Source organism: Acinetobacter nematophilus (genome assembly GCF_026344175.1).
Taxonomy (GTDB): Bacteria; Pseudomonadota; Gammaproteobacteria; order Pseudomonadales; family Moraxellaceae; genus Acinetobacter; species Acinetobacter nematophilus.
The window spans coordinates 115344-173014 of the sequence record NZ_JAPKMY010000004.1 but is presented as its reverse complement, the minus strand read 5'-3'; the positions used below and the strand labels follow the sequence as shown (position 1 = coordinate 173014).

General features: G+C 39.8%; 51 protein-coding genes (1 of these 51 only partly in view). 37 read left to right on the top strand and 14 right to left on the bottom strand.

Annotated features, from left to right (window positions below; genetic code table 11):
* Positions 1-510 precede the first annotated feature (510 nt).
* From OSH00_RS09915 to OSH00_RS09905, 3 genes are all read left to right on the top strand, one after another.
* Positions 511-669: a DUF1328 domain-containing protein gene (locus OSH00_RS09915; RefSeq protein WP_196074591.1), complete on the top strand. Its 159-nt coding sequence runs from the start codon at positions 511-513 to the stop codon at positions 667-669.
* Positions 670-763: 94 nt separating this feature from the next.
* Entirely contained in the window at positions 764-1033 is a 270-nt protein-coding gene (locus tag OSH00_RS09910) for a hypothetical protein (RefSeq protein ID WP_196074590.1), read from the top strand.
* A 610-nt stretch (positions 1034-1643) separates the two neighbouring features.
* Complete coding sequence (locus tag OSH00_RS09905; protein ID WP_266130288.1) at positions 1644-2207, top strand: TetR/AcrR family transcriptional regulator; 564 nt, start codon at positions 1644-1646, stop codon at positions 2205-2207.
* A gap of 23 nt (positions 2208-2230) precedes the next feature.
* On the opposite strand, the gene OSH00_RS09900 is transcribed toward OSH00_RS09905, so the two are convergent.
* Positions 2231-3448 (bottom strand): multidrug effflux MFS transporter, encoded by a 1218-nt coding sequence (locus OSH00_RS09900; RefSeq protein WP_266130287.1) that lies wholly within the window; start codon positions 3446-3448, stop codon positions 2231-2233.
* A 340-nt stretch (positions 3449-3788) separates the two neighbouring features.
* On the bottom strand, positions 3789-4607 hold the full coding sequence (locus OSH00_RS09895; RefSeq protein WP_266130286.1) for a sulfite exporter TauE/SafE family protein: 819 nt from the start codon (positions 4605-4607) through the stop codon (positions 3789-3791).
* A 95-nt stretch (positions 4608-4702) separates the two neighbouring features.
* On the opposite strand from OSH00_RS09895, the gene OSH00_RS09890 reads away from it, so the two are divergent.
* On the top strand, positions 4703-5476 hold the full coding sequence (locus tag OSH00_RS09890) for an AraC family transcriptional regulator (protein ID WP_266130285.1): 774 nt from the start codon (positions 4703-4705) through the stop codon (positions 5474-5476).
* A gap of 160 nt (positions 5477-5636) precedes the next feature.
* On the opposite strand, the gene proP is transcribed toward OSH00_RS09890, so the two are convergent.
* Positions 5637-7118 carry a glycine betaine/L-proline transporter ProP gene (gene proP, locus OSH00_RS09885; RefSeq protein WP_266130284.1) on the bottom strand — a complete coding sequence of 494 codons (1482 nt, stop codon included), beginning with the start codon at positions 7116-7118 and terminating at the stop codon, positions 5637-5639.
* 439 nt (positions 7119-7557) lie between these two features.
* Here proP and OSH00_RS09880 point away from each other — a divergent pair, with 439 nt between their 5' ends.
* From OSH00_RS09880 to OSH00_RS09870, 3 genes are all read left to right on the top strand, one after another.
* Positions 7558-8160, top strand: a complete 603-nt coding sequence (locus OSH00_RS09880; protein ID WP_266130283.1) for a TetR/AcrR family transcriptional regulator — start codon at positions 7558-7560, stop codon at positions 8158-8160.
* A 10-nt stretch (positions 8161-8170) separates the two neighbouring features.
* Positions 8171-9148 (top strand): zinc-binding dehydrogenase, encoded by a 978-nt coding sequence (locus OSH00_RS09875; protein WP_266130282.1) that lies wholly within the window; start codon positions 8171-8173, stop codon positions 9146-9148.
* A 64-nt stretch (positions 9149-9212) separates the two neighbouring features.
* A complete protein-coding gene (locus OSH00_RS09870) occupies positions 9213-9569 on the top strand; it encodes a DUF1304 domain-containing protein (protein WP_266130281.1) in 357 nt (118 codons plus the stop codon).
* A gap of 228 nt (positions 9570-9797) precedes the next feature.
* Here OSH00_RS09870 and OSH00_RS09865 read toward each other — a convergent pair whose 3' ends face one another.
* Complete coding sequence (locus tag OSH00_RS09865) at positions 9798-10709, bottom strand: LysR substrate-binding domain-containing protein (RefSeq protein ID WP_196074750.1); 912 nt, start codon at positions 10707-10709, stop codon at positions 9798-9800.
* A 150-nt stretch (positions 10710-10859) separates the two neighbouring features.
* On the opposite strand from OSH00_RS09865, the gene OSH00_RS09860 reads away from it, so the two are divergent.
* The 5 genes from OSH00_RS09860 to OSH00_RS09840 all read left to right on the top strand — a co-directional run bounded on the left by OSH00_RS09860 (position 10860) and on the right by OSH00_RS09840 (position 16294).
* Entirely contained in the window at positions 10860-11609 is a 750-nt protein-coding gene (locus OSH00_RS09860) for an SDR family NAD(P)-dependent oxidoreductase (RefSeq protein WP_266130280.1), read from the top strand.
* Positions 11610-11692: 83 nt separating this feature from the next.
* Entirely contained in the window at positions 11693-12991 is a 1299-nt protein-coding gene (locus OSH00_RS09855; protein ID WP_196074772.1) for an MFS transporter, read from the top strand.
* Positions 12992-13006: 15 nt separating this feature from the next.
* Entirely contained in the window at positions 13007-13852 is an 846-nt protein-coding gene (locus OSH00_RS09850; protein WP_266130279.1) for a transketolase, read from the top strand.
* A gap of 13 nt (positions 13853-13865) precedes the next feature.
* The gene (locus OSH00_RS09845; protein ID WP_266130278.1) at positions 13866-14870 is read left to right on the top strand and encodes a transketolase family protein; all 1005 of its coding nucleotides are present in this window, start codon (positions 13866-13868) and stop codon (positions 14868-14870) included.
* A gap of 161 nt (positions 14871-15031) precedes the next feature.
* Positions 15032-16294, top strand: coding sequence for a carbohydrate porin (locus OSH00_RS09840; protein WP_266130277.1), 1263 nt, complete (start codon positions 15032-15034; stop codon positions 16292-16294).
* A 154-nt stretch (positions 16295-16448) separates the two neighbouring features.
* On the opposite strand, the gene OSH00_RS09835 is transcribed toward OSH00_RS09840, so the two are convergent.
* The 3 genes from OSH00_RS09835 to OSH00_RS09825 form a co-directional block, all read right to left on the bottom strand.
* Positions 16449-17105, bottom strand: a complete 657-nt coding sequence (locus OSH00_RS09835) for a hypothetical protein (protein WP_266130276.1) — start codon at positions 17103-17105, stop codon at positions 16449-16451.
* A gap of 69 nt (positions 17106-17174) precedes the next feature.
* Entirely contained in the window at positions 17175-18704 is a 1530-nt protein-coding gene (locus OSH00_RS09830; protein ID WP_266130275.1) for an alkaline phosphatase, read from the bottom strand.
* A 14-nt stretch (positions 18705-18718) separates the two neighbouring features.
* Complete coding sequence (locus OSH00_RS09825) at positions 18719-20308, bottom strand: alkaline phosphatase (RefSeq protein WP_266130274.1); 1590 nt, start codon at positions 20306-20308, stop codon at positions 18719-18721.
* A 788-nt stretch (positions 20309-21096) separates the two neighbouring features.
* On the opposite strand from OSH00_RS09825, the gene OSH00_RS09820 reads away from it, so the two are divergent.
* The 8 genes from OSH00_RS09820 (at position 21097) to OSH00_RS09785 (ending at position 30954) form a co-directional block, all read left to right on the top strand.
* Positions 21097-21774 (top strand): GntR family transcriptional regulator, encoded by a 678-nt coding sequence (locus OSH00_RS09820; protein ID WP_266130273.1) that lies wholly within the window; start codon positions 21097-21099, stop codon positions 21772-21774.
* A 76-nt stretch (positions 21775-21850) separates the two neighbouring features.
* On the top strand, positions 21851-23176 hold the full coding sequence (locus OSH00_RS09815; protein ID WP_266130272.1) for an NAD(P)/FAD-dependent oxidoreductase: 1326 nt from the start codon (positions 21851-21853) through the stop codon (positions 23174-23176).
* A 188-nt stretch (positions 23177-23364) separates the two neighbouring features.
* On the top strand, positions 23365-24693 hold the full coding sequence (locus OSH00_RS09810; RefSeq protein WP_266130271.1) for an MFS transporter: 1329 nt from the start codon (positions 23365-23367) through the stop codon (positions 24691-24693).
* 73 nt (positions 24694-24766) lie between these two features.
* Positions 24767-25672 carry a dihydrodipicolinate synthase family protein gene (locus OSH00_RS09805; RefSeq protein WP_266130270.1) on the top strand — a complete coding sequence of 302 codons (906 nt, stop codon included), beginning with the start codon at positions 24767-24769 and terminating at the stop codon, positions 25670-25672.
* A complete protein-coding gene (locus OSH00_RS09800; RefSeq protein WP_266130269.1) occupies positions 25672-27168 on the top strand; it encodes an aldehyde dehydrogenase in 1497 nt (498 codons plus the stop codon). Before OSH00_RS09805 ends, OSH00_RS09800 begins: the two co-directional genes overlap by 1 nt.
* Positions 27169-27324: 156 nt before the next feature.
* A complete protein-coding gene (locus OSH00_RS09795; RefSeq protein WP_266130268.1) occupies positions 27325-28497 on the top strand; it encodes a hypothetical protein in 1173 nt (390 codons plus the stop codon).
* Positions 28498-28572: 75 nt separating this feature from the next.
* Positions 28573-29460 carry an aromatic amino acid DMT transporter YddG gene (yddG, locus tag OSH00_RS09790; protein WP_266130267.1) on the top strand — a complete coding sequence of 296 codons (888 nt, stop codon included), beginning with the start codon at positions 28573-28575 and terminating at the stop codon, positions 29458-29460.
* A gap of 165 nt (positions 29461-29625) precedes the next feature.
* Positions 29626-30954 carry an MFS transporter gene (locus OSH00_RS09785; protein WP_266130266.1) on the top strand — a complete coding sequence of 443 codons (1329 nt, stop codon included), beginning with the start codon at positions 29626-29628 and terminating at the stop codon, positions 30952-30954.
* A 125-nt stretch (positions 30955-31079) separates the two neighbouring features.
* On the opposite strand, the gene yddG (OSH00_RS09780) is transcribed toward OSH00_RS09785, so the two are convergent.
* Complete coding sequence (yddG, locus tag OSH00_RS09780) at positions 31080-32000, bottom strand: aromatic amino acid DMT transporter YddG (RefSeq protein ID WP_266130265.1); 921 nt, start codon at positions 31998-32000, stop codon at positions 31080-31082.
* Between the two features lie 190 nt (positions 32001-32190).
* Positions 32191-33246, bottom strand: coding sequence for a GlxA family transcriptional regulator (locus OSH00_RS09775; RefSeq protein WP_266130264.1), 1056 nt, complete (start codon positions 33244-33246; stop codon positions 32191-32193).
* 265 nt (positions 33247-33511) lie between these two features.
* Here OSH00_RS09775 and OSH00_RS09770 point away from each other — a divergent pair, with 265 nt between their 5' ends.
* A complete protein-coding gene (locus tag OSH00_RS09770) occupies positions 33512-34264 on the top strand; it encodes an IclR family transcriptional regulator (protein ID WP_266130263.1) in 753 nt (250 codons plus the stop codon).
* Positions 34265-34314: 50 nt separating this feature from the next.
* Here the strand turns inward: OSH00_RS09770 and OSH00_RS09765 are convergent, their stop codons facing one another.
* From OSH00_RS09765 to OSH00_RS09750, 4 genes are all read right to left on the bottom strand, one after another.
* Positions 34315-35811 carry a CoA-acylating methylmalonate-semialdehyde dehydrogenase gene (locus OSH00_RS09765; protein ID WP_266130262.1) on the bottom strand — a complete coding sequence of 499 codons (1497 nt, stop codon included), beginning with the start codon at positions 35809-35811 and terminating at the stop codon, positions 34315-34317.
* Between the two features lie 47 nt (positions 35812-35858).
* The gene (locus OSH00_RS09760; protein ID WP_266130261.1) at positions 35859-37019 is read right to left on the bottom strand and encodes an iron-containing alcohol dehydrogenase; all 1161 of its coding nucleotides are present in this window, start codon (positions 37017-37019) and stop codon (positions 35859-35861) included.
* Between the two features lie 30 nt (positions 37020-37049).
* Positions 37050-38441, bottom strand: coding sequence for a GntP family permease (locus OSH00_RS09755; RefSeq protein WP_266130260.1), 1392 nt, complete (start codon positions 38439-38441; stop codon positions 37050-37052).
* Positions 38442-38942: 501 nt separating this feature from the next.
* On the bottom strand, positions 38943-39335 hold the full coding sequence (locus tag OSH00_RS09750; RefSeq protein ID WP_266130259.1) for a DUF4440 domain-containing protein: 393 nt from the start codon (positions 39333-39335) through the stop codon (positions 38943-38945).
* 365 nt (positions 39336-39700) lie between these two features.
* Here OSH00_RS09750 and OSH00_RS09745 point away from each other — a divergent pair, with 365 nt between their 5' ends.
* The 4 genes from OSH00_RS09745 to OSH00_RS09730 all read left to right on the top strand — a co-directional run bounded on the left by OSH00_RS09745 (position 39701) and on the right by OSH00_RS09730 (position 44336).
* Positions 39701-41044, top strand: coding sequence for a spinster family MFS transporter (locus OSH00_RS09745; protein WP_266130258.1), 1344 nt, complete (start codon positions 39701-39703; stop codon positions 41042-41044).
* A 90-nt stretch (positions 41045-41134) separates the two neighbouring features.
* Positions 41135-42130, top strand: a complete 996-nt coding sequence (locus OSH00_RS09740) for an AraC family transcriptional regulator (RefSeq protein ID WP_266130257.1) — start codon at positions 41135-41137, stop codon at positions 42128-42130.
* 99 nt (positions 42131-42229) lie between these two features.
* Positions 42230-43336 carry an NAD/NADP-dependent octopine/nopaline dehydrogenase family protein gene (locus OSH00_RS09735; RefSeq protein WP_266130256.1) on the top strand — a complete coding sequence of 369 codons (1107 nt, stop codon included), beginning with the start codon at positions 42230-42232 and terminating at the stop codon, positions 43334-43336.
* 1 nt (position 43337) lies between these two features.
* Positions 43338-44336: a 3-hydroxybutyryl-CoA dehydrogenase gene (locus OSH00_RS09730; protein WP_266130255.1), complete on the top strand. Its 999-nt coding sequence runs from the start codon at positions 43338-43340 to the stop codon at positions 44334-44336.
* 49 nt (positions 44337-44385) lie between these two features.
* Here the strand turns inward: OSH00_RS09730 and OSH00_RS09725 are convergent, their stop codons facing one another.
* Positions 44386-44853 (bottom strand): MarR family winged helix-turn-helix transcriptional regulator, encoded by a 468-nt coding sequence (locus OSH00_RS09725; protein WP_004831289.1) that lies wholly within the window; start codon positions 44851-44853, stop codon positions 44386-44388.
* A 149-nt stretch (positions 44854-45002) separates the two neighbouring features.
* Between OSH00_RS09725 and OSH00_RS09720 the strand changes: the two genes are divergently transcribed.
* The 12 genes from OSH00_RS09720 to OSH00_RS09665 all read left to right on the top strand — a co-directional run.
* Positions 45003-46115: an amidase gene (locus OSH00_RS09720; RefSeq protein ID WP_266130254.1), complete on the top strand. Its 1113-nt coding sequence runs from the start codon at positions 45003-45005 to the stop codon at positions 46113-46115.
* 18 nt (positions 46116-46133) lie between these two features.
* Positions 46134-47300, top strand: a complete 1167-nt coding sequence (locus tag OSH00_RS09715) for an acyl-CoA dehydrogenase family protein (protein WP_420909514.1) — start codon at positions 46134-46136, stop codon at positions 47298-47300.
* 42 nt (positions 47301-47342) lie between these two features.
* The gene (locus OSH00_RS09710; RefSeq protein WP_266130252.1) at positions 47343-47870 is read left to right on the top strand and encodes a nuclear transport factor 2 family protein; all 528 of its coding nucleotides are present in this window, start codon (positions 47343-47345) and stop codon (positions 47868-47870) included.
* A 30-nt stretch (positions 47871-47900) separates the two neighbouring features.
* On the top strand, positions 47901-49178 hold the full coding sequence (locus OSH00_RS09705) for an aromatic ring-hydroxylating oxygenase subunit alpha (RefSeq protein ID WP_266130251.1): 1278 nt from the start codon (positions 47901-47903) through the stop codon (positions 49176-49178).
* 10 nt (positions 49179-49188) lie between these two features.
* Complete coding sequence (locus OSH00_RS09700; protein WP_266130250.1) at positions 49189-49674, top strand: aromatic-ring-hydroxylating dioxygenase subunit beta; 486 nt, start codon at positions 49189-49191, stop codon at positions 49672-49674.
* 10 nt (positions 49675-49684) lie between these two features.
* Positions 49685-50422: an SDR family NAD(P)-dependent oxidoreductase gene (locus OSH00_RS09695; RefSeq protein ID WP_266130249.1), complete on the top strand. Its 738-nt coding sequence runs from the start codon at positions 49685-49687 to the stop codon at positions 50420-50422.
* Between the two features lie 34 nt (positions 50423-50456).
* Positions 50457-51410, top strand: a complete 954-nt coding sequence (locus tag OSH00_RS09690) for a PDR/VanB family oxidoreductase (RefSeq protein WP_266130248.1) — start codon at positions 50457-50459, stop codon at positions 51408-51410.
* 72 nt (positions 51411-51482) lie between these two features.
* Complete coding sequence (locus tag OSH00_RS09685) at positions 51483-52448, top strand: p-hydroxyphenylacetate 3-hydroxylase reductase component (RefSeq protein WP_196075858.1); 966 nt, start codon at positions 51483-51485, stop codon at positions 52446-52448.
* A gap of 139 nt (positions 52449-52587) precedes the next feature.
* Positions 52588-53496: a transcriptional regulator FeaR gene (gene feaR, locus OSH00_RS09680; protein ID WP_266130247.1), complete on the top strand. Its 909-nt coding sequence runs from the start codon at positions 52588-52590 to the stop codon at positions 53494-53496.
* Positions 53497-53621: 125 nt separating this feature from the next.
* The gene (locus OSH00_RS09675) at positions 53622-55223 is read left to right on the top strand and encodes a GMC family oxidoreductase (RefSeq protein WP_266130246.1); all 1602 of its coding nucleotides are present in this window, start codon (positions 53622-53624) and stop codon (positions 55221-55223) included.
* 66 nt (positions 55224-55289) lie between these two features.
* Entirely contained in the window at positions 55290-56774 is a 1485-nt protein-coding gene (locus OSH00_RS09670) for an aldehyde dehydrogenase family protein (RefSeq protein WP_266130245.1), read from the top strand.
* A 100-nt stretch (positions 56775-56874) separates the two neighbouring features.
* On the top strand, positions 56875-57671 hold the 5' portion of the coding sequence (locus tag OSH00_RS09665; protein WP_266130244.1) for a SphA family protein. Its footprint extends 139 nt past the window's final position; the window shows 797 of its 936 coding nt (coding positions 1-797); its start codon is at positions 56875-56877; its stop codon lies beyond the right edge, outside the window.

The following is a 57671-nucleotide window of genomic DNA, read 5'->3' as shown; positions in this document are numbered from 1 at the left end:
GAGGAGGGGTTTTTCTAAGGTTTAAAATATGAGGGAATGAAATGTTAATTTTAAAAAATTTATTTATTTTTGTTGTCTCAATATTCGCTATTTCATTGCTTATTATTATTTTTGATAAATTGGGAATGAATAAATATGTAAATTTATTTACAGCAGCTCTACTTTATGGCGCATTTATTACCATTTATTTTCAAAAAATATTTTTAAGCCTATCTTTCTTTTTTGGGTTTTATACCCTGTTGTTCATGATTAGTTATTCAATTGAAGTACTAATCATGCTATTCATTTCATGTGCTGTATTATTCTCAATTAAGATCGTTATGCCGAAATTGAAAAATACAGAGATCGATCACATTTTTAGTTTTAGCAGATTATATAAAAAGTAATTTTTGACAATTATTTTTTATATAAAAGTATTAAAGAATTGTATGCTGATATAACCATGTATTGGCACTTCACTTCTTTAAATATTAATTTCAAAGTAAAAGATTAATTTATGGAGTAATGCATATGTTTCGTTGGGCTATAATTTTCGCAGTGATTGCACTTGTGGCAAGTTTACTTGGATTTGGTGGTGTAGCAGGGCTTTCTAAAGATTTTGCAGTTATTCTTTTAGTTGTTGCTGTCATCCTCGCCATTGTTGGCTTTATTTCTAGAGGAAAAATGTAGAGTGCAGACTTGAATTTCAATAGAGTCTTGTTGGCTCTATTGGCTATTTGAATGAATGCTAAAAAATTATTGAATATTACATATTGGGTTTTTTATGAAAAATATTAACTATTTATATGTTTTAGAACAGATTTATAACTTTCTGTTGCTTACACCTGATTTCAAAACGAAGACTAATTTTGAAAAAGTGGTTGAGTATTTCAAAGTGCTGAACCAAGGTGTAGATGATGACTTTATTTTTGAAATTCCTGATAAAGTTATGGGGCAGTTTGGTAACAAGAAAATAATCAATATCATCAATGCGCCTGAGATTGATCATAAAAATAAATTTTTGGATTGGGTGGATCAACAAATCAATTCATAAATTTTATATAAGATTTCAGGAAAAGATAACTACTTAAAATTTTTAGTCAGCCAATTGTCGCGTCAATCCTAAAAGCGCCATCCTAACCGAAAAATAAATTGTTGGTCTCTAATACACAACATCACGAAAAATACTGGAACAAATCAGTACGATAAGATCAGATTGTATATCAGATGCCTAAGCCTATTATCAAAACATTGGGTGTAGAGAATACGAATTTTACACACAGCCTCTAGAGGATTTTTTATAAATTTTAGTTATGAATAAATCTTGAAATCAAAGTTAATTTTTATTAACATCGCAGTTGCGATAGATTCTCATCTATCCTTTGGTGAAAAAAAGTTGGCAGCCCGGAAAGACGGGCACTATTTTTTATTATGTTTACCAGTAAGGTTACATCACCTTTAAACTTAATTTTGATTTGACATCGTTCAGATGAGGCATCAAAAGATGGATATGACACTCATGCCTGATAAAAAATACAATGTGTTGAAGTGATTTTATTTTTAAATGATATAAATGTTTTGGTTTGAATACATCAATGTGTAAATTTGGGGGTACTTGATTTACATGCTATGATTTCGCCATTCGAATAAAGGTTTTTGTTTTCGTGACTGCTATCAAAATTCAAAAAGCTGCCTTGGAACGCTTTGCAAAGCAAGGGTTTAGTGCAACGTCCATGAACGAAATCGCAACAGATGTCGGTATCAAAAAGCCATCAATTTATGCACATTTTAAAAATAAAGATGATTTATATTTAAGTTTAATTCCCATTATGATTGAGCATGAATTGAATTATGCAAAACAAATATTGACCGGTGGTGAGGAAGTATTTCAACAATTCAATATATATTTGAGTAGTATTGGTCAGCGATTTGACCAATCTTTTGATGTACAGTTCTGGGTCAATGCTTTACTGAATCCGCCAAAACATATCTATGCCGAGGTGATTGAACCCATGCATTTGTTTATGAAACATCTAGAGCAAATTTTTATGGATGCTTTGAAACAGCTACCTGAAAATCAATTGGATCATGTGACTTTGGCGCGAATGTATATGAGTTTCGTGGATGCTTTACAGAGTGAATTAATCTATGGCGGTAAGCAAAAATATCAGCTTCGTTTAACGGCAATACTCAAGGTATTGGAAATATTAAAAAACACCTGCAAATAAATAGGTGTTTTTCAATCCTTCAATCACATGGTTTTATCATATTTACTAATTTCGTTCGCATAGAAGCTAAGCACGAACATTAACAGACCTGACAGTAATAGTGTAAGAGGTAAAACTGAAATATGCTCAGGCATCAGACTGGCGATAAATCCAATCATTGCGCCTACGGCATATTGAATGAATCCCATAAATGACGATGCGACTCCAGTTAAATGGCGCTCTGCCTGCTGCATTGCCAAAGCGGTCAAATTTCCAAATAAAAAGCCGGTTGACCAAATCGCCAAGCCTAAGGTGAGAATATACTCTATCAATGTCGGCTTTCCAAACAAGGTACTGCTGCATAACCACCCGGTGGAAACTAAAAAAATACACAGACCTAATTTTAATATTTTATAGGCTGACCAAAGCTGATTCAGCAGCCAAATTGAAATTTGTCCTGTGAGGATAAAACATAATGCATTAAAAGCAAAAAGATAGCTGAAATGACTGGTATTGAGCTGATAATGTTGAATAAAAATATAGGGCGAATTGCTGATATAAAAGAAAAAGCCGCCAAATAAAAAGCCACTTGCAAGGGTAAAGTAAAGATAGGCTTGGTTGGTACAGATACTACGATAACTGTTAAAAATATTTTTTAAATTCAGGGTTTGTCTTTTTTCAGGATCGCAAGTTTCTGGCAAGGATCGGATACTCCAAAGCAGTAGAACCGTGCCTAAGCCTGCTAAAGTATAAAATATGATCTGCCATGGATTATGTTGAATTAAATAGCTGCCAACAATGGGTGCGATTATAGGTGCAACCATCATGACCTGCATTAAAATTGAAAAATTCTTTGCGGCTTCTTTTTCATTACACAGATCACTGATCACTGCACGTGGCGTAACCAAACCTGCTGCTGCACCAAGCGCCTGTAAAAAACGGGCTGTCAACAAAAGCTCTAATGAAGTTGCAAAGCTTGCAATCATTGATCCAATAATAAAAATCAATACACCAATCAATAAGGGTAATCTACGTCCAAATCGCTCTAATAAGGGCCCATAAACACCTTGACCGATAGCTAAGCCAATTAAAAATATAGACAAGGTCTGCTGCATTTCACTCAGATTGATATTGAGGCTCTTTGCAATTTCAGGAAATGCAGGTAAATAAATATCAATGGCCAGCGCGTCAAGCGCAGTCAGCATTGCAAGGAGAACAATAAGGGAAAAACCAATTTTTTGCTTGTGTAGACTTAGATTCATTTGTTTGATCTATAAAAAATACCTAACGTTAGGTAGGTTAGTTAATTTTTTTTAGCATTACAAGTTGAAATTCATTATTTATTGACAGGGGAGCAATTTTAGTTGTGTTGAAACAGGGAATATTGACGATTTTTTAACGTATTGCTGAATTTTAAATGACTGAATTATGCTTGTTCAAGCCATAGTCTGTGCCATGATCTGCTGAGCGGAAAGCTACTCATTTTTTATGTCATCGCGTGAATGTGATTATTCTCAGATGTATGAAGATCCTAATGTATTCAGGATCTTATCATTGGACAATGGTGAGTTTAATTCAAGGTTTTACAAAAAACTTGTTGCACTAAGTCAATAAAATACTCAATAGAACCAGAGTTAACAAAACGATATAACCGCGCTCATGAACCGTATTGGACAATTTACCAGACAAGTTAAGGGTTATCTTCATTCCAATAAAGCCGCCGAGGATTAAACATATTAGTGCTGGATAATAGAAGTATCCCCAGAAATGTATTCCTAAGTGAGGTGGTTGTATCCATTGACTGATGATTAAGGTTAAGCAACCCGCGAGTGCAACAGGCATACTGAGTGGATTGGCCAGAGCGACAGCACCAGACATATCTAAACCACAACGGCGAAATAACGGAACGGTCATGACACTTCCGCCAACACCGAGCGCAGCTGCAACGATACCAATGCATATGCCACCCAAATGCTGTTCTTTTGAGTTTAATCCACGTTGAGAAATCTGCTGAGTTTGCTGTGATTTGAGTTGTCGTGACAGACAGTCAAGAATTGTAATGGATAAATAGGCTACAAATGCCCATTTTAAATAAAAGGCTGCGATATGGAGTGATATAAAAGTACCGATCACTGCACCCACCCCAATCCAATAGGCAATTGGAAAAAGATAGCTTCTCTGTATATTGCCTCGTGTAAACTGTTGATATGAGGCAAGCCCAGAATTAATCACCATTAACAATAAGGAGGTTGCAACAGCACTCTTGAACGCCATGTCATATGCCAGTGAATCAGAGGCTTCATGAAAGTGAATGGTAGAATAGACTAATGGAACAACGACGAAACCACCTGCAAAACCAAATAATATGGTAAGTATACCGCTCAGAATGCCAGCAGCCAGTAGAATAAAATAAAGTTCCATAATCATGATCTTGAAAAATAATTCAGATTTTAGAGCTTTATCAAACAGGTAAGTTTGTTATATTCACCTTTCAATTACTCAATTCAGACATGCAGATGAAGCAAATTTCTATTCACAGTATTGAACAGTTAGAACATAAAATCATCGCCATAGAAACTCAATACGCTGAATTTTATAGACTTGAACAACATAGCCATCAACGTGCTCAACTTCTGTATGGTGCAGAAGGGGTGATGCATGTTGAAACACCACAAGGCAATTGGATTATTCCACCTGAAAGAGCAGTATGGATTCCACCAGAAGTCCCCCATCAGTTGACATTGTTCAATGTGAAAACATGTAGTATCTATATACGTCCTGACTATTTACCACGGATTTCAACTCAATGTGAGGTCTTGGCAGTTTCTCCTTTATTGCGACAACTACTTTTAAAAGCACCCCAACTTAGTCCACCTTTCTGCAAACGTGATGAATTGATTTTTGATTTGATCCTAAGCGAGCTTGAATTGTCTGAAGTGATTGATTTACATTTAGCCTTACCTGAAAACCAAGCGATGCTGAAAGTTTGTAGAGAATTTCTTCAGCACCCGAATATCCATTTTTCTCCTGAAGATTTTGCTGAGCAGCTCTATCTCAGTGAACGTCACTTTAGTCGGCTATTTAAAAGCGAAACGGGGATGTCTTTTTCTAAATGGCGACAACATGCGTGTGTATTGTTAAGCTTAGAAAGGCTAATTCGACAGCACTCAATTCAACAGATTGCCTATGATTTTGGTTTTAAAAATCCTGCTGCATTTAGCACCATGTTTCATCGTGTTTTAGGCATGAGTCCAAGTCGATATATTCAAAATCATGATTTTGTTGATTAGGATAGAATGATATTTTATAAAAAATGATGTTTAGAAAATCAAAGCTAGTATGAAACTGGCTACTTTAAAATAGTTTGAATAGACAGTTTCACTTATTCATTTAGTATCTCACTTACGCACTTTACTCAAGCGTTTTGGACTATAAATTAATGGCTCTAGACTAATCAATATCAGGATGTTGCTTTGCAAGATGATCGCGTTTTTCTTGCAATTCCTCAATTTTTTGATCGATCTTTTCAATTTTTTGTTCAATATTGTCATGATACTGTTCAAGCAGCTCTTCTGCTTCTTCAGTATCGACAGCCATCGGTTTTGCACCTTTGAGAGGGAGATTGGCAGTCTCTTTGAGATAGATTGCTGTAATCACGCCAAAGCCACCACAAATCACAAGATAGTAAGCAGGCACCATGATATTCTGTGTGGTTTCTACCAAGGTTGCAGTAATCGTTGGAGTGAGGCCTGCAATGACGACAGATATATTAAAGGCAATCGCAAGGGCGCTATAACGAATTTCGGTTGGGAAAAGTGCAGGCAGTGTTGATGCCATGATACCGATCAACATATTCAGTGACAGTGCAAGCATCAGCAAACCTAAAAAGATCAAGTAAACGTTGTTGGTTCCGAGCAATAAAAAAGCTGGATATGACAATATGATCAATGCAATACTGCCCGCAAAGACAAATGGTCGACGACCTATTTTATCACTGAGCATCCCCACAAAAGGTTGTACAAAGAGCATCCCCACCATAACTGCTATGATGATCAATACACCGTGGTTTTCTGAATAGCCTAAGTTATGTGAAAAATAACTTGGTAAATAAGTTAAAAGCATATAATAAGTGACATTGGTACATAGTACTAATCCAACACAGACCAATAGACTACGCCGATGGTCACGTAAAATTTGTTTAAACCCCACTTTTTGTGGTTTTTTAAGTTGAGACTGTTCTTCTGAATGTGCTTGAAATGTAGGTGTTTCATCTAAGGAATGACGTAGATACAAGCCAATCAACCCCAATGGAAGCGCTAAATAAAATGGAATTCTCCAACCCCAATCGATAAAAGCCGCTTCACCTACAGCAAAAGTAATCAGGGAAACAACACCCGCACCCACGACAAAGCCCAAGATAGAACCAAAATCCAACCAGCTCCCCATAAAACCTCGTTTTCGGTCTGGTGAGTATTCAGCAACAAAGATTGCGGCACCCGCATATTCACCACCCACGGAGAAGCCTTGAGCAATTTTTACAATTAGTAATAAGATGGGGGCCCAAATACCAATAGTTTCATAAGATGGAATTAAACCAATACCAAAGGTACTGACGGACATAATAATAATAGTGATTGCGAGAATTTTTTGCCGACCATATTTATCACCTAAAAAACCAAAGAATAATCCCCCTAAAGGGCGGAATATAAAGGGAATTGAAAAGGTCGCTAAAGCTGCAATCATCTGTATGCTGGGTGAGGAATTAGGAAAAAAAACTTTGCCTAATACATAAGCGACATATCCATAAACACCAAAATCAAACCATTCAATCGCATTTCCTAAAGCTGCTGCTTTAATGGCTTTTTTTGTCTTATCATAATCAATAATTTCGACATCATCGATTTCTAGAGGTTTGATTTTTCTTTTATACATAAATGCTTAATCCTGATTCATGACTCTGCTTTAAAGTTTTGACTAAAAACACAATCAAAGATAAAAATATGGAGAGGTACGATTAAAACATCGTTCATACAGACATTCGGAACACTGAATGCTTAGAAAATTAATAAATATCAATTGATTAAAATTTTAGTTTTTTTGTTGATTTTATGTGTTGGCTAATCATGAATAAAGTGTATAAAAAATGCTGTCTTTATGTAATAAAATTTAACGTTCAAAAATAATCTAAAAATGCATAGAAGTAATGCTGATAAGAAGAAGAGGAAAGAGGATTGGTCAGTTAAACTGAAAATTAAAGAAAATATCATGTAATCAGTCTGTGAATTAGCTGTTTGTACCGATTAAAAATAGCAATATTACACCACATATAAATTAACTAGACGACTGGTCTATTATTGATTATAGTGTAGTAATGAAAAGATCAGATAAAAGTGAAGCCACTCGACAACATATCCTCAACACCAGTTATAAATTAGTGTTACATAAGGGTTTTGTTGGAGTGGGCTTACAGGAAATTTTAAAGAGCTGTGACGTTCCGAAAGGATCGTTCTATCATTATTTTGCCTCTAAAGAGTCATTTGGATGCGAGCTTTTAAAGCAATATCTCGCTGATTATAAAGTTAAAATAGATGAGCTTATGCAGATAGAACAGGGTAATGCATCAGCTCGTTTAGTGGCACTTTGGCAAGCATGGATTGATGATCCAAGCCATGATGAGGGTGGTTGGGCTGAAAACTGCTTAATTGTAAAACTTGCAGCTGAGGTCTCAGATTTATCTGAAGATATGCGTCAAATTTTAAATTTTGGTGTAACCAAGCTGACAGAACGTATTACGAATTTACTACATGAAGGGCAAAAAGATGGTTCAATTCCACCACATATTGAACCTGAGAAAATGGCACAAACTATGTATCAGCTCTGGTTGGGTGCAGCCTTATTAGCAAGACTCGCACAAGATAAACAACCGCTTTATCTTGCATTGGAAACAACACAGCAATTACTAAAACCATTATAGGACGGTCAAAATGCAAAGTATTATTCATCACAAGTTTGGCGAACCTGTAGATGTACTAACATCAGCAGATATGCCTAAACCTGAACCGAAAGCGGGTGAAGTTCGTATTAAAATGATTTTATCTCCCATGCATAATCACGATGTTTGGACAGTGAGAGGCAGTTATGGGTATAAACCGACACTACCAGCGATCGGAGGAAGTGAAGGCGTCGGTATTATTGATGCACTTGGAGAAGGTGTTGATAAAGTCACTGTTGGACAACGTGTTGCTGTAGCGGCAGTGCATGGCAGTTGGGCTGAGTATTTTATTGCATCGGCACAGAGTGTCGTGCCATTAGTCGATGCAATAGATGATGAAACAGCAGCACAATTGATTGGTATGCCGATCAGTGCATTGATGTTGTTGGATTTTATTGATCTTCAAAAAGATCACTGGTTGATTCAAAATACCGCCAATGGCGCTGTAGGCAAAACAGTTGCCATGATTGCTCAGGCGCGTGGTCAAAAAGTCATTCACTTGGTTCGCCGTAGTGAAGCGATTGCAGAAATGAATGCTTTAGGTATTCAAAATGTTGTTGCTACAGATCAGTCAGATTGGAAAGATCAAGTCAAAGCAATCCATGCTGATCAGCCTTTAATTGCAGGTGTGGATTCAATTGGTGGTAAAGCCAGTGGTGAAATGTTGGCTCTACTCAGTGAAAACAGTGTTTTGGTTTCTTTTGGAAGTATGACTGGAGAAGTGATGCAAATTTCTTCAGGTGATCTGATTTTTAAACAAGCCATTGTCAAAGGTTTCTGGGCAAGTGTGGTAAATAAACAATTATCCGCAGAACGCAAAAAAGCGTTAATTGTGGAATTATTGACTTTAGCTGCACAAAAAAAATTAGTGTTGCCTGTTGAGGGTGTATTCAGTTTTGATCAAATTAAACAAGCAGCAGCGAAAGCCACTCAAGGTGCCCGTCAAGGCAAGGTGCTGTTAAAACCGTAATTCTATCTAGCATAGATCAGTAAAAAGTGCTGATCTATTACCATATTTAAAATAAGGAAAAAACATGGTTGGGCAAATTTTAATCGGTCTCATTGCGCTTTTACATGTGTATATTCTCGTATTGGAAATGTTTTTATGGGATAAACCTTATGGTTTAAAAGCATTTGCTAATACGTTGGAAAAAGCACAACTGACCAAAGTGATGGCGCAAAATCAGGGGTTGTACAATGGTTTCCTCGCTGCTGGTTTATTTTGGTCTTTATGCGCACCTGAAATCTACGCAACTGCATTGGCAAATTTCTTTCTAGGCTGTGTATTGGTGGCGGGTATTTATGGTGGAATGACTGCCAGTAAGAAAATTATTTATATACAGGCAGTCCCAGCTGTATTGGCACTGTTTGCGGTAAATCTCAATATTTGAAATAACGGATGCGCTGTCTTTTTTTAGGTTGAATGATGAGTATGTGTTTTACTCTTATACCTATAATTTTGAATGGCGCAACATTAATCAATTATCCCTCATAATGGAAAGCCCATTTTTTCTCAACAATATTCGAATATATAGCAATTTCGCATGCATATTTTGTTGTCTAAAATAAGAAATTAAATTGATATGCTACTTACAGACTGTAAAAATAATTTAGAAAAATTAGAAAATTTCTGTCATTTCTTCACCAATCCAATTTAAAAAATGGTTCACTTTGAGAATATTCTCATGGGTGCGAGGGTAAACTAAATGATGTGCGGATATGGGCACGGATAAGTCATCAGCAAAGACTTTGACAAGTTTTCCTGATGCTAAATAATTTTGGGTAAGTAAATTGCTTTCAAGGACGAAACCGAGCCCATGGGTTGCAGCTTCAAGTGACATATAGGATCGATCAAAACTAAAAGTGTAAGGGAATTCTGGAATACTTAATCCGTTATGTGCAAACCATTGGGGCCATGTAACCAGAGTAGACTTCGATAAAATGAGTTCTTTTTTTAGTAAATCTTTAGGTCTAGAAACTGGACTACGTTCAAGTAATTTAGGGGAGGCAAGAACTTCTAATTTTTCACTTCGAACCGTTCTAATTTCGACACCTGTCCAATTCGGAATACCATGACGAATATCAATATCAATTTTATCTCGTGTGAAATGAAGGTTTTCATATGAGCAAGATAAATTTACCTGAATAAGAGGATATTGTTCTTTAAATGATTCCAATCTTGGCAGTAACCACAGAAGTCCAAAGCTTGGTGAAGAATGGATATATAAACTATCTTTTGGACTTTTATCGGATGCTTGTTCAGTGGCTAACATCAGATTATGCAAGATAGCGGTTACATCTTGATAATAACGTTCACCAGAAGGCGTTAAGGTTACTCCGCGTGCGCCTCTTATAAATAAGCTTTGACCGATCATTTCTTCTAGTTTTGCGATTTGATGACTGACAGCAGATGGTGTGAGGCTCAAAACCTCTGCTGCTTTTGCTACATTTCCTAATCGAGCAGTTTGTTCAAAGGCCTGTAAGGTTTTTATTGCAGGTACCTGATTGTAATTTTTTTCACTATTGTTCATTTAAAATTCCTTTTTTCTTTCAAATCTCAGCTAAAAATATCATAGGCATGAATAAAATTCATGCCTAGTTGAGTTTAACCTTATTGCTGCTCACTGTGAAAAAAGAGAATCTAGTGATGAATGAATATGTTGAAGAAAAGAGGAATAGACATGTTACTACAAGGAAAAGTAGCGTTAATCACAGGTGCAGCATCTGAACGTGGCATTGGTCGTGCAACAGCAGAAATCTTTGCACAGCAAGGTGCCAAAATCATTATTGTTGATCTAGATCTTGCGCAAAGCCAGCATGCAGCTAAAGCATTGGGCGAAGGTCATTTAGGTCTAGCAGCAAATGTTGCAAATGAAGAACAAGCATGCGCTGCTGTGGAACGAGCCCTTCAACACTACGGAAAAATTGATATTTTGGTCAATAATGCAGGCATTACCCAACCTGTAAAAACATTAGATATCAAACGTCATGATTATGATCGTATTTTGGATGTCAGTTTGCGTGGAACACTCATTATGTCTCAGGCTGTAATTCCCTCAATGAAAGAAAACGGTGGAGGAAGTATTGTGTGCTTATCATCCGTTTCGGCACAACGAGGTGGTGGTATTTTTGGTGGTCCACACTACAGTGCTGCAAAAGCTGGGGTTTTAGGGTTAGGTAAAGCGATGGCTCGCGAGTTTGGTGCAGATAATATTCGTGTCAACTCACTTACACCAGGCCTTATTCAAACAGACATTACAGGGGGGTTAATGAATGATGATCGCCGTCATGACATTCTTGCAGGCATTCCACTTGGCCGCTTAGGTAAAGCACAAGATGTCGCAAATGCAGCGTTATTTTTAGCCAGTGATCTATCAGCCTACTTAACAGGTGTAACTTTAGACGTAAATGGTGGCATGCTGATTCACTAAAATTCAGGATTAGTATTAGAAAATTTAAAATAGAGATATGGTCACGAGAGGATATTGTGGCCAAATGTAAAGGGACTCGCATGATGGATACCGTATTTTCATCTGATACAGATGCTATTCGTAAATCTGCATATCGAAAAATTGCATTTCGGCTGATGCCATTTTTAATGCTTTGTTATTTTTGTGCTTACCTAGACCGTGTAAATGTTGGTTTTGCCAAACTTCAAATGATGAGTGATTTACAGTTCAGTGAAGCTGTTTATGGACTCGGCGCAGGTATTTTCTTTATAGGATATTTCTTATGTGAAGTACCGAGCAACATTGTGCTGCATAAAGTTGGTGCTCGACGTTGGATTGCTCGGATCATGATTACATGGGGTATTTTGTCAGGCTGTTTTGCATTTGTTGAAACAGAGTGGCAATTCTATACCTTACGCTTCTTACTCGGTGTTGCTGAAGCTGGATTAGCGCCAGGTTTATTACTTTATCTTACCTATTGGTTCCCATCTTATCGTCGGGCCCGTATGACTGTGCTGTGGTTTATTGCGATCCCAATTTCAGGAATGATTGGTGGACCTCTGTCTGGCTTAATCATGGATCAAATGAACAATGTGCAAGGATGGCATGGCTGGCAATGGATGTTTGTACTTGAAGCTATACCTACAGTGGTTGTTGGTTTGTTAGTCCTCGCAGTTCTAAAAGATTCTGTTCAAGATGCACATTGGTTAACAAGTGCTGAAAAGAATTTAGTTCAGCAAGAAATTGCTCAAGATAATCAACAGAAAGAAGGGCATAGCAGTATTAAAGACTTTATTAGTGATAAACGCTTGTGGTTACTTGCTGGAATCTACTTTTGTGTCGTAATGGGGCAATATGCAATTACTTTCTGGTTGCCTACCTTAATTCGTAACTCGGGTATTAGCGACAACTGGCATATAGGCTTGCTGACCAGCCTACCTTATATGTGTGCAATAGTTGTAATGCTGTTAGCAGGCCGTAGCGGAGATCACTTTAGAGAGCGTCGCTGGCATTTGATTATTCCTATGTGTGCTGGTGCCGTTGCACTGACCTTCGCAACCTTGTTTGTCTCCAATCTAACTCTATCACTGATTTGTTTATGTATTGCGGCATCGGGTGTACTCACTGCATCTTCTTTATTTTGGATGTTGCCAACCAACTTTTTAGGTGGTGTTTCTGCCGCCGCAGGCATTGCAGGAATCAATAGTTTTGCCAATCTCGCTGGATTTTGTTCTCCGTTTCTCATTGGCTGGATTACAACTAATACAGGTTCGAATGCCATAGGTATGTTCTTAATCACAGCAGTCTTGGTTGTCGGCGCCAGCCTAGTACTGCGCGTTCCAGCAAAACTGGTTAATCGTTAATAAGAGAAGTTCATCATGTCAAATATTAATAAAGAAGCTCGTATTGCTGAACTACAGCAACGTGCATATAACATTCGTCAACATGCGTTACGTATGGGACAAGTACAGGGCCAAGGTTATGTTGGACAGGCCTTAGGTGCAGCTGATCTACTCGCAGTTTCTTATTTTCATGCAATGAAATATCAGCCTGAGAATCCTGAGTGGGAAGGAAGAGATCGCTTTTATCTTTCAATAGGGCATTATGCAATTGCTTTATATGCTGCTTTGATCGAAGCAAAAGTTATTCCAGTTGAAGAACTAGAAACGTATGGTTCTGATGACAGTCGTTTACCTATGTCAGGCATGGCAACCTATACCCCAGGTATGGAAATCACAGGTGGTTCTTTGGGACATGGTTTAGGTATTGCGGTAGGTGCTTGCCTAGGATTAAAGCAAAAGAAATCAGAGTCTTTTGTTTATAACTTCCTATCAGACGGTGAGCTCAATGAAGGCTCGACATGGGAAGCCGTTATGTCAGCTTCACATTGGAAATTAGATAATCTAATTGCAATTATTGATGTGAATAATCAGCAAGCCGATGGGCATTCAAGTGAAATTCTCGCTTTTGAACCGATTGTAGATCGTTGGAAGTCTTTTGGCTGGTATACGCAACGCGTAGATGGCAACAATATGGAAGCTTTACTTGATGCTTTCGATCAAGCAAAAAACCATAAAGGAGCATGCCCAAGAGTCATTATTTGCGATACCCAAATGGGTAAAGGTGTTTCTTTTTTAGAAAGTCGTGAAAAAACACATTTTATTCGCGTGGATGAACGCGAATGGGATGAAGCTTTAAATATATTAACCCATTACGGCAAATAAGGAGTTTAGATCCATGAGCCAATTAGCGAACTCCCCTAAGAAAAAATTAAAAACGTCTGCCATGATTGCTTCGATTGCTGCAGAAGGGCAACCAACCAAGCCTGCACCATTTGGACATGCTTTAAACGCGCTAGCGAAAGAACGTGATGATATTGTTGGATTATCCGCAGATCTATCCAAATATACAGATCTGCATATTTTCGCGAATCAAAATCCAGACAAGTTCTTTCAAATGGGAATGGCAGAACAACTCTTGATGAGTGCTGCGGCTGGATTAGCTCGAGAAGGCTTCGTTCCTTTTGCCACGACTTATGCAGTATTCGCCTCACGTCGTGCTTATGATTTTATCTGTATGGCGATTGCCGAAGATAATCTGAATGTGAAAATTGTAGCAGCCCTTCCTGGTTTAACTACAGGATATGGACCAAGTCACCAAGCCACAGAAGACATTGCAATTTTCCGTGGAATGCCAAATTTAATGATCATTGATCCATGTGATGCCTTGGAAATTGAACAGGCTATTCCGCAGATTGCTGCTCATCAAGGTCCTGTTTATATGCGCTTGTTACGTGGTCAAGTTCCATTGGTACTGGATAAATATAACTACCAATTTAAATTAGGTAAGGCTCAAGTTATTAAACCTGGCAAAGACCTGTTGATTATTTCTACAGGGCTGCTGACTATGCGAGCGCTTGAGGCCGCTGAAGAACTTGAAAAAGAAGGAATTGAAGTTTCAGTTCTACATGTCCCAACCATTAAGCCTCTTGATGAAGAAACGATTTTAGCTGAAGTTGAAAAAGGAGGACGACCAGTACTTACTGCTGAAAATCATTCTGTGGTTGGGGGCTTAGGTGAAGCAGTGGGAACATTGCTGTTAAGAAATGGGCAACATCCACGTTTTGATATGATTGGTTTACCAGATGCATTTTTAGCTGCGGGAGCATTACCAACATTGCATGATCGTTATGGTATTTCTACAGAAGCAGTTAAAGAGAAAATTAAAAATCACTTAACCTAAGAGAGTCCAACTCTATTAGTGAATTGAGCATGGTGTATGACAGGAGTCCCGCCATGCTGCAATTTTATCACACTAATTTTAATCCAATTTAATCACTCAAAATAGCTTATTCAATTCGCTGTTTAGGGAAACTTATATTCAAAATTTGCAGGGATTGTGCAATGAAAAAAAGTAATTTTTTATGTCTTATGGGTGTACTTATTGGAACAAATACAGCTTGTTTTGCTGAGAACTTATTTGATGTGAATCGGACAAATTTAACAGGAGATTGGGAGGGTGAACGGAAACAGCTAGTGGATAAAGGAATCAAATTTGATGCTAGTTCCAATCTCGATATTGCTTACTTGGCAGATGGAGGATATGCCCCACGACAAGACCCAACATATGTTAGCCAGTTTTCACTGGGTTCAACCTTAGATTTAGAAAAATTGATAAATATGGAAGGGGTGACTGTTCGAGCTTTAATTATGGCAAGACAAGGGCAGAGTGTATCAGTAGAGCAGATTTCTAATCCGCAAGCACCGCAATTGGCCAATGTACAGGCAAATTATGGTCGAGGTAATTCGGGTACACGGCTTGCAGAACTATCGATCGAAAAGAATTTTAGTAACGCAGCTACCAGTATTCGAGTTGGGCGTTTTGCCATGGGAACTTATTTCAATGTGATGTCCTGTGACTTTCAAAATAATTCTTTTTGCGGTGCGCAAATGGGGAAATGGCAAGGCAGTAAATGGATGAATGCACCTGTAAGCCAATGGGCTGTAATGTCTAAATATAGTTTCAACCCTGAGACTTTTATACAATTTGGTGTATTCGAGTATAACCCAAAAAACTTGGAAGAAAGTGAAGGATGGAATTTGGATACAAAAGATGCCGATGGCGTCAATATTCCTGTTGAACTTGTCTGGCAGCCTAAACAGGCGATTAATAACTTAGCTGGAATTTATCGTATAGGTGCATTTTACAATACGGCTGACGGTCTCAAAAACCAAAAAGATATCGTGACAGGAGAACCTGAATCTCACACATATGGGATGTGGGGAGTTGTGGAACAACAATTAACCCAAAAAGACTCAACTCATCAAGGGCTGTATGCTTTTATGAACTTCAGCTTTCATGATCAAACCACGAACAAAGTTGAAAATATGCAACAAATGGGTTTGAAGTATGTGGGACTTTTAAATCATCATCCCAATGATATTGTAGGTTTTGCTGTGAATAGAGTCGATGTGAGTGATCGTTACAGCCGAACACACCAAGCGATTAATCAGGATGCTGAATATAATATTGAGGTGAACTATTCATATTTTCCAATGAAATGGTTGATGTTGAGACCTAATATTCAATATGTAATCCATCCTGGGGCAACAAGTTCTGTGGATAATGCTCTAGTGCTAGGCTTAAGCTCGAAAATTATTTTTTAAGCAATCTTCATTTTAAGGATTTGAAAATTGTATTTAACTGTTTTAGATTATGGTCGCGGCTTTGGAGCAAAATTTAATTCTATATTCAAGTGTGACATGAATGATCAAGTAAAATACTTTGTCTGAACCATATATTGATATCTATGTAACAATATTAGTCCCCAAAATCTGCATATTCCATCGAGATGAATTTGCCGTATTGAGTCCATGGTGGCGTAATGTTTACGTGTTGAATGTGGGTTTTGGTCAGGCTATAACTCTCTCCGTTTAAGCTGCGAATATCAATGATCAGCGCTAGATTATTTTTATTGTCCCATTTGATTTTAATCTTATTTTTTGCATTTTGGCTCTCATACCACGTATAGCCATTGTCTTGTTGCGTAATTTTCATTTTTTTCACTGATCGGGAATCAAAGATGGAAAAGACACAGGTCCAACAGTGAGTTAAACCGAGCATTTCGATATCCACATTTTGTAAATGAACCACAGTTTTATCTTCTGGCAGGACCAGATTAAGTCGTGTTGATTTTTTATTGTCGATAAAATAATGTTGTGCTGTTTCCGATAAATCCAAGTGTTTATGGTTGGGTTTATTTTTTATCTCAGTTGAATGTTGATGATGTTTGGGGAGAACTCGCTCAAGCCAAACGTTATTCTGATTCCGATACATACGTTCCTGAAATACCGAAGTGTGGGTGACGCCATCATTGCCAATCACTTGAGACTCACGGCTAATGGTTGCTTTAAGCACTGGTGCAGCTTGAACAGCGTGGATGGAGGAGACAAATAACAGCATGATCATAAATCGCATAAATAATCCTGTATAAGCAAGAAAACCTCAGCTGATATTTCTCGCTGAGGCCTTAAAGTGGGTCGGAATTTAGAAACCAAACGCTTCTTTTAATTTACTAAAGACCCAAGTGTTATCACGTGTTCCTTTGAATATCGATGAACCGGCACCTTCTGCATAAAGTAGAACATCACCACCACCATGGGTTTCAGAACCTGGCGCACCCATGCGAATCCCAACTTCTTGTAGATAACCATCAGCGGCAGCATCTTGTTCAGAAATGTTGACACGAGAAGTCGGACGAGGACCACCACCATTACCAAATACCAGTACTGAACCGTTGCGACCATTCACATCGAGGGCAGGGGCATGAGGCTTACCATCCGCCAAAACGCGATTTGGTGCGGCAGCTGTGTTAGCAACAGCATATAAATAACTTAAGCCTAAAATCCCCGGATTCGTCGATGTGGTTTTGCCTGTACGGGCGTTGTAACCATTAAAGGTTAAGGTATGGTCATGATCTGCTGTGACCACGATTAAAGTATTTTTGAGATCAGGATCAGTTTGTTTCACTTTGTCCAAAGCTGCTTTGATCGCATTATCAAAGGCGATGGTATCTTGTAGTGAGCGTTTGGCATTGGTGCCATGCAAGGCATGGTCAATACGACCGCCTTCTACCATCAAAAAATAACCTTTGTCACCACTTTGTGCTTGTAGCATTTCGAGTGATTTTACGGTCATTTCTGCAAGACTAGGTTGATCTGGTGCCTTACCATTCAAACGATCTAGATCATAGGCAAGGTGAGAGGTTGCCGTATAAAGACCAATATATTTTTTGTTGAGTGGCGCAGCTTGCATTTCGGCTTTGTTTGCACCAACGGTATAACCTTTTGCTGACAGTTCACTTAATAAATTACGTCCATCAATACGACCTCTACTATTGCTTGTACTGTATGGGGTGAAGTGATTTCGACCACCACCCATCAATACATCCATGCCATCAAGTAGTTTACTGTTGTAGCCAGCCCCACCAGGAATAATTTGACGGGCAATTTCAAACTGGGCATTTCGATTACAGACATGTGCAAAAGTTGCAGCAGGAGTTGCATGGGTCAATTCAGTTGTGGTGATTGCCCCGACTTTTTTACCTTTGGCTTTTGCCAACTCAAGAATCGTCATCGCAGGTGTTCCCGCTGCAGTGCTTGAACCCGGTTCTGGGCAACGGTTTACAGCATTTGAAACCTGTGTGCCATCAGGTGCTTTTCCTGAGCTGGGTTCTACAGCAACTGTACCAGGCGTCATTCCAATCACTTCATTGCGAGTTTTTTGTCCAGTCATATATGCCGCCATAGAGGGAGCGCTGTCTGTGGTTTGTCCATCTTCTGAAAATGTTTTGATACGTACCGAACGACTAAATGTATCCATGGTGAGTTTTCCTGATTCGCCATAGGCATAGATTCGACTGGCAGTGACCACTGTTGGTCCCATACCATCACCAAGAAAAAAGATGATATTCTTTGCTTCACCCGCGGCTTGAACAGGCAGACTGCTGAGTAATAATGTGGCACCCATGATCAAAGAGGCGAGATTCAGTTTGTCTAATTTTATATTTTTTGACATGGTTATATTCCTTTTTACAGACCAATGGCTTTACGAATACGTTGAAAAACTTCAGTATTTTCCAGACTGCCATGAAAGTTTTCCGATCCTGCTCCAATGGCGCCTAAAAATACATCCGTTCCTCCGTGAGTTTCATCATCTGCAAATCCTGTCTGCACAACCGCTTCTTGCTGGAAGTCATCCGAGGCGACACCAGTACACCATCCCACTGTGCTGATTTTTGTACCGAGGCTATCGGTATAATTTCCAGCAGGTCCACTGACAGGATTACAAATATCATTGTCTAGCAAAGCGCTACGTGGTTCTTTTCGATCAAAATCGAGCCGTTTTTTTCCAGTACCAAAACCGATAATGGTATAAGGGTTGCCATTGATATCTTTTGCGACACCATTACCGTTATAGTTTTTAACCAGTCCAAGAACACTGGTTTCACCCCCCTTGACATATTTTCCCGTACGTTTTGCATAACCATTCAATACCATTGTATGGTCATGGTCAGCAGTCACCACTATCAGAGTATTCTTAAGTTCGGGGTCTGTTTTACGGATTTTATCGATTGCTGTTTGAATGGCATTGTCAAATGCTACAGTATCTTGAAGTCCTCTTTTCGCATTGGTGTCATGGAGTGCATGATCGATACGTCCACCTTCCACCATGAGAAAAAAGCTTTTATTTTTGGCTTGTAGTACGTCGATTGCCTTACTGGTGAGATCGGCAAGACTCGGCTCATCAATTTTTTTATTGATCCGATCAAGATCATAATTGAGATGACTGGAATTAAATAAGCCTAAAAGCTTTTGAGTTTTGCTCGGATCGACTTTGTTAAAATCAGTTCCATTTGCCACAAAGGTATAACCTTGCTTTTGCATTTCCTGAATGAGATCTCGACCATCAGTACGTTTTCCGCCGGCAGTGGTGGGTTTAAATTGTCTTAAACCACCACCCAAAATCACATCCACGCCATCTTTGAGTTTACTGTTGTATGCGGCATAGCCTGTACCTTTACCGCCTGGAACCAATTGCGCTGCAATATCATTTTCTGCGTTACGGTGACAAACATGCGCATAGGTTGTTGCTGGAGTAGCATGAGTTACACGGGTTGTGGTGACAATACCTGTGCCCATTCCTCTTGACTTGGCAAGTTCAAGCAGTGTTTCCGCTGGTTTTTTATCTTTATTGTCCGCAGCAGCATCACAATTGCTTGTACCATTGCTGTTGGGTGGTGTGGCAACGGTACCTGTCTGCATGGAAATGACTTCATTTTTCATTTTCACGCCAGTCATATAGGCAGCCATTGATGGGGCACTGTCTGTGACTTGACCGTCTTCAGAAAAAGTCCGTACAAAAGCTGATTCGGGTAAGCGATCAATGGTTAAATCACCATCTTCTCCCACTGAATAAATTCGCGCAGCAGTTAAGGTGGTGATCCCCATTCCATCGCCCAAGAAGAAAATTACATTCTTAGCGGTCGGTTTTACAGGTGTGACCACTTGTGGACCCTCTTTGTCATTATCCGAGCAAGCGGTAATAGTTGTGCCGCCAAGGATTATCAACAAGCTGAATGCGAGAAGATTTTTCCTCTTGATCATTTTTAGAAGGAACATAAACTCAATATCCTTTGAATAATAATAATGGCTTTTTTTGTTCAATTTGAGTCTATTTACTGTTGATGACATTTTTATTGCTAAGTTTAGAATTTCTTAAAGATGACTAAATTGTAATTTTGCTGAGATGTTATTGAAATTTTATAAATGCATATTTAAAAATTTTTATCACTTAAATCGCTTTAATTCTTTGAGAAATTAATGAAATAATGCGATGTTATTTTTGATAATTGCTGTTCAGTGTACTGACAAAAAATCTTCAGCAGTATTTTAAAGGATATTTTGCTTAATTTTAGCAATAAATTTTGGATTAAAAACATCAAATATTATGTAGATAAACTTTAGCTATGTGCCAGTAATCAAAGTAAATATTCATATATGATATTCACTTATTTAAGAGATTAGCCAATAAAAAGTAGAAAGCCATTGATATAAGCTAAAACCGATAAATTGAGTTGAGATATTTGATCAATACAGTTTCTTTCAAAAAGAGATATCAGGATTTTCACTCGAAAATGACAATAATATTGATAATTTTTTTTAGGGCAATAAAATTTAAATAATTGTTTCATATATTAATTTTAATGGGTAAATACAAAAAATCCCTTTCATTTGTTTTGAGCACAAAAAAATCATGATTGAGGATAATTTATTATATTTTCTGTCCTTTTTATTATCTTTTTGCTATGTCGACACATTGTATGATTTAAAAAATCGGGAATTAGACAAAGTGTCGACACAACCTGGATAGATTGAAAATGATATCTGGTTAAATGCAGGGATGTTTTATGGATAAGAAAATACTGTTGGCTGAAGCATTAAAGCGTCGAATTATTAGCATGGAATTGGCACCAGGCGCAGTTGTTGATGAAGTGGCGCTCAGTGAGGAGTTTGGACTTTCTCGTTCACCGGTTAGAGAACTTTTAAGACAAATGGCGGCTGAAGGGTACTTAGAACTAGAGGCAAATCGTGCAACTCGCGTGTCTTCAATGAGCCATCAATCACTTCGTAATTTTTTCTTAGCCGCACCTTTAATTTATATTTCGACCACACAGTTAGCAGCCATCAACGCAACACAAATCGAAATTAAACAACTCAAACAGATTCAACAATCATTTCGAGAGGCGATTGATCAAGGTGATATAGAAGGACGGGTTTACTTTAACAATCAATTTCATTTGGAAATTGGAAGGATTGCAGATAACCCTTACTTATTACCAAGCTTACAGCGTTTACTGATTGATCATGCCCGTTTAGGTAAAATTTTTTACCGCTCTCCAACTACTGAGGATATGCAGGAAGATTTGAATACGGCGGTTTTACAGCATGAACAAATCATTCAAGCAATTGAATCTCACAATGCAGGTGAAGCAGGTGAAATCATTAGATTGCATATGGATTTATCTCGCCGCCGAATGACTGAATATGTTGTGCCAACGGGCTTAGATGTACCAGTTTCTTATTGATCAGCGAAAGATTTAAAAATACCTGCTCACTTCACAGTGGAATACGAAGTGAATCTATCAATGGAGTTTGATAAAGATGACAAAAGTAACCGCCTTACCTGCTGATGATCAACAATGCGCTTGGTATCACTTGAGTCGACAAAGACAAGCCAAAACGGGCCATTCAGGCACAAGCTCAGCAAGATGGGCTGTAATTGGTGCGGGTTACACCGGACTGGCAGCTGCAAGACGTTTGGCAGAACATTTTCCCCATGACGAAGTGATTTTGATTGAAGCACAGGAAGTCGGATATGGTACAGCAGGTCGTAATGCCGGCTTTGCTATTGATCTCCCCCATGATATTGGCGCAGAAGATTATATAGGTGATATTGAAATTGCTAAAACGACTTTAAAGCTCAATTTACTGGGTCAATCACTTCTTCAAACACAGGTAAAGACACACGGTATTGATTGTCATATGCGCAGTAGTGGTAAATATCAGGGTGCGGTTGAAACTCGCGGTATTGCAGTATTGGAGGCATATCAACGCGGGTTGGATAAGTTGGGTCAAGATTATCAGGTGATCAGCGAACAGGACTTGCCGCATCACATCGGAACTTCATTTTATAAAAAGGCTTTGTTTACCCCGGGAACGATTTTATTACAGCCATCGGCATTGGTAAAAGGCTTGGCTGACAGTTTGCCATCTAATGTCACACTGTATGAAAATACCGCAATTACAGAAGTTGAATATGGAGATAAAGTTGTTCTAAAACATGAACATGGACAAATTATCGTTGATAAACTGATCCTTGCCAATAATGCTTTTGGACAACGATTTGGTTTTTCACAGATTCAACGCACTATGTTGCCTGTTTTTCTCTATGCCAGTATGACGCGACCTTTGACAGAAAATGAACAAGCTCAACTGGGTGGAAAAGATTTCTGGGGCGTGATTCCTTCGGACCCTTTTGGCAGTACAGTTCGAAGAACGCATGATCATCGTATTCTCATACGGAACAGTTTTAGTTTTAATCCCAACGGGCAACCCAAGCCACATTGCTTAAAACGTTTTATACAACGCCATCAACAGTCTTTTATGAATAGATTTCCCATGTTGCCTGCTGTGGATTTTGAATATACATGGAGTGGTTCACTGGCACTTTCACAGAATCATAAAGGCTTTTTTGGCCAGTTAGCACCCAATGTCTTTGGCGCACTATGCTGCAATGGGCTGGGTATTACACGTGGTACGGTGACAGGAACATTATTGGCAGATTGGCTTGCCGGCGAGCGGAGTGAATTAACTGATTTTTTACTGGCAACGTCTGGGCCGAATAAAGTTCCACCAGAACCCTTTTTATCCATCGGTGTGAATGCAACCCTGTGGTGGGGACAAATGAAAGCTGGCTTGGAGAGTTAATATGTCTACCTCATGAAAGATTACTTTTAGATTTTGAATTTAAACGATTTAAATTAATCCAGTCTTCCTAAATACAGCAGCACTTCATTGTAGCGAAATTGATGATCCAATTTTGCAGGTTTTGTTCAGCCTTGTTTTAGGAAATGTGTAGGAAGCACACCCTTAATATTGAAGGATCGGAGACAGAGATGACAACAAATAATGTTTCTATAGAAGATGTACCTTTAAATAGGTTTCATCAACTTTTGACCATCCGAACTGGTGGTGGATGGCTCTTAGATGGTTATGTGCTCAGTATTGTCGGTGTGGCAATGGTACAACTGTCTTCAGCATTGCAATTGACGAGCTTTTGGCAAGGCATGATTGCTGCCTCAGCTTTGATTGGAATCTTTTTTGGAAGTTTTCTCGGTGGTTGGCTTGGCGGTTTAATGGGACGACAGAAACTTTATTTTGTTGCGCCGATCTTATTTACCTTGTGTTCTTTAATCCAATACTGGGCAGAGTCAGCAATGATGTTGTTTCTCTGTCGCTTCGTAATTGGGATCGGTGTCGGATTTGAATACACCATTGCAGGTTCTCTGCTTGCTGAGTTTTTACCACAACAGTCGCGAGGACCGCGTTTGGCCATGTTGACCATTTTATGGTTTGTGGGAGCTGCACTGGCTTATATCGTCGGAAACCTGATTTTAAACAGTCACTTTGCAGATGCTTGGCGTTTGGTAGTGGCCAGTCCCGCTGTGATTGGTATCTTACTGATTATTTTGCGCTTAGGTACACCTGAGTCACCACGTTGGTTATTGAGTAAAGGACGTACAGTTGAAGCAGATGCAATTATTAAAAAGGTCTACGGGCCAACTTTTTCACTGAATAATCTGCAATCCCAAATTTTAGAAAAGAAAATTTCCTTAAGCAGTTTCTTAACGTCAGGTTATGGAACACGGGTGTTTTTTGTCTCGATGTTTTGGGCATGTTCAGTCATTCCTGTCTTCGCGGTTTATGCCTTTGCGCCAAAAGTGCTGGATGCCTTGCATTTAAAAGGTGATTGGGCGGCTTATGGATCAGTTGCCATCACCTTATTGTTTGTTGTGGGTTGTGTGCTTGCGACTCGCCTAATCAATCATATGGGGCGCCGTAGCATGGTTATTCAAAGTTTTCTATGGTCGGGTTTGGCTTTGCTGGGTTTGGGCTTTTTCTCAGAAGCTTCACCTGTGCTTATTTTGGCTTTATTTGGACTCTACGCACTGTTTATTGGTGGTGCACAAGTTTTGCAATTTGTTTATCCAAATGAATTGTTTCCTACGCAAATACGTCCCATTGGCGTGGGACTTGGCGCTGCATTCTCACGGATTGGTGCGGCAATAGGGACATGGTTAGTGCCGATGTCACTGGATTCAATTGGTATTGCAAACACCATGTATGTGGCAGCGGGTGTCACGCTGTTGGGACTGGTCGTCTCTCTGGCATTTGCACCTGAAACACGTGGAATGAGTTTGGAACAATCCACAACCTTAAATTAATTCTGAAAAAGTCTTGCCCTGATTTCAAACTGAACAATGGCAAGCATATAACACTTTAAATGGAGAACAGAACATGAATTTTGATGGCATTTACACACCTGTCATTACCCCATTGGCAGCAGACGGTTCAATAGACAAAGCAGCTTTTGCTGATGTTCTAGAATACTTGATTGATGCAAAAGTACATGGAGTTATTGTCGCAGCGACAACAGGTGAATATTACGCGCATACTGCGCAAGAGCGTTATGACTTAGCGAAGTATGCAAAAGAAGTGATTGGTTCACGTCTACCTTTGATGGTGGGTACAGGGGCTATTCGTACTGAAGATTCAGTGGAGTTTGCAAAAGTTGCCAAGCAAATTCAAGCGGACAGCATTTTGGTGACAATCCCACCTTATGCACTGCCCACTGAAAAAGAAGTAGCTGTTCATGCTTTGAGCATAGATCAGGCAGCAGATTTACCTGTGATGTTCTATAACTATCCAGCACGTATGGGCGTGAGTATGGGGAAAGAATTTTTTGATACGGTGTTTGCTGCGTCTAAAAACTTTGTCGGACTGAAAGAGAGTTCCGGTGAGATGAATCAGCTGCATATGTTGGCACGTCATTATCCAGAGTTGGAAATTTCATGTGGTTGGGATGATCAAGCACTTGAGTTCTTTGCCTGGGGAGCACGCAGCTGGACTTGTGCAGGTTCCAATTTTATTCCACGTGAACACATTGCCTTATATGAAGCATGTGTCATCGAAAAAGACTTTGATAAAGGTCGCCGAATCATGGCTGCAATGATGCCATTGATGGATTTTCTTGAAACGGGTCATTTTATTCAATGTATTAAATACGGTTGTGAATTGAATGGCTTAAGTACGGGAGGCGTGCGTGCACCGCTGCAAGATATGGATGCTGAGAAAAAGCAAGCATTCCAAACTATTGTTGCACAACTTAAACGTGACGTTGTAGCAATTACAGGAGGTGTGTAATGGCTGAATTGTTAAGTGCAGCAGAATATCGTGATATTGCACAAAAATTAAAGTTTCCAACATTGGCTTTTATCAATCACAAATTTCAAGCTTCTGTTTCAGGTAAAACCTTTAGAACCACCAATCCTGCAACAGGTGAAGTGCTCGCTGAGATCACTGCCTGTAATGAACAGGACGTCAATATTGCTGTTGAGCATGCCAAAGCAGCATTTGAAGATGGACGTTGGAGTAAGCTTTCACCAAATCAGCGCAAACATATTCTATTCAAATTTGCCGATTTACTTGAAGCGCATACCATTGAACTTGCGGTCATGGAAAGTTTGGATAGTGGTAAACCTATTCGTGAATGTCAGCTCACTGACATTCCTGAAATGATTCATACCATCCGTTGGCATGCTGAATTGATTGATAAAATTTATGATAACACTGCGCCTGTGGGAGTAGATGCTTTATCCATTGTTGAGCGTGAGGCAATTGGTGTCGTTGGTTTGGTTTTACCGTGGAATTTTCCACTGCTCATGTTGGCTTGGAAAATTGGTCCAGCATTAGCGGCAGGCTGTTCTATAGTGGTAAAACCTGCAAAAGAAACAACTTTGACAGCATTGCGTGTTGCTGAATTGTCTGTTGAAGCAGGTCTTCCTGCGGGAGTATTGAATGTGCTGCCAGGTGGGGGACGTGAAGTGGGTGAACCTATAGGCAGACATATGGATGTCAGCATGGTCAGCTTCACGGGTTCTACTGAAACAGGTCGCTTATTTCTTCAATATGCATCTGAATCAAATTTAAAACGCATCGTACTCGAATGCGGCGGTAAAAACCCGGCTGTTGTCATGAACGACGTTGAAGATTTGGATCTGGTTGCTCAGCATATTGTCAACGGTGCTTTTTGGAACATGGGAGAGAACTGTTCAGCCTCTTCACGCCTGATTGTGCATCACGATGTTAAAGATGAGTTATTGGGCTTGATCGGCATCCACCTAACGGATTGGAAAATGGGTGATCCACTTGATCCAGAACATAAATTGGGTGCGTTGATCAGTCAGTCTCATTTTGAAAAGGTGAAATCCTATATCGAGCAAGCCAAAGCAGAAAAACTCAACATTCTACATGGTGGACAGACTAAAAAAGAAATCTTCGTTGAACCGACCGTGGTAGACGGTGTGAAAGTCACAGATACTTTATTCCAAGAAGAAGTTTTTGGACCCGTGCTTGCTGTGACCACATTCAACACCATTGAAGAAGCGATTGCTTTAGCAAATAACACGATCTATGGGCTTGCAGGCTCGGTTTACACCAGTAATTTACGTCATGCCATCAAACTGGCACGAGCAATACAAGCCGGTGTGGTCACAGTCAATTGTTTTGGAGAAGGTGATATCACTACGCCATTTGGAGGATATAAAGCCTCTGGTTTTGGTGGGCGTGATAAATCAATTTGGGCGCATGACCAATATACAGAGCTGAAAACAATCTGGATTGATGTTTCTGAAGCTTAGCGATATATGGAAATGGAATGATGCCGGGCTCGACTTTTCGTCATTCCTCATCTTTGCTCTGTGGAGCAGACAAGGACATCAACCATTGCATCAGATAGGTTTAACAATTTTGAAAACATACTGTTGCGATAAATCATGGAATGAAAGGAATTAAAAATGCTTAAAACAATAAACATATTAAGCTTGGGATTATTGACGCTGGGAATGTCTATGCCCGTTATGGCAGGGATTACGTTTGGCTCAGCAGAAAGTGAAACAGGTGCTTTAACACTATCAGGTACACTACGGGTCAATTATCAAGATAAAGATTATGGTGAAGATGTTTCCGATCAAAAAATAAAATTGGATGCTGCCATTCTTCGACTGGCTTACGACTCTCCTGATTGGTTTGGTAAAACAGAGTATCGTTGCTATCAGTATGATACTTTGTGTGATTTTTCTACGCTTGTCTATGCTTATGCAGGTTATCGTCTTAACAAGACAAATCATCTTACTGTCGGTTTACAACCCATCCCATTTGGCCCAGGCCGTTTTTGGGACAGCAGTTTTTATGCAGGTATCAATAACACCATGGGTTTACAGGATATTCACAATCTTGGTGTGAATTATCATTTTGAAATGCCATCAGCAACCCAATTCGATTTAGCTTACTTTGCTTCAGATGGAGGAAATTATCACGGTCAGAGTAAAGATTCAGCACGTTATAGTGCCAACATGGTGAAGTCTTCCGATCCACTTAAAACCAACCTCCAAGAAAAGAACATGTGGATGGCACGTGTAGATCAAGAATTAAAATTTTTAAATAATGATGATCTTAAAGTTTCAGCAGGTGCAAGTTATTGGTATTCGCAGATTGAAAACCATAAAACAGCCGAAAATGGTTCAAGAAATACATGGGCATTATTCAATCGAATTAATTATAAAAATCTAAATATTGTCCTGACTGGTGGCAGGCAGTCGATCACCAACAAGGATGACTTAACAGCAGATCGTTCTGGCTTTGGTTCTTTTGACAGTGAATATGATATTGCCAACCAAGGTTATTTCTACACGGTCGACAGCAGTTATCGTTTTGATCATGTGCGTGGAGCTTTGAGTATTACTCCGTATTTAGTGTTCAGTGGTTTTGATAAAAAACAGAAGCAGTTTCAAAACTCCCAACGTAATATCGCAGGACTCGCTTGGGAATATAAAAATACCACGTTATACACTGAATATTTGATGAGTAAGAATGATCCATTTGTAGGTGGTAGATCAAGCTCATTGGCAAAAGGGGATGATGGTAAGTGGAATAAACTGCTGAATTTGATGTTGGTATACAACTTTTAAATGATTGTAGGGCAGTAAAAATGGCACTTTGGTCAAACAAAAGACCGAATGTCACAACCTAAATAAGTGATGAAGATGATTGTAAATAGAAGAAATGCAACATTCATAGGACTCATTGCAGTCTTACTATGGAGTGCCATTGTCGGGCTGATTCGCAGTGTCAGTGAAAGTCTGGGTGCAACAGGAGGTGCAGCAATGATATATAGCGTTGCTTCTGTGTTCTTGTTCTTAAGTATTGGATTTCCCAAACTACGAGAATTTCCACGAGCGTACCTAATGTGGGGAAGCCTACTGTTTGTATCTTATGAACTGTGTTTGGCACTGTCGATTGGCTATGCAAATACCAGTCAACAGGCAATCGAGGTCGGAATGGTCAATTATTTATGGCCAGCCTTGACCATGGTTTGTGCCATTTTATTCAATCATCAAAAGTCAAATTTACTGGTGATCCCTGGTTTTATCATCGCAATTTTAGGCATTTGTTGGGTTTTAGGTGGAGAGCAGGGACTTGATTTGGTCAGTATCGGGCGAAATATTCAAGATAATCCCTTGAGCTATGGACTGGCCTTTATAGGTGCTTTGATTTGGGCTGCCTATTGCACCGTTACAGCAAGAATTGCCAATGGCAAAAATGGAGTCACACTCTTTTTTATGCTTACGGCTGCAGTGTTATGGATTAAATACCTCGCTATGGGGGCAGTAGCGATGCACTTTGATTTACATGCGCTGATTTATCTTGTACTTGCTGCGGGGGCAATGGGTTTTGGTTATGCAGCTTGGAATATTGGTATTTTGCATGGCAATGTCACACTTTTGGCTGGTGCTTCTTATTTTATTCCTGTGTTTTCAGCTGCACTTGCGGCCATCGTTTTACAAACGCCGCTTTCACTCTCTTTCTGGCAAGGGGCAGCCATGGTATGCCTTGGCTCTATTTTATGTTGGTTTGCCACACGTCAGAAATAACCACTCTGAATGTAAATGAGGTCATAGATCAGAGAAATATTATAACAACTCAATTTTAAATGGAAAAAGCTGAATCCCTGAGCTAAGGGATGAAATATAAACTTTGAAATATGATCATTTCAACTGTTTTGTGGGTTCGGCTTACTTTAAATTAAGGAAGTCACAATGAATAATTCTAATATTTCAGTAGAAGATGTTTCCCTAAATGGATTTCATCAGAGACTTACAGTTTCTGTTGGGGGAGCGTCATTAATGGATGGCTATATACTCAGCATCATTGGTATTGCCTTGGTACAGATGACAGCCAATTTACAACTCACTAACTTTTGGCAGGGCATGATTGCAACTTCAGCACTGCTTGGGATTTTTGCAGGTGGCTTATTTAGTGGTTGGCTCACAGATAAGTTCGGTCGTAGAAAAATTGTATTTGTTGCGCCTGTCATTTTTTTAATTTGTTCAATTCTGCAATTTTGGACAGATTCGCCCATGATGATTTTTATGTTGCGGTTTTTAATCGGTATCGCGATTGCAATTGATTATTCTGCTGCAACCAGTCTGTTTGTTGAATTCGTTCCAAAAAAATACCGTGGTTCACGTTTAGCCAGCTTTACCATCTTATGGTTTGCAGGTGCAGCAATGGCTTATATTTTTGGAGATATTATTGTTCGTGTTATGGGCAATGAAGGTTGGCGTTGGGCACTTTCTAGTTCAGTCATTATTGGTGTGATTTTACTTTTATCTCGTCTCGGTACTGTCGAATCAGCGCGTTGGCTCATTACCAAAAATAGAAGTTCTGATGCGGAAAATGTCATCAAGAAGGTATATGGTAATCAATTTTCATTGGCGAATTTGCCTAAAGAACCAACATCCGCAAAACTCTCATTGGGTGATATGTTGCGTATGGGCTATGGCAAGCGTCTTATATTTGTCATTATATTTTGGACATGTGCCATCATTCCTGTTTTTGCTGTGTATGCTTTTGCTCCAAAAGTGCTTGCAGCGCTGAAGCTAGAAGGAGATTGGGCAGCTTATGGCTCCGTTGCAATTACTCTGTTATTTGTCATCGGTTGTATTCTCGGCACTAAACTGATTGATGTATTGGGGCGTCGTAAGATGCTGATTCACAGCTTCTTGTGGTCAGGTTTGGCTTTATTGTTACTGGGAACATTCTCTGATTCTTCAGAAATGGTGGTATTGGTGTTCTTTGGCGCTTATGCCTTATTGATTGGTGGTGCGCAAGTTTTAGAACTTGTTTATCCCAATGAAATTTTTCCAACAGAGTTACGTCCTTATGCAATGGGTTGGGCGGTCTCCGCCACACGAATCGGCGCTGCAATAGGAACTTTTCTTGTTCCGATGTCTCTTGAAACTATCGGGATTGGTAATACCATGTACGTTGCTGCAGCAGTTACTTTGATTGGGTTAATAGTTTCTATCGCTTGGGCACCAGAAACCAAATCAAAAGATCTTTCTGAGGCAGCCGCATTGGAATGATATACTGCAAAGGTGAGTGGTAAAATAAACAGGATACAAAATCTTGTATCCTGTTTTGATTAATGAAAGTATTTTAGTAAAGCACAATTTTAGCAAAGTCAGGTTTTAGAAAATAAGCTTTGCATTCAATACGTTCTTAATTTTTTCAATAATGGTTTGATTGCAATCCAGTTGCTTGAAATCCAGCAAATAAAAGAGCCCAGCGTCACTAAGCTTGTTCCTTGCCAAAAAGTGATAGGTAATTGAGTATCTAACACAAACATCGCCAAGACTGATGAAACAATCGGTGTAAAGTAGGATGCCACAACAAGAATAGTGATATTGCCGTGAATAATACCTATATTCCAAGCGGCATACCCCAAACCAACGGCCGCAGCAGCGAATAATAGATATAAGCATAATCCAAGATCAAAATCAGGCATGACCAATTGATCGGTGACTATCAATTTTATCCAGAGCGTGAGTGCAACACCGATAAAGAAAAGCGAGATCGGATTTTGCCCATTGCTCATTTTTCGGGTAACCACACAGTAAAATGCCCAAATCACCGCGCCTGAAAGTGCTAAAAGATAACTGAGTGGATTATCTTTTAGGTTTGTGACCACACTTTGGGTACTGAACGAACCATTACCAGCTTGAATATAAATAATGCCGCTAATCGAAATAAATAACCCAATTAAGATCAAAACATTAAATTTTAATTCTTTAAATATGACAAAAGCAGCAATGGTCAGACTTGGCCATAAGTAATTTACAATACTGACTTCAATGGCTTGTTGCGAGGTTTTTGAATAGGCGATTGCAAAGGAAAAGCACAACTCATAAACAATGAACAGGGAGGTAGCAAGAATTAAGTATTTTTTTGAAATCAGTTTAAAGTTGGGAAACCTAAAAATCAGCAGAACGATCAGCGCACTTAAACTATAAATCAGGGTAATTCCCATCGCAGGGCCGACAGCGCTACTGATATATTTCACCAAGCCGACCATGGATGCCCACATGAGAATTGCACTTAGGCCGATCAATGTTGCTAAATTCTTAGACATAGAGATTTCAAAATAGAGGATAGTGTTGTAGAGAAGGCAGATATAAATGTAGCCCTACAGAATAGAAAAATACAACCAAGTAGAATAGGAAGATTAGGACATTATCTAGTATATTTTTACATAGGGGTGTTTGGAAAATGAAATATTGCAAGCGATTTAAACGTGTAATCACATTATAGACAGCATTGTTTCATTTCAGTTTGTCTACTCCATGACGGCGTTTTCGATAGGCAAACGGAGTTTCACCATATTGCTTTTTAAACCACAGGATAAAGTGAGAACCATCGGAAAAGCCACATTCGATCGCAATGTTGGTAATATACGCACTGGTGTTTGCAAGTAGTTTACGAGCATGTTCTAAGCGCAGTCGACGCCAGTAATTGGCAGGTGCTTCATTGGTATTTGCTAAAAAGACTCGATTTAATTGCCTTGGATTGGTATTTACGTGTTCAGCAACTTCTTTTAAGGTCACATGGGCACTTAAATTTTCACTCATAAAAGCGATGGCTTTAGATACCATATTATTTTCATAAGTGCTGGGATTGTCTAAAGTGGTTTTTTCTTTGTCTTGTGAATGAAGTGGTTTCTGCTGAATAAGCAAATAATCCAAGGTTTTTTGTGCACGGATTTCACCACAATGGACTCGAATTAAATCAGCCGCCAGATCAATTGCCGTTCCACCCGGACAGGTAAAGATGCCATGATCTTCAATATAGGTTTGTTCAATGAGGGTAACAGCTTTGGGAAAAAGTCCGACAAATTCATCTCGAGTGGTAAAATGGATGGCACATTTACGACCGTCCAGTAAACCTGCATTGCCCAAAACAAAACAGCCTGAACACAGCGCGATAATCGGGATTCTGGCAGCATGTATCTCCTTTAGCGTTTCCAGTAAATATACAGGCGGTTTTCGGGTTTCACTGAGCAATCCCCCCGCAATGACAATATAATCATAATTTTGTTTAAGTTCCTTCAGATCCAAGTCTTTGGTCGGATTAACCGACAAGCCGCAACTGGCATTCACAGGAAGGTTGTTATAGGTCATCCAATCCCATTTGCAATAGATCTGCAAACTACGAAAGGATTGATCAGCGGCAAATCTTAATGATTCGACAAAACCTGAAACGGGCGCCAAAGTGAATTTATCCATGAGAATAAAGCCAACTCGGAGATCAGGTTTAATTTTTGAAAGGCTTTCAGGGGGAGGAGAAACCTCATCATAAGCATTGGAGGATACGTGTTGCATCGTTTTCACCGTCAAATCCATAAGAGCAGTGTGAAGCCCAAATGAGTTGTTTTATTGGTGCTTGGGCTTAAATTGAATTTTATTCTAGCAGGTTATAGCTCAAAGGTGCTTATAAAACATTAAATAAAAAGCAGTATACTCAACGTTTGATTTTTATATTCAGGACGATGAAAAAAATTCGATTCAATATTTATCAGTTACAATCTGTTATGATGAACAAGTGCAGAACATAGACTGACCAGATTGAATTGTTGGAAACATGAGAATGAATAAAAAAGGTTCATCAATTACACGCGTTTTAGACATTATTGAAGCCATATCAACTGCGAAACATCCCCCAACACCACTTGATCTTTCCGTAGAATTGGATATCCCAAAACCGAGTATTCATCGTTTACTACAGACATTGGAACAAGAAAAATTCGTTAAAACGGATATGTATGGTGGATATATCTTGGGTGATCGAACCTATAAACTGCTGTTGAGTTCATGGGAACAAGAACCACGAAAAATGGAACGATTGGCAATATTACAAAAACTTTCAGATCAAATTAATGAGACTTGTGGCATTGCCATCTTGAATAATAATCAAATGCTATATACAGATCGAGTACAAGCGAATTGGCCATTGCAGGTGTATTTACCTGTCGGTTCAACTGTTCCTTTATGGTGTAGCTCAAGCGGAAAACTTTTTTTAAGTTTTCAGCCCAGCCCACGTAGAAAAAATATTTTGGAGCATTTACCGATCACGCAACTTACGCGTAATACCATTACTGATCCAATGTTACTTGAAGAAAATTTAGATCAGATATTTCTCAATAAAATTGGCACGGACAATGAGGAGTTTATTTCGGGTATGGTTGCTTGTTCAGTACCGATTCAGCGTGGTGATACGATTATCGCCTGCCTATATGTACATGCGCCGACGATCCGCAAATCACTCGAAGACCTTTTGCAGTTTGAACCTCTACTTCGTCAAGCAGCCTGTGATTTAAATAAATTGATTGAAGTTGATTGAGAATAAGCAGGCGATGATGCCTGCTTATTCTTAAAACAAATGGAATATTATTAATTCAATGTCGGCATTGAAAATTGTGCGCCTTCACGAACATTGGTACTCGGCCAACGTTGAGTAATGGTTTTTCTTCGTGTATAGAAGCGAGCACCATCTGGACCATATGCGTTTAAATCACCAAATAATGAGCGTTTCCAACCGCCAAAACTATGATAAGCCACAGGAACGGGGAGTGGAATATTAATTCCGACCATACCGACTTTGATGTGATCACTGAAATAGCGGGCTGCTTCACCATCACGAGTATAGATACACGTTCCGTTGCCATATTCATGCTGATCAATGAGATCCATGGCTTCTTGCATGGTTTTTACACGGATGACTTGTAGTACGGGACCAAAAATTTCTTCTTTATAACTGGTCATATTGGGCTGGACCTGGTCGATTAATGTTGCACCAACATAAAAGCCATTTTCATAGCCAGATGGTGCTGCATTTCGACCATCGACAACAATTTTTGCACCTTGTTGCTCTGCGCTGCTGATATAGCCTTCAACCTTTGCTTTATGCTGTGCAGTAATGACGGGACCAAAGTCATTGTTTTTGTCTGAGTAGGGACCATATTTCAATGTACTGATTTCATTAGAGAGTTTTGAAATCATTTGGTCGGCAATCTCATCGCCCACAGCAACTGCAACAGACAAAGCCATGCAACGTTCACCTGATGAACCAAAAGCCGCACCGAGTAAAGAGTTTACTACATTATCAAGATCTGCATCTGGCATGACGATCGCATGGTTTTTCGCACCTCCCAGTGCTTGGCAACGTTTACCTGTCGCCGTTGCAGTTTTATAAATATATTCTGCAATAGGGGTTGAGCCTACGAAGCTCACCGCTTGGATACGTGTATCGTGCAGTAATGTGTCCACTGCTTCTTTGTCACCATTCACCACATTGAGTACACCATCAGGCAGTCCAGCTTCTTTAAGTAATTGTGCAATGAATAGGGTCGAAGACGGGTCTCGTTCAGACGGTTTTAAGACAAAGGTATTTCCACAGACAATCGCCATTGGGAACATCCACAAAGGCACCATTACGGGAAAGTTAAAAGGGGTAATTCCTGCAACCACGCCTAAAGGTTGAAACTCACTCCAGGAATCAATTGACGGTCCAACATTTTTACTGAACTCACCTTTTAAAAACTCTGGTGCGCCACAAGCATATTCGACATTTTCAATGCCACGCTGTAGTTCTCCTGCTGCATCATGCACGATTTTTCCGTGCTCCTCACCAATCAATTGGCAAATTTTTTCAGCATTTTGTTCAAGCAATTCTTTGAATTTGAACATGACACGAGCACGTTTAAGCACTGGGGTATTACGCCATTCAGGAAATGCCGCTTCAGCAGCAGCAATTGCCTCTTCAACTGTAGCTTTGCCTGCTAATGCAACTTCTTTAGTTTGCGAACCGAGTGATGGGTTGAAAACAGCTTGAGTTCTGGTGTGTTCAGTATTTAAAGCACCGTTAATAAAATGTCCGATTAATTCCATGTGGGGATATCCTCATTGTGATAAAAAATAGTAAAGGTGGCGTTGAATCATGACCAGAGTTTTTGGTAGAGCGAGACCATTTGTTCAACTGTAGGAACAATAGGATTATTTGATGGAGAACCTGAGGCGAGCGCTTGCTCTGCCATGGTTTGAACCACTTCATCAAAATATTGTTTGTCTACGCCAAACTCTGCCAGAGTTGGCACTTTGAGATCACGATTAATCTCGATTAAGGTATTAATTAGTTTCTGATTTGCCACGTCATTTGAATCATCAAAATGTGCACAGCCCATGGCTTTGGCACATTCTGCATAGCGTTCAGGTGCAGCTTCTATTGAGAATTCAGTGATCATCGGAAGCAGCATGGCATTCGATAAGCCATGTGGAACATGGAAAAAAGCACCGATAGGGCGGCTCATTCCATGCACCAAAGCGACCGAGGCATTGGAAAAGGCAATCCCTGCAAAAGTAGAGCCGAGCATCATTTTTTCGCGTGCCTGTTCATGATCAGGCTGGTGATAAACCACCTGCAAGTTCGGTCCGATGAGATTCATCGCAGCAATGGCTTGAGCATCACTATATGGGCTGGCTTTTTTACTGACATACGCTTCAATGGCATGGGTTAATGCATCAATACCTGTATCTGCCGTGGTACGGGCAGGTAAAGACAGGGTGAGTTCATAGTCAATGATGGCTGCAACCGGTAAAAATCCTAAACCTGCACAGAGCATTTTTTCACTGGTGAGATCATTGGTAATAATGGTAAAACGAGTACATTCCGAGCCTGTGCCCGCTGTTGTAGGAATGGCAATAATTGGCAGTCCCATTTCATTGACTTGGCGGGGAAATTTATAGTCGGAAATTTTGCCACCATGTTTACTCAATATGCTGATTGCTTTTGCACTGTCAATCGGGCTTCCGCCACCAATCGCAATAATGGCATCATATTGGTGATTTTGAACATAGTGAACACCTGCTTCGATTGAGCCTGAAGTCGGTTCAGGAATTGTTTCATCAAAATAGTCGCTCTCTATTCCTGCTGCCTTGAGGATGTCTTGAATCTGTTGGATATAACCCAGCGTCACCATCATTTTGTCGGTAATGATGAGTGGCTTTTTTGCACCTAAACTTTCAAGAATTGCCGGAAGCTTCGCTCTGGCATTTTTTCCAACTTCCATAATCCTTGGAAGATTAATTGAATGAGACATTTTTTATTCCTGTCGTAATGAATGATGGTTTTAAAATGAACCGAATAATGTTCCTAATGTAATCACGCCACACAGCGCAATCAGTGGAATAATGACAGCGACCACAAACATGTCGTAATAGGATTGTTTGTGTGTCAAACCACATAAGGTAATAATGGTGATGACTGCACCATTGTGCGGAAGTGAATCCAGTGCGCCAGAAGCCATAGACGCGACACGGTGCATCAGTTCTTGAGAAATACCGTGCTCAATCGCGAGATTCTTATAGGTCTCTCCCATGGTATTGAGTGCAATACTCAATCCCCCGGATGCGGAACCCGTGATGCCTGCCAATACATTGATGACAATGGCTTCAGAAATCAGCGGGTTGTTCGGTGCAATACCGACCAAGAAGTCACGTAAGATAATAAAACCCGCCAATGATGCGATGACTGAACCATAGCCGACTTCAGAGGCGGTATTGAAAATAGGCAAAAAGGAGGAGGAAACCCCTTGCTGAATGGAGTCTTTAATATCAACAATAGCTTTCCAGTTGAGCACGATAATGCTCAGACAAGCCAAGACCAAGGCACAAATAATTGCCCACAATCCAATTACTGAATTCAGTGAAGTATTACCGAACTGATCTGTAGCTAAATAGGCGGTGTCCAACGAAGGTAAAATTAATTTAGTCAGCACTAAGTTGGTGATAATTACAATTAAAATTGGCGCAAATGCAATGATCAGACTTGGATTTGATTTCACCAACTTTGTTTCAAGATGCGTTTCTAGATGGTTGCCATAACCTTCTTTATTGCGATCTGCTTGCGCAATACGTCGATTTAACCACCACATGCCAGTCAATAAGATAAAAATTGATGCTAAAGTACCGAGACCGGGTGCAGCGTATAGATCCGTGTTAAAGAAAGGCATTGGGATCGCATTTTGAATCGCTGGGGTGCCGGGCAGTGCAGTCATGGTAAAAGTGAGTGCGCCCAGCATAATCGCCGCTGGAATTAAGCGCTTAGGGATACCTAGCTCTTTAAATAATGCCGAAGCAATTGGAAATACAGCAAAACCGACAACAAAAAGAGAAACGCCGCCATAGGTTAAAATTGCGCAGGACAGCACAATAGATAACATGGCACGACGATGCCCTAATTTTTCAACAAAAAAGTTGGCAATGGTTTGGGCAGAACCAGAGTCATCCATTAATTTTCCAAAGACTGCACCCAATAAAAAAAGTGGAAAATATTTGATGATATAACCGCCTAAGCCAGTCATGAACACCTGTGAGTAAAAACCCAGCAATTCATGACTTAGCCCACTCCAAGCCACTGCAAATAAAGCAAGTAGTGGAGCAAGTACAATAACGCTAAATCCTCTATACGCTAAATACATCAGCAATATTAAGGACAAGACTATTCCAATTAGTCCTATCATTTTTATACATCCTATTTTCATTCTATAATGATACGATTCGTATCGTTATTAATGTATATAATTTAATCTTGATGATGTCAACAAAAAATTCAAATCGTAATTCTCGCTAGACGAGTGCGATGAATGAATGTGGTGTGTGTACATTTTAAAAATGTTAAATGATTTTAAGCGATGGTTTACTTATTGACTTTATTGGTTATTTTAAATTTATATGCGCAATATGGATTGAAGTAGAGAGATTCTTTCACCGATCTGTGATCGTTGGAATCGGAGCGATTCACGAAAAAATAAATAAAGAGCGGTTCTTGGGATGAGATGTTATAAATGTATTCTTATTAAGAGCAGAATGTATCCAAGATCATTTTTATAAATGGAAATACAAATAAATTTAAAATTACAACACACGGGGAAAATTGGAAAGCAGCAAAATTCAGTGTACCCCATATTCATTTGATTAATTCAATGGGACATAGGGCACAATCTATTTATCGAGGGCAGGTTTTAGGATAAAAAAGTTTCCTGTAAATAACTCCAAAGCATCTTTCCTCCAATTTCCTCAATCAGTGCACATGATCGGCGGATGAGCACACCGGAAGATTTAGTGTGTTTTTCAGTATAGCTGAGCACAATGGCATGTGGGCTCTGTAAAAGCACCTGCTCATCATAGATTTCAATCTGAAGATCTGACATTTTTCCTTGATTATTTGCAAACAATCCTTTGACTTCTTGAAGTTTAATCCGTTTTCCTGCTGCACCGACCATTTCAAAATGATCCGCAAAATAATCAATCAGAAGAGGAAGATCTTGTTCTGAATGTTGTCCAGTAAAAATCTTTTCGATCAATACATGCATTGTATGTATACTTTCGATTGCATGTTCTTTTAAAAGTGCCATATCCATTTCCATTGAAAAATTTTTTACACTTTATATTTTATTGCAAAAATAAATGTAAAATTCAATATAAATCTAAAAAATATATTCTGATCAATGCTGTTGGTAAAGAATAAAATATTAATTATCATATGCTTAATCATTTTTTTAAATTAATTTTCATACTGAGGTAATTCAGGAATAGCTAAAATAGCAAAAAAGGTATAACTTTATACCTGAATTATTATGGAAAATTCCATGTAAAAATAATAATTATAGGACATGATGATTCACCTTATTGAAGATGACTGGAAAAGGAGATGTGTTCTGGTCAAGAGGTCCTTCAATAAGAAGACCCATTAGAACAATGGCATGGACAAGGAAGAAAGATGGATACTCATACAACCGAGCCAACAAGGGCTCAATCCAATATATACGCGTGGTATGTGGTTTTACTGTGTATGTTGGCCTATATATTTTCATTTATTGATCGACAGATATTGGCATTGATGATTGAGCCAATTAAAGCTGATCTTGGTCTGTCAGATACCCAGTTTAGCTTATTGCATGGTTTAGCATTTTCATTGTTTTATGCTTTTATGGGCTTGCCTCTGGCTTATCTGGCGGACCGATTTTCACGACCAAAAATTATCGCAATTGGTGTGGTTTTTTGGAGTATCGCAACAGCATTTTGTGGGCTGAGTAAAAACTTTATTCAACTGTTTCTAAGTCGCATGGGCGTAGGTGTAGGCGAGGCCGCCTTATCTCCAGCCGCCTATTCGATGTTTAGTGATATGTTCAGTAAGGATAAATTGGGGAGAGCGGTTGCGGTATATTCAATAGGATCTTTTGTTGGAGGCGGTATTGCTTTTCTGGTTGGTGGATATGTGATTGGTTTGCTCAAAAACATGGATACGATACTGATCCCGGTTTTTGGTGCCTTAAAAGCCTGGCAGGCGGCATTTATTATTGTCGGTTTACCGGGAGTATTTATTGGATTATTGGTATTACTCACCGTTAGAGAACCAAAACGTAAAGGGCAGCGCTTAAATGCACAAGGTGAAGTGGAAAAAACCAGCATGCGCGATGCTTTCAAATTTATTAAAAAGCATGCACAAACATTTAGATGCCATTATTTGGGTTTCACCTTTTATGCGATGGCGTTGTACTGTTTAATCAGCTGGTCACCTGCATTTTATATGCGCAAATTTGGACTTACTCCTACAGAAGCAGGCTATATGCTTGGAAGTGTTTTACTGGTGGCAAATATTTTAGGGGTATTCTGCTCAGGATGGTTAAATGACTGGTTTATTCAAAAAGGACGTAAAGATGCACCCATGATTACGGGTGTGATTGGAATTGTCGGTTTAATTTTACCCATGATGATATTTAGCCAAGTCAATCAATTGTGGCTTTCTGTTGTTTTCCTTGTACCTGCAATGTTTTTTGCATCTTTCCCGATGCCAATTTCGACTACAGCAATGCAAATGCTGGCGCCAAACCAACTGCGTGCCCAAATTTCGGCCATATTTTTGCTCATCAGTAATCTGGTTGCTGTTGGAATAGGTACAACTTTGGTGGCATTAATTACTGATAAGGTCTTTGAAAACCCGTTGATGGTCGGAACTTCATTGACTATTGTTGGAACCATATCATGCATATTGGCATTTATTTTATTGAAAAAAGGTTGTCAGGCATTCAGTGACAGTATGCAAAGGGAACATACTTCATGAAATAGTCGTGTTTGATAAACCATCAGCGCCCATTCTTTTGTAATGGGCGCAGCTGTTGATTTGATCAATCCATAACAAGGGAGTGTAATGATGGAAGCATCTGTCAAACTGAATCACCTTCATTATCTGGATGAATTTTTATTATTGAAATCCGATGACTATCAGACTATTAAAGCGCAAATCAGCCATTATTTATGTCCGCATCATTTTGATGTTGCCTTAAAAGAGCCCTTGAATACACGCTTAAATGGTTTTAGTTTTGGAAATAATGCGCTATACGATTTGAAGTATAGTGCGCCTGTGATGATTACGATTGATGAGCGATTTAACTTTTATTTATTCCGACTTACGCTTGAAGGTCAATGCAAAGTCAGTGTAGCAAATCAACATGTGCTGCAATCTGTTGGAATTATGTCTGTCACACATCCCTATACACGTCAGCAGATTGTCACCAACCAGGACTGTCGCAATATTATTTTAAAATTGTCACAGCAAGATGTGGAAGCACAGTTATGTCATATGTTGGGGCATTCGGCTCAAGCTCCGCTTCAGTTTGATACTTTGCCATCTTGTACGGCTGAAGGCATGGATGCAGTGATCGAAACACTCAATTATCTGTGTCATGCCTATTATCATATTCACAATTGGCAGTTTATTTCGAGCAGTTTTACCCAGTATCTGATTGAATTGATTTTACTCAAAATTCCAAACAACTATAGCGAGCAGTTGCGTATTCAAGGTCAGCAGCTTTTACCACGTTATCTAAAAAAAGCCCAACAGTATATTCAAGATCAATTACAGCAACCAATTTCATTATCCAGTTTAAGCCAACACTGTGATGTGTCGATCCGTACATTGCAAAAAGGCTTTGGACAATATTTACAGCAAACACCTGTGGAATATATCCGGGAGCAACGATTGAAACATGTCCATCAGGCCTTGCAAGCGACTCAAGTCAATGAAACGGTCACAGATATTTTATTGCGTTACGGTATCCAGAGTTTTGGACATTTTTCGACAATTTATAAAAAACGTTATGGCTGTTTACCCTCTCAGACCTTAAAAATGAATGCTCCGCTCAACTAAAAAATGCCTGCGTAAATTGAATAAGCACTGCGCATTTGGATAAGCCAGATGTTTATGGCTCACCTATGATGAATTGAAAGTGAATCATCAGGAGAGATCATGAAAATTACAGTACTCGGCGGTGGGCATGGATGCTATGCAGCTGCAGCAGAAATGGCAGAAAAAGGACATGATGTGGTGTTATGGCGCCGTGATTCAGCAGCGTTAAAACAATTCGCCATGACAGGTCAATTGAAAGTGAAGGATTATCAGGGAGATCGAACCCTAACAGTCGGATTTGAACAGAGCCAGATCAACTTGACTCATGACTTACAGAATGCCATTCAGCATGCCGAACTAATTATTATTCCTCTGCCAGCCACAACACATGAAGATTTAGCACAGCAAGCGGCAAATTTTTTCCAAGCTGGGCAGGTGGTGTTTTTGCCCCCTGCGACATTTGGCAGTTTTATTTTTGCCAAAGCCATGCGGGATGCGGGGAATCATGCAAAAGTGGCTTTTGCAGAAACCGGGACTTTACCGTATTTAGTGCGTAAACATGGGGTCAATCAAATCGTAATTAGTGGTTATGCCACAAGATTGCCGACAGGTGTTTTTCCCAGCGCATTGTCAGAACATGCTTTTCAGCAGCTTAAGCAGGCTTATCCAAGCGTAGAGCCGATTGAAGATGGTTTGAGCGGAGCTTTGATGAATGCTGGACCAATTATTCATCCCCCTTTGATTCTCATGAATGCTGGACCCTTGGAGCATTTTGAAGCTTGGGATATTCACAATGAAGGTACGCAGCCTTCAATTCGTCGTGTGACCAATCAACTGGATGCTGAGCGAATGCAAGTCCGTGAGGCATTGGGTTATGCTGCACCTCATTTCCCTTTGGCGGATCACTATAACAAAGCCGATGAGGGAGATGAATGGATGTATGGTCGAGGTGCGCATGGCAAATTAACCGATAGTGGAGATTGGCGAGAAGATATTGATCTACAGTCACATCGTTATATGTTGGAAGACACGCATTTGGGATTATCCTTTTTAGTTTCGGTGGGGCGCTGGGCGGGTGTCGCAACACCTGTGGCAGAAGGTTTGCTGAATATTGCTTCTGCAATTACTGGAAAAGATTTATATCTGGAAGGTCGGACCTTTGAAAATTTAGGGCTTGCCCTTCACAGTAAAGCTGAACTGCAAGCGATCTTATTGCAAGGAGTTTAGCATGAGCAAAATTTCAAAGATTGCAATATTGGGTGCGGGTCGAATGGGCAAAGCAATGGCGATTGCTTTTGCCTACGCAGGGCTTAAGGTCGCGTTAATTGATGCTAGGCAACGAAGTGAAATAGAATTCCAAGACTATCGCATGCAAATTCTGGGTGATCTTAAGCAAGAGGTTGCATTACTCGGGAAAATTAATTTTATTCAATCTGAGCAACATATTTTTATACTGGAGAAGATTGATATTTTAAGCCGAGATGCATCAGTCGAGGTCTTATCGAATTGTGATTTATTACTTGAAGCTGTTCCAGAAGTAAAACAACTCAAACAGGAAGTTTTTGCATGGCTAGACTCCTGTATTTTAGCCAATTGTATCGTAGCTTCGACAACATCTACCTTTTTGGTTAGCGATATTGCGCAAATGATTTCGCATCCTGCAAGAGTGATCAATGCACACTGGTTAAATCCTGCTTATCTGATGCCCTTGGTGGAATTAAGCCGTTCTGAACAAACTTCCGATGAAGCGGTAACCGACTTAAAAAACTTTTTGCATGCCATGGGCAAAGTTCCTGTGGTATGTAACGCGAAAGCCGGTTATATCGTGCCGCGGATTCAAGCGTTGGCCATGAATGAAGCAGCACGAATGGTCGAAGAAGGTGTAGCCTCAGCAGAAGATATTGATATTGCCATTCGTACAGGGTTTGGTTTGCGCTTTTCTGTTTTGGGGCTTTTGGAATTCATTGATTGGGGTGGTGGTGATATTTTGTATTATGCCTCACAATATTTGCAAAGGGAGTTAGGAGATCGCTATCAAGCACCTGAAATCATTGCTGAAAATATGCGTCAACAACGCAATGGCTTACGTGAAAAACAAGGCTTTTATAATTATGATCAGGTCGATATTGCTGATTACAAACAGCAAGTGTTATACCAATTTGCAGATCGAATCAGCAGCCAGCATTTAAAACCGAAGTTTAATATCTTACAAAATGATGCAGTTTAAACTTTGATGTTTAGCTCATCTCGATAGAGATGAGCTTTTACGATCAGATTTAACTCGAAGGCATAAGGTTAAACAGTTTTTTGAGTTGGGCATTTAACTGATGAAGTTCTTCATCTTCAAAGGCATTTAAAATCCCAGACAAGGTCACCTGACTGATCTGGTTAATTTGTTCAACCAGTTCTTTTCCTTTATCGGTTAGCTTGACCATCGAGATTCGTTCATCAGCCTCTGATGAAAAAACTTGCACAATATCATCTTCAACTAAACGATAAATCGCTTTGGTTGCCGTGGTTAATTTCAGTGTAGAGAGATTGGCAATCTCTGTAATACTGGCTTGTTCCAAAGCATTTGTGCTCAAGATAATTTTACGACGTGTGTTATCTATACCTAATTTTTTAATCGATTTTTCAATAAGCTGTGTGTATTTTCCGTTGACTTGCGAGATCCAGAAAAAAGGGTAGCTTTGTAAACTGCTTGGTTCATTGTTAGGTAGGAATTGTTCTAAATGAGTCAGCATAGCCAAGTAATAACTTTATAAAAATGGATATTTCTGATTATACAAAAATTAATTTTTTTTTTCTTTGCTGTTTATCAATAAAAATAGCTTGACAATTACATTACTTTTTCCGATATTTGTATTAACTATAAAAATACATGGAAAAGTGAATGAATATTGTTGTACAAGAGGTACAAAAAGGCACTGGTGCATTGAAAGTGATGGTGAAAGATTCCATTGACATTCAAGGCATGAAAACAATGGCAGGCAGCCAAGCGTTGATGAATACACCTGCTGCAACTGCAAATGCAGAAGTTGTGGATCGTATTTTGGCCGCAGACTGCCAAATCATTGCGAAAACAAATTTGCATGAACTTGCTTTTGGGATTACCGGTATCAACCATCACTTTGGTACTGCAATTAACCCTAAATATCCTGAGCTGATCCCAGGAGGGTCATCAAGTGGTTCTGCGGCAGCTGTAGCAGCAGGTTTGGCTGATTTTACATTAGGTACGGATACTGGCGGTTCAATCCGTATGCCTGCGGCGTGTTGCGGGGTATATGGTTTAAAACCAACCTTTGATCGAGTGAGTCGTCAAGGTGTGCATCCAGCAGCGAGTTCTTTGGACTGTGTTGGACCATTTGCAATGTCAGTCAGCATGCTTGAAACCGCAATGCAAATTATTGATCCAAGCTTCCATCCTTTAGCTGACTTAACACAGGCACCAAAACTCGCTTGGCTTGATGTAAGGGCGGATACTGAAGTGATTGAATGTATTCAAGACTATCTTGCTCAAGCTGATTTGCCGCTGACTTCTGTGAAATCTGAATGGTTTGACTCAGCTTTTGAAGCAGGCATGCAGATTATCAATTATGAAAATTGGCAGGCATATGCAGCTTTAACTGAAACTGGATTAGTCGGGGCAGATGTCAACGCTCGATTACTTAAAGCTGCACAAACATCATTGCAACAAGTGCAGCAAGCAGAACAAATAAAAGCCAATTTTAAGGCTGAAATCGATGCTTTATTGACACAATTTGATGCCTTGATTTTACCAACCTTGCCACAGATACCACCCAAAGTGATTGAAGCAGAAAATACTGTGGCGTTTTTGAATCTAACGGGCTTGGTTCGTCCTTTTAATTTATCGGGACATCCAGCGATTTCAATACCGCTACAAACAGCGTCAGGTTTACCTGTCGGTTTACAAATCGTGGCAAAACAAAATGCAGATGAGCATCTCTGTGCAATTGCGAAATATATCGTTGAGGCAGCGCAATAAATTACAAGGAAGCAGGTAATGAATCAGTTAGCGACAAAGGATTTTGTAATGGACACAAAAACAGCAGAATTAGACGCTTTATGTCAGGAAATACGTGAGCGTGCTTGTACAGGTGAGTTTGACAACCAAGCTTATGTCAGTCAGGACATTATCGAGAAACTTAAACACATCGGTGTGTATCGTGCTTTGGTTCCAAAACGCTTTGGCGGCAATGAATGGTCACCAAAACAGTTTTGCGAATTGATTGAACAATTGTCTAAAGCGGATGGCTCAGTAGGTTGGGTAGCAAGCTTTGGAATGAGTCCTGCATATTTAGGCAGTTTACCTGAAGCAACGCTTGAGCAGTTATACCAAGACGGTCCCGATATTGTTTTTGCAGGAGGGATTTTTCCGCCACAACCAGCGGAAATTACTGAACAAGGCGTTGTGGTCAGCGGGCGCTGGAAATTTTCCAGTGGCTGCATGGGGGCAGATATCGTAGGGGTCGGGATTTCACCACAGAAAAATAATGAAACTCAAGGTTTGCCCCGTATGGCAGTCATGCCTGCCCAACAGGCCCAAATTGAAATGACATGGGATACTGTGGGACTCAAAGGTACAGGTAGTCATGATTTGGTGGTGAAAGATGTTCTGGTCGCAAAAGAATGGACTTTTGTTCGTGGTGAGCCATCGAAGTTGTCCGAACCATTTTTTAAATATCCCTCACTGTCACTGGCAACACAGGTTTTAACTGTGGTCGGGATTGGTGTAGCGGCAGCAGCACTTGAAGAGTTTCAAAAACTTGCACCGGGTAAAGCTTCAATTACAGGCGGGGCTGAAATTGCCAATCGTCCAGTGACCCAATATGAATTTGCTCAGGCCGAAGCGGAGTTTAAAGCAGCACGGGTTTGGTTCTATGACACCATGCAAATCGTCTGGAATGAAGTACTTGCTGAACGTACACCCACAGCGGAACAGATCAGTGACATGCGCTTGTCATGTACCCATGTGGCAAGAGTCTGCGCACGAGTAACACGTAAAATCCAAATGTTGGCAGGTATGACCGCAATCTATACCCACAATCCGTTTAGCCGCTTTGTGAATGATACCAATGTGGTGACACAGCATGCCTTTATGGGAGATGCCACTTTACAAAATGCGGCTTTGGTGAGTTTTGGCATGCAGCCAACACCCGGTTATCTATAGTTTGATAAACATCATTAGACAGCGCACAGGGATGAAGCAGAGATGAATGATCAAGCCGTTTTACAGCATCTTATACAGCGGATACAACAACTTGAAGCACAAAACGCGATCCGTAACTGTATCAACCGTTATATGGAAATTTGCGATGGTTTAAATGTCAGTACTGATCTGGATGAACTCATGGATTTATTTGATCCAGACAGTATATGGGAAGGGATTGGCGAAAAATATGCCCAATCTTTTGGACGTTATGATTCTTGGCAAGCCATTTTTAACATGTTTAAAAGCTATACCCGGAAAGAATCACACTTTGTGATGAATGCGCACTTCCTCAGTTCAGAACAAATTGAAATGAATGCCGAACAGGCAAATGCAAGTTGGTTGATGTTGCAGACCTCAACCTTCGGCGATGACCAGAGCCATTTAAACGCCGCAAAACTTACAGTTAAGTTTAAACAGCAAGCCGATGGGCGTTGGAAAATTAAACATTTCCAGACTGAAAATATTTTTAGTCGTCCCGTATCCCACTGGAACAGTACAGCGAAATTGCCAGTACCGTCTCAGCAATAACCTATGGATAGATTGAAAAGGATAATTGATATGAACAGTATTATTCCAATGCAGAACATTGATGTTGATTACAACGATTTGGTTCAAAGTGACCGTGCACATACCTCCTTATATAAAGATGAGCATATCTTTGAACAAGAGATGGAAAAAATTTTTTACAGCACTTGGGTCTGGGTGGCCCATGCCAGTGAAATTCCAGAAGGTGGAAGTTATAAGACCATCAATATTGGTCAACAGCCTGTTGTGGTGGTTCGTGATCGCAAGAAGAAAGTTCATGTTTTGTTAAACCGTTGCCGTCATCGTGCAGCAACAGTCTGCGAACATAAAAAGGGCAAGACCAATAGTTTTGTCTGTCCTTATCATGGGTGGAGTTATGCACTGGATGGCTCATTACGTGGTGTACCTTCTCCTGAAAGTTATGGAGACTGTCTCGACAAGTCTGAATTCCCCTTAGTGAGTTTAAGGGTCGAAGAATACAATGGAATGATTTTTGCCACGTTTAAACAGGATATTGAACCCTTGGAAGATTTCTTGGGGGCTGCAAAGAAATGGATAGATCTGTTTATGAAGCAGGGTGCAGGCTATCCAATCAAAGTTTTGGGTGAGCATCGCTTTCGTTTCCCGGGAAACTGGAAAATTCAGTTAGAAAACACCACCGATGCCTATCATTTCCCATTGGTGCATAAGTCTTTCTTAAGCTCAGTTGATGAGAAGACTGAAGAACTGTTCAATTTTGAAAATCAACCCGGTTTTGTCGAAGACTTAGGCAATGGTCATAGTGTCATGGTGATGATTCCTGAACTGGTCGATCTAGATGAAGAATTAATGGAGCGACCAATCCAAGAACGCTTTGAAGACTTGGCTCAGGCTTTACGTGATGAAGGTCATGAAGAACTGGAAGTACGTCGCATCGTACGTGCTGTTGGCGGATCTGGTTTTAACTTGAATATATTCCCGAACATCGCCTGCTCAATGGCTTTCTTCCGTGTGATGCAACCTATTTCAGCCAAAGAAACCGAAATTCACCACTCTGTCATTACCATGGAGGGTGGACCACAAATCGCCAATCAATATCGTTTGCGTCTACATGAACATTTCCAAGGGCCATTTGGTTTTGGAACCCCTGATGACTCTGAGGCATGGGAACGTGTACAACATGGTGCAAACGCAGGCAATGATTTATGGATCATGTTAAATCGAGGTCTACCGGGTGAAGTCAAAACTGAAGATGGTTTAAAGAGTGATGTCAGTGCTGAAACAGGCATGCGTGCTGCTTATCAGCAGTGGAAAAAGTTGATGACGGCTTAAGGAGAGTGCCATGAAAATTGATTTAGATTTACTCAATGAAGTTACAGCTTTTATTTGGGCTGAGGCAGATATGCTGGATCACTCTGAGCATGATAACTGGTTAGATTTATGGAATGAGAAGGGCGTGTATATCATTCCAATTGATCCCAAACTGACAGATTACGAAAATAATTTGAACTATGCTTATGACGATCATCATATGCGTAAGTTACGTGTACAACGCTTACAAAATGGTGAGGCGATTTCAACGGCACCAAAAGCCAATACGGTACGCAGTGTTTCGCGCGTTCGCATTGTACAAGATCAAGACGGCGAAATAATTTTACGTTGCGCACAAAACTTACGTGAGTTTCGTAAAGAGAGCCTAAAACATTATACCGCCGATGTGACATTCCATTTGGTTCGTGACTCTGAGCATGGGTTTAAAATCAGTAGAAAAATTATTAACTTAGTTAACTCGACCGATACCTTGGCGGGTATCAGTTATATTCTCTAGGAGCAGGAAAATGAAACAGGTTGTTTTAGTGACAGGTGCTGCTTCTGGACTGGGCAATGTGATTGCCGAATATTTTGCGGCTCAAGGACATCAGGTCATTGTTTCAGCAAGTAGCTTGGAAAAGGCTGAGAATGCCAAAGCACGCAGTGCCTATGCGGAAAATATGTTTGCCTTAAAACTGGATATTTCAGTAGAGGCTGACTTTCATGCAGCTGTGCAGTGGATTCAAGAGAAATTCTCAAAATTGGATGTATTGATTAACAATGCAACTGTGACCAAGGCAACGCCTGTTTTAGAGATTACTGCTGCGGATTTTGACTGGGTGACACAGGTGAACCAACGCGGCACTTTCCAAGCTTGCCAGATCATTGGCAAATATATGGCTGATCAGGGTTATGGCCGTATCGTGAATATGGCTTCTTTGGCTGGTCAAAATGGTGGAACTGCTACAGGCGCACACTATGCAGCGACTAAAGGCGCAATCGTCACCCTAACCAAAATTTTTGCTAAGGAATTTGCTGCCAAAGGGGTAACGGTGAATGCGATTGCTCCCGGCCCTATGGAATCACCGATTGTACATAGCGTGGTATCTGAGGAAAAAATGGCGCAATTTATTCAAAACATTCCTGTTAGGGCATTAGGGAGTATGACATTTATTGCTGAAACCTGCGCTTTGCTGGCAAGCCCAAGTGCTGCATTTGTGACTGGTGCAACGTGGGATATTAACGGTGGATTATTTATGCGCTAAGCCTAAAGCTCAGCACATAATAAGGAGATAAATCATGACGATACTGTATAACGTAGTGGTCAGAAACCGTCACGTTGAAGGTGGAAATGTTGCAGTCATGGAATTTGAGTCTGCAAATTCAACGGCACTACCAAAAATTGAAGCAGGTGCACATATTGATGTGCACTTGCCGAATGGCATGGTACGTCAATACTCACTTTGCCAAAATCCAAATGATGTGGGTAAGTTTCGATTAGGAATTTTACGTGATCCGGAATCCCGTGGGGGATCAATCTCTGCGTTTGATGATTTAAAAGATGGTATGCAGATTCAGGTTAGTCAGCCCAAAAATCTATTTCCATTGGTTAAAGCCAAACATGCTGTATTGATTGGTGGTGGTATTGGAATCACGCCGTTAATTACCATGGCTTATCAACTGGCACAAGAAGGTGCTTCATTTGAATTGCATTATTGTGGAGCAAGTCCAGAGCACTGTGCTTTTGTTGATGAAATTAAAAATGGCGTATTGGCACCTTTTAGCACCTTCCATTTTAAATCTGAGGGCGCCAATCATCGTGAATTTTTCCAATCAGCCATTCAAGACATTGAAAAAGACAGCCATATCTACACTTGCGGCCCCAATGGCTTTATGGATTGGGTGATCAACTTAGCCCTCAGCCAAAATTTTACTGAACAGCACATTCATAAAGAGTATTTTCAGGTTGAAGTCGAAACAAGCGGAGATGCCTTTGAAGTTGTGGCTGAACGCAGTGGTAAAATTATTATGGTCAATGCTGAAGAAACGATTCTGCAGGCTTTGGCACGAGAAGGCATAGATATCGAGATGTCATGTGAACAGGGGGTATGTGGCACCTGTATGTGCGATGTGATTGAAGGCGAACCTGACCATCGTGATGTGTATTTTACAGATGAAGAAAAGGCCAGCAATGAACAGATACTGGTGTGTTGTTCTCGTTCAAAGTCAGCACGGTTGGTCCTGGATATTTAATCAGTTGGATTAAACCACGATATCGAGATGACAAAGATAGGACATCAAATAGGATAAAAGATTCAGGAGAGAATAATGAATTCACGACAATCAATGGATGAAATCAGCATAGATCCGATGCAGTTTAGACGTGCATTGGGAAACTTTGCAACTGGTGTCACCATCGTTACCGCACAAAACGATCAAGGCGAGAAAGTAGGCGTCACTGCAAATAGCTTTAACTCCGTGTCCTTGGACCCGCCTTTAATTTTATGGAGTATCGACAAGAAATCATCCAGTTTTTCTGTATTTGAACAAGCGACTCATTTTGCTGTAAATATTTTATCAGGTTCTCAAATTGAGTTATCCAACAAATTTTCACGCCGTAATATCGACAAATATGAGGGAACAAGTTATCAGACAGGTGCAGGAAAGGCACCAGTTTTAGACCATTGTTCGGCTGTGTTTGAATGTGAGCGACATGCAATTATTGAAGGGGGGGATCATTGGATCATTATCGGGAAAGTGGTGAAGTTTCATGATCAGGGGCGCAGCCCTTTGGTTTATCACCAAGGTGCTTATTCTGGAGTCATTCCACACCCTTTGCTTCAGTTGAAAGACACTGTTCAAGCAGAACCGGAGGATTTAGGGCAACTTCATCAAGGACATTTATACAGTAACGTGTGTTATCTGATGAGTCGGGCGTTTAAATTTTATCAAACAGATTATATTCCTAAGCAGCTCGTGACAGGGTTCCGGACCAGTGAAGCCCGTTTATTGTTGGTATTGGGAAGTGGAACCGCTTCGAATAAAGCAGATTTACCACGCGATATTGCCATGCCTATGCGTGAAGTTGAACAGGCTGCAACTATTCTTAAAAAAGATGGTTTAATGATTGAAAGTGATGGTTTTTTCAAGCTGACAGAAAAGGGCAAGAAAACAGCACATTATTTATTTGATATTGCGGACAGTCATCAAAATGAGGTTTTTGAGAAATATCCTGAACAAGAAAAGGAAGTATTTATAAAAATCTTAAAGGATATTGCAGGAATAGCATGAGACTTTAGGAGCCGACAAACTTGTCAATGAGTTTGTCGGCAGTTTGAATATTGAATCTAATCCTATAGTTTTTGTGGGCTAAACTCAGTCAAGCATAATTGTTCACCCTATTCAATCGTTCTATCCGAGGGAAATGGATATGAATCAAGTTCAAAAAAATGAAATGGTGCAGTGGACTGAATGCATCCAAAAAGTCTGCGGTGATTTTGAGACGACTTTTGATAAACACTGTAGTTTATTCATTGGTGAGGTTAAGTTTTTTTTACTGGGAGAAACAGAGGTTGCATTTATTAAAAGTAATGCCAGTCATATTTCCCGCAAAAGTGGCATACCAGATCGAGTGAAAGACCGTCTCTGTTTTTTGGTGATTCAGTATACAGGTAGAATGCGGATTGCCTATAAGGATCAGAGTATTCAATTAAATGAGGGTGATATTGCATTACTTGATCCAGATGAAACCATAGATATGTACCCACAAGGTTTGTTTAGCCATGTATCAGTGCATTTATCGCGTGAAAAATTGTTTAGACAAGGCATTACTGTGGATCACTTTGGTAAGTTAATTACTTCAAACATGAGTGGACATTTACTGAAGTGCATGTTGCAGAATCTTTCGCCTGAAAAGATAGAACTCTGGTATGCAAAAGAAGATGAGAATGCTTTTGAAGATGCCTTGATCGCTTTGATTAAACCCACCATTAATTATAAAAATATTGAAATTTCAGATCATCTTAAATTAAAAGCAGAACGATTTATTTTTGAACACCTTGACCAACAGAACTTAAACGCACAAATGATCGCTGATCATTTAGGCATTTCACTGCGACATTTGCATCGTTTGTTTGAACATCACCAACAATCAGTCCATAAATTTATTCAAACGCATCGCATTGAAAAAATTCAATATGAGTTAAAAGATAATAAGAATAAAAGCTTGTCAATCACTGAAATTGCTTTGAAGTGCGGTTTTGGTGATAGTGCTCATTTTTCTAAGTTATTTCGTAAGATCGTCGGGATAACACCCAAAGAGTATCGCCTCAAAATTTGACCGACTCTTTTTTATAAAAGTCTGTATGTCACAATTTTGCATCCTATTTGTCACGATTGAACAAGAATCAGTCAGCCCGCCATGATGAAATCTGAATCATGGAAATTGATGCGTAGGGATGCATGATGAACAACGACTATGACTATATCATTATCGGGGCAGGCTCAGCAGGCTGTGTAGTTGCCACGCGATTATTACAAGCAAAAGCGGGACGTATATTGGTTTTAGAGGCTGGTACTAAAGACAGTAGTCTATTTCATACGATTCCTGCAACAGTGATCAAAGTCTTTCAACAAAAATCATGGCCGTATATGACGGTTCCACAGGAGCATTGTAATCATCGTGAAATGATTCTTGCACAAGGTAAAGTTCTTGGTGGGGGAAGTTCAGTCAATGGTATGGTGTACTGTCGTGGACAACGACAGGATTATGACTTATGGGCATCTGAATGGGGTTGTGATCAATGGTCTTATCAAGACGTATTGCCTTTTTTTAAAAAAGCAGAAAAAAATGAAAGCCTTGCAGATGAATATCATGGTCAAAGCGGTATTTTACCTGTCAGTGAAAATCGCTACCGTCATCCGTTAACCCTAGCTTGCATCCGTGCTGGTCAACAAATGGGAATGAATTATGTCAACGATATGAATGGTTGGGATCAGGCCGGTGTAGGATTTTATCAGACGACTACACAAAATGGTGAAAGAGCCAGTACTTCAAAAACCTATTTAAAATCAGTCGAACATCACCCAGATATCACAATCGTGACCGATGCCTTGGTTCATAAAATTGAAACCCAAGATCATCAAGCAACAGGTGTAACATACAGTATTGCAGGTCAAGCAACAGTAACAGCCCTTGTACGTAAAGAAGTGATTGTGAGTGCAGGCGCAATTGGCAGTCCAAAAGTGTTATTGCTGTCAGGCATTGGCCCTAAACAACATTTAGATAAACTTGATATTCAATGTATTCAGGATTTGCCCGTTGGTGAAAACTTTCACGATCATTTGCATATGTCAGTAAATGCGACAGTGACAACTCAGAACAGTTTGCTTGGAGAAGATCACGGCTTAAAAGCTGTACGACATTTTTTACAATGGCGTTTTACCCGTTCAGGATTACTGACTTCCAATATTTTGGAAGGTGGTGGTTTTATTGATACCAATAAGCATGGTCGACCAGATGTGCAGTTCCATTTTTTACCTGTATTGGATAATTTTGATAATACTCCAGGTGAAAAAACTGCCGCTCAAGCGCATGGGCTGACGATTAAAGTTGGGCATGTACAACCGAAAGCACGTGGATACTTACGTTTAAGTAGCAAAGATCCAAATGCGTTACCGATCATTGATCCAAATTATTTGGGACATCAAGATGATATTGATGCCAACATCCGTGCTGTACAGGCTGGGCTACGTTTATTGCAACAACCTGCACTCAAAGCAATTGTCAAAGAAGTCATAGAACCCGCAAATATTGACCCTGACAATGTCGACGCAATTAATAAATGGATGCGTCAGAACATAAAAACCGTTTATCACCCAGCAGGCAGTTGCAAAATGGGCAATGAGCCAAAAAATTCAGTGACAGACCAAACTTTGAAAGTACATGGTTTTCAAAATTTACGTGTAATCGATTGCTCAATATGCCCACAAGTCCCAAGCGGAAATACCAATGCGGTCGCAATCATGATTGGTGAGCGGGGTGCTGATTTTATTCTCAATCACTGAATTGAATATCGATCAAGCAAACCATTTGATCACCAATATTTTTTATATAAGACAAAGGACAATAAGATGAGCGAAGTGCAAATACTAGAAAGTGTTCAAATTTTTTTACAACGGCAACATGGTCATTTTATTCACGGCCAACATCTTGAAGTAGATCGTCAGCGCTTAGCCTTGATTAATCCTGCAACTGAGCAAACGGTTGCCCATATTGCAATCGGCAATCAACAAGATGTTGATGAAGCAGTAGAGAGTGCCCAAGATGCTTTTATTAATGCATGGGCCGATACCTCACCGTACGAACGCGGGCAAAAGCTGAACAAATTAGCAGATTTGATCGAGTTCTATGCAGAAGAATTGGCTCAGTTGGAAACTTTAACTACAGGTAAGTTGATTCATTTGGCTCGACATTTGGAAGTTGCTCAATCCGTTGTATTTTTAAGGTATTTTGCAGGATGGGCAACTAAAGTTCATGGTCAGACCATGCAGCCATCTCTTCCATCCATGAATGGTGAAAAATATACGGCTTATACCATACGCCAACCTGTTGGAGTGGTGGCTGGCATTGTACCTTGGAATTTTTCGTTAATGATTGGGTGCTGGAAAATTGGTTCAGCATTAACAACGGGATGTACCATTGTGCTTAAACCCAGTGAATTTACCACATTATCTTTATTACGCGTTGCAGAACTTGCGATCGAAGCGGGTATTCCCAAAGGTGTGATTAATGTGGTCACAGGAACAGGAGAAACAGGACAATATTTAATAAATTCCAAACATGTTAAAAAAATCTCATTCACTGGTTCTGTACCGACAGGTATTGCAATTGCCAAGCAAGCAATGACAAATGATCTAACCCGAGTCAGTCTTGAGTTGGGTGGAAAAAATGCCGCAGCAATTTTAGCAGATGCCAATCTTGATGAAATTCTACCCAACTTATTACAAGCAACATTTGTACATCAAGGTCAGGTATGTGCGGCTCCAGAACGTTTCTTTGTTCACCAGTCTAAATATGATGAATTTACTCAAAAAATAACGGCAGCACTTCAGCATTTTAAAATTGGTTCGCCATTGGATGAATCTACCATGTTTGGACCACTTTCCAATAAAGCTCACTTTGAAAAGATTAAACATTTTTTAGATATTGCTCAGCAAAATGATCAAATTATTTGTGGTGGTCGAGTAATCCAAGGCGCAGGTTATTTTGTCGAACCCACGCTTTTAAAAGTACGAGATGTAGACGATCCACTTTTTATTGAAGAAACATTTGGACCTGTGGTGGATGTGATTCCATTTGAAAGTGATGAAGAATTAATTTCGATGATGAATCATTCTCGTTTCGGTTTAACCGCGAGTATTTGGAGTAATGACCTTTCAAAAGCATTGCGTCTAATCCCTCAAATTGAAGCGGGTTCGGTTTGGGTCAATATGCATACTTTTTTAGACCCGGCTGTTCCTTTTGGCGGGGTAAAAGCTTCAGGTCTCGGGCGTGAATTTTCTGATGCATTTATTGAAGATTATACTGAATTAAAGTCAGTCATGATCCGTTATTAAAACACACAAAAATATTTAAAGCAGACAAAGCGCATCACAAGATAGGGTCATTCAGCAAGATCTTCAGGCGCGTTTTGTCACAACAATAAGGATATTGTCAATGAATAAGAATATATTGGGTTTAGGACTGTTTCTGGTTATACAGCCAAGTTTTGCCAGTGATTTGCCCACAGTCAATTTAGGTTTGTCGAGTTTTGTGGATGGTGCTGTTCCGGCAGGGAATGGTTGGTATGCACAAAGCTATTTTCAGAATTATCATGCAGACAGTATTCGTGATCAGCATGGCAATAAGCTTTCCTTGCCGAAGTCCGAGATTAGTTTCCAATCAGTTATTCAGCAGATCAGCTATGTCTCAGATCTCAAATTAGGAAGTGGCAATATTGGTTTGAATATGGTGATTCCAGTCTTGGCTCATATTGATGTTGATGATGGTTTGCATCATCAAGCTATTAAAACCAATCGAGGATTGGGAGACATTGTGATTGGTCCTTTTATCCAATTTGAACCTGTAATGGGAAAAGATGGACCTCAGTTTTCGCAACGGTTTGAATTTCAAATCAACCTGCCTACAGGTGATTATGATCGTCATCGGGATATCAATCCGGGTGCCAATGCGTTATCGCTAAACCCGTATTGGGCTGCAACATATTGGATGAATCAGAAATGGACGATTTCAACACGCTTACATTATCTTTATAACTTTAAAAATGATGATCCAGTTTATAGTTTCGGTGAAGTTGAGGATATGCAGGCAGGTCAAGCTTTACATGCCAATTTTGAAAGCAGTTATGCTGTTACACCAAAGTTTCGTCTAGGAATAAACGGGTATTGGTTGAATCAAATTACCGATACACGTGTGGATGGAGAAAAGATCAAAGGAAGACGTGAACAAGTTTG

What these genes read in the sequence shown, in the direction of transcription:
- OSH00_RS09915 (WP_196074591.1), top strand. Translation starts at nt 511, where the DNA reads ATGTTTCGTTGGGCTATAATTTTCGCAGTGATTGCACTTGTGGCAAGT.
- OSH00_RS09910 (WP_196074590.1), top strand. Translation starts at nt 764, where the DNA reads ATGAAAAATATTAACTATTTATATGTTTTAGAACAGATTTATAACTTT.
- OSH00_RS09900 (WP_266130287.1), bottom strand. Translation starts at nt 3,448, where the DNA reads ATGAATCTAAGTCTACACAAGCAAAAAATTGGTTTTTCCCTTATTGTT.
- OSH00_RS09895 (WP_266130286.1), bottom strand. Translation starts at nt 4,607, where the DNA reads ATGGAACTTTATTTTATTCTACTGGCTGCTGGCATTCTGAGCGGTATA.
- OSH00_RS09890 (WP_266130285.1), top strand. Translation starts at nt 4,703, where the DNA reads ATGAAGCAAATTTCTATTCACAGTATTGAACAGTTAGAACATAAAATC.
- proP (WP_266130284.1), bottom strand. Translation starts at nt 7,118, where the DNA reads ATGTATAAAAGAAAAATCAAACCTCTAGAAATCGATGATGTCGAAATT.
- OSH00_RS09880 (WP_266130283.1), top strand. Translation starts at nt 7,558, where the DNA reads ATGAAAAGATCAGATAAAAGTGAAGCCACTCGACAACATATCCTCAAC.
- OSH00_RS09875 (WP_266130282.1), top strand. Translation starts at nt 8,171, where the DNA reads ATGCAAAGTATTATTCATCACAAGTTTGGCGAACCTGTAGATGTACTA.
- OSH00_RS09870 (WP_266130281.1), top strand. Translation starts at nt 9,213, where the DNA reads ATGGTTGGGCAAATTTTAATCGGTCTCATTGCGCTTTTACATGTGTAT.
- OSH00_RS09865 (WP_196074750.1), bottom strand. Translation starts at nt 10,709, where the DNA reads ATGAACAATAGTGAAAAAAATTACAATCAGGTACCTGCAATAAAAACC.
- OSH00_RS09860 (WP_266130280.1), top strand. Translation starts at nt 10,860, where the DNA reads ATGTTACTACAAGGAAAAGTAGCGTTAATCACAGGTGCAGCATCTGAA.
- OSH00_RS09855 (WP_196074772.1), top strand. Translation starts at nt 11,693, where the DNA reads ATGGATACCGTATTTTCATCTGATACAGATGCTATTCGTAAATCTGCA.
- OSH00_RS09850 (WP_266130279.1), top strand. Translation starts at nt 13,007, where the DNA reads ATGTCAAATATTAATAAAGAAGCTCGTATTGCTGAACTACAGCAACGT.
- OSH00_RS09845 (WP_266130278.1), top strand. Translation starts at nt 13,866, where the DNA reads ATGAGCCAATTAGCGAACTCCCCTAAGAAAAAATTAAAAACGTCTGCC.
- OSH00_RS09840 (WP_266130277.1), top strand. Translation starts at nt 15,032, where the DNA reads ATGAAAAAAAGTAATTTTTTATGTCTTATGGGTGTACTTATTGGAACA.
- OSH00_RS09835 (WP_266130276.1), bottom strand. Translation starts at nt 17,105, where the DNA reads ATGCGATTTATGATCATGCTGTTATTTGTCTCCTCCATCCACGCTGTT.
- OSH00_RS09830 (WP_266130275.1), bottom strand. Translation starts at nt 18,704, where the DNA reads ATGTCAAAAAATATAAAATTAGACAAACTGAATCTCGCCTCTTTGATC.
- OSH00_RS09825 (WP_266130274.1), bottom strand. Translation starts at nt 20,308, where the DNA reads ATGTTCCTTCTAAAAATGATCAAGAGGAAAAATCTTCTCGCATTCAGC.
- OSH00_RS09820 (WP_266130273.1), top strand. Translation starts at nt 21,097, where the DNA reads ATGGATAAGAAAATACTGTTGGCTGAAGCATTAAAGCGTCGAATTATT.
- OSH00_RS09815 (WP_266130272.1), top strand. Translation starts at nt 21,851, where the DNA reads ATGACAAAAGTAACCGCCTTACCTGCTGATGATCAACAATGCGCTTGG.
- OSH00_RS09810 (WP_266130271.1), top strand. Translation starts at nt 23,365, where the DNA reads ATGACAACAAATAATGTTTCTATAGAAGATGTACCTTTAAATAGGTTT.
- OSH00_RS09805 (WP_266130270.1), top strand. Translation starts at nt 24,767, where the DNA reads ATGAATTTTGATGGCATTTACACACCTGTCATTACCCCATTGGCAGCA.
- OSH00_RS09800 (WP_266130269.1), top strand. Translation starts at nt 25,672, where the DNA reads ATGGCTGAATTGTTAAGTGCAGCAGAATATCGTGATATTGCACAAAAA.
- OSH00_RS09795 (WP_266130268.1), top strand. Translation starts at nt 27,325, where the DNA reads ATGCTTAAAACAATAAACATATTAAGCTTGGGATTATTGACGCTGGGA.
- yddG (WP_266130267.1), top strand. Translation starts at nt 28,573, where the DNA reads ATGATTGTAAATAGAAGAAATGCAACATTCATAGGACTCATTGCAGTC.
- OSH00_RS09785 (WP_266130266.1), top strand. Translation starts at nt 29,626, where the DNA reads ATGAATAATTCTAATATTTCAGTAGAAGATGTTTCCCTAAATGGATTT.
- yddG (WP_266130265.1), bottom strand. Translation starts at nt 32,000, where the DNA reads ATGTCTAAGAATTTAGCAACATTGATCGGCCTAAGTGCAATTCTCATG.
- OSH00_RS09775 (WP_266130264.1), bottom strand. Translation starts at nt 33,246, where the DNA reads ATGCAACACGTATCCTCCAATGCTTATGATGAGGTTTCTCCTCCCCCT.
- OSH00_RS09770 (WP_266130263.1), top strand. Translation starts at nt 33,512, where the DNA reads ATGAATAAAAAAGGTTCATCAATTACACGCGTTTTAGACATTATTGAA.
- OSH00_RS09765 (WP_266130262.1), bottom strand. Translation starts at nt 35,811, where the DNA reads ATGGAATTAATCGGACATTTTATTAACGGTGCTTTAAATACTGAACAC.
- OSH00_RS09760 (WP_266130261.1), bottom strand. Translation starts at nt 37,019, where the DNA reads ATGTCTCATTCAATTAATCTTCCAAGGATTATGGAAGTTGGAAAAAAT.
- OSH00_RS09755 (WP_266130260.1), bottom strand. Translation starts at nt 38,441, where the DNA reads ATGATAGGACTAATTGGAATAGTCTTGTCCTTAATATTGCTGATGTAT.
- OSH00_RS09750 (WP_266130259.1), bottom strand. Translation starts at nt 39,335, where the DNA reads ATGGCACTTTTAAAAGAACATGCAATCGAAAGTATACATACAATGCAT.
- OSH00_RS09745 (WP_266130258.1), top strand. Translation starts at nt 39,701, where the DNA reads ATGGATACTCATACAACCGAGCCAACAAGGGCTCAATCCAATATATAC.
- OSH00_RS09740 (WP_266130257.1), top strand. Translation starts at nt 41,135, where the DNA reads ATGGAAGCATCTGTCAAACTGAATCACCTTCATTATCTGGATGAATTT.
- OSH00_RS09735 (WP_266130256.1), top strand. Translation starts at nt 42,230, where the DNA reads ATGAAAATTACAGTACTCGGCGGTGGGCATGGATGCTATGCAGCTGCA.
- OSH00_RS09730 (WP_266130255.1), top strand. Translation starts at nt 43,338, where the DNA reads ATGAGCAAAATTTCAAAGATTGCAATATTGGGTGCGGGTCGAATGGGC.
- OSH00_RS09725 (WP_004831289.1), bottom strand. Translation starts at nt 44,853, where the DNA reads ATGCTGACTCATTTAGAACAATTCCTACCTAACAATGAACCAAGCAGT.
- OSH00_RS09720 (WP_266130254.1), top strand. Translation starts at nt 45,003, where the DNA reads ATGAATATTGTTGTACAAGAGGTACAAAAAGGCACTGGTGCATTGAAA.
- OSH00_RS09715 (WP_420909514.1), top strand. Translation starts at nt 46,134, where the DNA reads ATGAATCAGTTAGCGACAAAGGATTTTGTAATGGACACAAAAACAGCA.
- OSH00_RS09710 (WP_266130252.1), top strand. Translation starts at nt 47,343, where the DNA reads ATGAATGATCAAGCCGTTTTACAGCATCTTATACAGCGGATACAACAA.
- OSH00_RS09705 (WP_266130251.1), top strand. Translation starts at nt 47,901, where the DNA reads ATGAACAGTATTATTCCAATGCAGAACATTGATGTTGATTACAACGAT.
- OSH00_RS09700 (WP_266130250.1), top strand. Translation starts at nt 49,189, where the DNA reads ATGAAAATTGATTTAGATTTACTCAATGAAGTTACAGCTTTTATTTGG.
- OSH00_RS09695 (WP_266130249.1), top strand. Translation starts at nt 49,685, where the DNA reads ATGAAACAGGTTGTTTTAGTGACAGGTGCTGCTTCTGGACTGGGCAAT.
- OSH00_RS09690 (WP_266130248.1), top strand. Translation starts at nt 50,457, where the DNA reads ATGACGATACTGTATAACGTAGTGGTCAGAAACCGTCACGTTGAAGGT.
- feaR (WP_266130247.1), top strand. Translation starts at nt 52,588, where the DNA reads ATGAATCAAGTTCAAAAAAATGAAATGGTGCAGTGGACTGAATGCATC.
- OSH00_RS09675 (WP_266130246.1), top strand. Translation starts at nt 53,622, where the DNA reads ATGAACAACGACTATGACTATATCATTATCGGGGCAGGCTCAGCAGGC.
- OSH00_RS09670 (WP_266130245.1), top strand. Translation starts at nt 55,290, where the DNA reads ATGAGCGAAGTGCAAATACTAGAAAGTGTTCAAATTTTTTTACAACGG.